35 protein-coding genes (1 of these 35 running past the window's edge) are annotated in these 47,584 nt (G+C 61.4%); 10 read left to right on the top strand and 25 right to left on the bottom strand.

Annotated features, from left to right (window positions below; genetic code table 11):
* Positions 1–166: 166 nt before the first annotated feature.
* On the bottom strand, positions 167–850 hold the full coding sequence (pyrE, locus tag KSY82_RS01275) for an orotate phosphoribosyltransferase (protein ID WP_117848347.1): 684 nt from the start codon (positions 848–850) through the stop codon (positions 167–169).
* A 437-nt stretch (positions 851–1,287) separates the two neighbouring features.
* Here pyrE and mgtA point away from each other — a divergent pair, with 437 nt between their 5' ends.
* Complete coding sequence (gene mgtA / locus KSY82_RS01270; protein ID WP_217749931.1) at positions 1,288–4,056, top strand: magnesium-translocating P-type ATPase; 2,769 nt, start codon at positions 1,288–1,290, stop codon at positions 4,054–4,056.
* Between the two features lie 181 nt (positions 4,057–4,237).
* Here the strand turns inward: mgtA and KSY82_RS01265 are convergent, their stop codons facing one another.
* Positions 4,238–5,725, bottom strand: coding sequence for a helix-turn-helix transcriptional regulator (locus KSY82_RS01265; RefSeq protein WP_217749930.1), 1,488 nt, complete (start codon positions 5,723–5,725; stop codon positions 4,238–4,240).
* A 417-nt stretch (positions 5,726–6,142) separates the two neighbouring features.
* On the opposite strand from KSY82_RS01265, the gene KSY82_RS01260 reads away from it, so the two are divergent.
* The 5 genes from KSY82_RS01260 (at position 6,143) to KSY82_RS01240 (ending at position 10,439) form a co-directional block, all read left to right on the top strand.
* The gene (locus KSY82_RS01260; RefSeq protein ID WP_217749929.1) at positions 6,143–6,880 is read left to right on the top strand and encodes a DUF4428 domain-containing protein; all 738 of its coding nucleotides are present in this window, start codon (positions 6,143–6,145) and stop codon (positions 6,878–6,880) included.
* A 24-nt stretch (positions 6,881–6,904) separates the two neighbouring features.
* Positions 6,905–7,873, top strand: coding sequence for a hypothetical protein (locus tag KSY82_RS01255; RefSeq protein WP_217749928.1), 969 nt, complete (start codon positions 6,905–6,907; stop codon positions 7,871–7,873).
* Positions 7,870–8,226, top strand: a complete 357-nt coding sequence (locus KSY82_RS01250; protein ID WP_217749927.1) for a hypothetical protein — start codon at positions 7,870–7,872, stop codon at positions 8,224–8,226. The genes KSY82_RS01255 and KSY82_RS01250 overlap by 4 nt, the downstream gene beginning before the upstream one ends.
* A 48-nt stretch (positions 8,227–8,274) precedes the next feature.
* Positions 8,275–9,516, top strand: a complete 1,242-nt coding sequence (locus KSY82_RS01245) for an SPFH domain-containing protein (protein WP_217749926.1) — start codon at positions 8,275–8,277, stop codon at positions 9,514–9,516.
* A gap of 80 nt (positions 9,517–9,596) precedes the next feature.
* Positions 9,597–10,439 carry a hypothetical protein gene (locus KSY82_RS01240; RefSeq protein ID WP_217749925.1) on the top strand — a complete coding sequence of 281 codons (843 nt, stop codon included), beginning with the start codon at positions 9,597–9,599 and terminating at the stop codon, positions 10,437–10,439.
* 110 nt (positions 10,440–10,549) lie between these two features.
* On the opposite strand, the gene KSY82_RS01235 is transcribed toward KSY82_RS01240, so the two are convergent.
* The 8 genes from KSY82_RS01235 to KSY82_RS01200 form a co-directional block, all read right to left on the bottom strand.
* Complete coding sequence (locus KSY82_RS01235; protein ID WP_217749924.1) at positions 10,550–11,170, bottom strand: response regulator transcription factor; 621 nt, start codon at positions 11,168–11,170, stop codon at positions 10,550–10,552.
* Positions 11,167–12,666, bottom strand: a complete 1,500-nt coding sequence (locus KSY82_RS01230; RefSeq protein ID WP_217749923.1) for a sensor histidine kinase — start codon at positions 12,664–12,666, stop codon at positions 11,167–11,169. The genes KSY82_RS01235 and KSY82_RS01230 overlap by 4 nt, the downstream gene beginning before the upstream one ends.
* The gene (locus KSY82_RS01225) at positions 12,663–14,462 is read right to left on the bottom strand and encodes a histidine kinase N-terminal 7TM domain-containing protein (protein ID WP_217749922.1); all 1,800 of its coding nucleotides are present in this window, start codon (positions 14,460–14,462) and stop codon (positions 12,663–12,665) included. The genes KSY82_RS01230 and KSY82_RS01225 overlap by 4 nt, the downstream gene beginning before the upstream one ends.
* A gap of 223 nt (positions 14,463–14,685) precedes the next feature.
* Entirely contained in the window at positions 14,686–16,116 is a 1,431-nt protein-coding gene (locus tag KSY82_RS01220; RefSeq protein WP_196022346.1) for a 6-phospho-beta-glucosidase, read from the bottom strand.
* Between the two features lie 344 nt (positions 16,117–16,460).
* On the bottom strand, positions 16,461–17,105 hold the full coding sequence (locus KSY82_RS01215) for a DUF4867 family protein (RefSeq protein WP_195624811.1): 645 nt from the start codon (positions 17,103–17,105) through the stop codon (positions 16,461–16,463).
* Between the two features lie 144 nt (positions 17,106–17,249).
* On the bottom strand, positions 17,250–17,738 hold the full coding sequence (locus tag KSY82_RS01210) for an S-ribosylhomocysteine lyase (protein ID WP_117798872.1): 489 nt from the start codon (positions 17,736–17,738) through the stop codon (positions 17,250–17,252).
* 102 nt (positions 17,739–17,840) lie between these two features.
* Complete coding sequence (locus KSY82_RS01205; protein ID WP_138374336.1) at positions 17,841–18,815, bottom strand: nucleoside hydrolase; 975 nt, start codon at positions 18,813–18,815, stop codon at positions 17,841–17,843.
* Positions 18,816–18,845: 30 nt separating this feature from the next.
* On the bottom strand, positions 18,846–19,808 hold the full coding sequence (locus tag KSY82_RS01200) for a ribokinase (protein ID WP_217749921.1): 963 nt from the start codon (positions 19,806–19,808) through the stop codon (positions 18,846–18,848).
* Positions 19,809–19,995: 187 nt separating this feature from the next.
* Here KSY82_RS01200 and KSY82_RS01195 point away from each other — a divergent pair, with 187 nt between their 5' ends.
* Entirely contained in the window at positions 19,996–22,212 is a 2,217-nt protein-coding gene (locus KSY82_RS01195; RefSeq protein ID WP_217749920.1) for an acyltransferase family protein, read from the top strand.
* 517 nt (positions 22,213–22,729) lie between these two features.
* On the opposite strand, the gene KSY82_RS01190 is transcribed toward KSY82_RS01195, so the two are convergent.
* From KSY82_RS01190 to trhA, 8 genes are all read right to left on the bottom strand, one after another.
* Positions 22,730–23,926, bottom strand: coding sequence for an Nramp family divalent metal transporter (locus tag KSY82_RS01190; RefSeq protein WP_099432833.1), 1,197 nt, complete (start codon positions 23,924–23,926; stop codon positions 22,730–22,732).
* 74 nt (positions 23,927–24,000) lie between these two features.
* Positions 24,001–25,845 carry a magnesium transporter gene (locus KSY82_RS01185; protein ID WP_217749919.1) on the bottom strand — a complete coding sequence of 615 codons (1,845 nt, stop codon included), beginning with the start codon at positions 25,843–25,845 and terminating at the stop codon, positions 24,001–24,003.
* Between the two features lie 328 nt (positions 25,846–26,173).
* On the bottom strand, positions 26,174–27,580 hold the full coding sequence (locus KSY82_RS01180; protein ID WP_254881653.1) for a polysaccharide deacetylase family protein: 1,407 nt from the start codon (positions 27,578–27,580) through the stop codon (positions 26,174–26,176).
* Between the two features lie 72 nt (positions 27,581–27,652).
* Positions 27,653–28,408, bottom strand: a complete 756-nt coding sequence (locus KSY82_RS01175) for a PRC-barrel domain-containing protein (protein WP_006235736.1) — start codon at positions 28,406–28,408, stop codon at positions 27,653–27,655.
* The gene (locus KSY82_RS01170) at positions 28,408–28,797 is read right to left on the bottom strand and encodes a YtxH domain-containing protein (RefSeq protein WP_035136593.1); all 390 of its coding nucleotides are present in this window, start codon (positions 28,795–28,797) and stop codon (positions 28,408–28,410) included. The genes KSY82_RS01175 and KSY82_RS01170 overlap by 1 nt, the downstream gene beginning before the upstream one ends.
* A 136-nt stretch (positions 28,798–28,933) precedes the next feature.
* Positions 28,934–29,767 (bottom strand): cyanophycin synthetase family protein, encoded by an 834-nt coding sequence (locus KSY82_RS10320; protein ID WP_254881652.1) that lies wholly within the window; start codon positions 29,765–29,767, stop codon positions 28,934–28,936.
* 24 nt (positions 29,768–29,791) lie between these two features.
* Positions 29,792–31,165: a hemolysin family protein gene (locus KSY82_RS01160; RefSeq protein WP_217749918.1), complete on the bottom strand. Its 1,374-nt coding sequence runs from the start codon at positions 31,163–31,165 to the stop codon at positions 29,792–29,794.
* Between the two features lie 110 nt (positions 31,166–31,275).
* Complete coding sequence (trhA, locus tag KSY82_RS01155) at positions 31,276–31,959, bottom strand: PAQR family membrane homeostasis protein TrhA (RefSeq protein ID WP_217749917.1); 684 nt, start codon at positions 31,957–31,959, stop codon at positions 31,276–31,278.
* A 186-nt stretch (positions 31,960–32,145) separates the two neighbouring features.
* Between trhA and KSY82_RS01150 the strand changes: the two genes are divergently transcribed.
* Entirely contained in the window at positions 32,146–33,111 is a 966-nt protein-coding gene (locus KSY82_RS01150; RefSeq protein WP_217749916.1) for an alpha/beta hydrolase, read from the top strand.
* Between the two features lie 133 nt (positions 33,112–33,244).
* Here KSY82_RS01150 and KSY82_RS01145 read toward each other — a convergent pair whose 3' ends face one another.
* The 6 genes from KSY82_RS01145 to KSY82_RS01120 all read right to left on the bottom strand — a co-directional run bounded on the left by KSY82_RS01145 (position 33,245) and on the right by KSY82_RS01120 (position 41,529).
* Entirely contained in the window at positions 33,245–34,450 is a 1,206-nt protein-coding gene (locus KSY82_RS01145; RefSeq protein WP_217749915.1) for a DUF362 domain-containing protein, read from the bottom strand.
* Between the two features lie 109 nt (positions 34,451–34,559).
* Positions 34,560–37,226: an ABC transporter permease gene (locus tag KSY82_RS01140; RefSeq protein ID WP_217749914.1), complete on the bottom strand. Its 2,667-nt coding sequence runs from the start codon at positions 37,224–37,226 to the stop codon at positions 34,560–34,562.
* An 8-nt stretch (positions 37,227–37,234) separates the two neighbouring features.
* Positions 37,235–37,948: an ABC transporter ATP-binding protein gene (locus tag KSY82_RS01135; RefSeq protein ID WP_254881651.1), complete on the bottom strand. Its 714-nt coding sequence runs from the start codon at positions 37,946–37,948 to the stop codon at positions 37,235–37,237.
* Between the two features lie 253 nt (positions 37,949–38,201).
* Positions 38,202–39,407 (bottom strand): ABC transporter permease, encoded by a 1,206-nt coding sequence (locus KSY82_RS01130; RefSeq protein ID WP_217749912.1) that lies wholly within the window; start codon positions 39,405–39,407, stop codon positions 38,202–38,204.
* On the bottom strand, positions 39,394–40,581 hold the full coding sequence (locus tag KSY82_RS01125) for an ABC transporter permease (protein ID WP_217749911.1): 1,188 nt from the start codon (positions 40,579–40,581) through the stop codon (positions 39,394–39,396). The genes KSY82_RS01130 and KSY82_RS01125 overlap by 14 nt, the downstream gene beginning before the upstream one ends.
* A 9-nt stretch (positions 40,582–40,590) precedes the next feature.
* Positions 40,591–41,529, bottom strand: coding sequence for an ABC transporter ATP-binding protein (locus KSY82_RS01120; protein ID WP_217749910.1), 939 nt, complete (start codon positions 41,527–41,529; stop codon positions 40,591–40,593).
* 198 nt (positions 41,530–41,727) lie between these two features.
* On the opposite strand from KSY82_RS01120, the gene KSY82_RS01115 reads away from it, so the two are divergent.
* Both KSY82_RS01115 and KSY82_RS01110 read left to right on the top strand, forming a co-directional pair.
* The gene (locus KSY82_RS01115; RefSeq protein ID WP_217749909.1) at positions 41,728–42,873 is read left to right on the top strand and encodes a sensor histidine kinase; all 1,146 of its coding nucleotides are present in this window, start codon (positions 41,728–41,730) and stop codon (positions 42,871–42,873) included.
* Positions 42,870–43,499 (top strand): response regulator, encoded by a 630-nt coding sequence (locus tag KSY82_RS01110; protein WP_217749908.1) that lies wholly within the window; start codon positions 42,870–42,872, stop codon positions 43,497–43,499. Before KSY82_RS01115 ends, KSY82_RS01110 begins: the two co-directional genes overlap by 4 nt.
* 608 nt (positions 43,500–44,107) lie before the next feature.
* Here the strand turns inward: KSY82_RS01110 and KSY82_RS01105 are convergent.
* Positions 44,108–47,584, bottom strand: partial view of a Spy0128 family protein gene (locus KSY82_RS01105; RefSeq protein WP_217749907.1) — the 3' portion only. 2,832 nt of this gene lie beyond the right edge of the window; the window shows 3,477 of its 6,309 coding nt (coding positions 2,833–6,309); its start codon lies beyond the right edge, outside the window; the stop codon is at positions 44,108–44,110.

The following is a 47,584-nucleotide window of genomic DNA, read 5'->3' as shown; positions in this document are numbered from 1 at the left end:
CGTAGCGGGTGGTTTAAAGCTGGCCGCTGCGCGGCCAGCAGACTAAAGTCTTGAACGAAAGGGCGCTGACCTTCTGGTCGCGCCCTTGAAGTTGAACGTCAGATTGTCCAAATGCGGCCCGCGCAGCGTCGAGCCGTTACGCGGGTTGGTAAACCCGCGTAACTACCTACTCCCGAGCTCCGTACTGCTCGTAGTAGGCGTCGATGGCGGTCTTGAGCTCGTCGTCGATGACAACCTTGCCGTCGATCTCGTGGTTGTAGAGGGTCTCGACGACCTCGGCCATGGAGACGATGCTCGCGACGGGGAAACCGTACTTGGCCTCGATCTCCTTCTGCGCGGTGGTCACACCGCCCTTGCCGACCTCCATGCGGTTGAGGGACACGATCAGGCCCTTGATCTCGACATCGGCAGCAGCCTTGACCTTGGGATAGGTCTCGTCGATGGACTTGCCGCTGGTGGTAACGTCCTCGACCATGACCACGCGGTCGCCGTCCTTGGGCTCATAACCCAGCAGGTTGCCCTTATCGGCACCGTGGTCCTTGGCCTCCTTGCGGTCGCAGCAGTACTTGACCTCCTTGCCGTACAGCTCGTGGTAGGCAATGGCGGTCACGACGGCCAGCGGAATACCCTTGTAGGCCGGTCCAAACAGCACATCAAAGTCGTCGCCAAAGTTATCGTGGATGGCCTGGGCGTAATACTCGCCCAGCTTCTTGAGCTGATAGCCCGTCACGTAAGCGCCGGCGTTCATAAAGAACGGGGACTGACGGCCGCTCTTGAGCGTAAAGCTGCCGAACTTAAGGACGTCGGACTCGACCATAAACTTGATGAACTCTTGCTTGTAAGCCTCCATGCGGGCTCCTCTCGTAATCGCGTACGTGCCTTCCAGTTTAGCGCAGGCGAAGCGTCGATGCGGGCGCGCTTTGGGGCCACGGCATTCTGTAAAGGCTTTGTCAGGGGGAATGGTTTTCCGAACAATGGGGTTGACATGTCAAACCCCCTCATCAAGAATACGGGCGGATTAAAAAGGGGTACGAGATACCCAAAGCGCGCTGCGCTCAGCCTTTAGGAGGTGTGCCATGGAAGGCAGTCCTAGTCGAAAAACCTGCATGTCGCCCTCGGCACGCCGCGAGGACTCCGCACACGCATAAACGCCACCGGCAGATCGCCAAAACCACCACAAAGGCGCGCTGCACCCTTTGTGGGCTCAAGAGCTTGACGTGAGCGACATCTAGGTTTTTTGAAGCAAATACGACACGTACGCTAACTCCCCTCAACAAGGAGGACCCTATGCTGATGCTCAAAACCGTCACGGTACTCGAAGCCATCTCCAAGCGCCGCCGCACGGCGCGCCCTGCCGCTCATACCGGCCTATCCAAGAACACCATATTCGCCGCCACCCATAGTGCCGAGGACGCCCTCGTACTGCTTGACGCCACGGCAAACGGCCTCACCGTCGAGCAGGCAACTGAGCGCCTGAACGCCGTCGGCCCCAACACCATCGAGGCAACGACCAAAACGCTCGCCCGCCGCATCGCCGACGCGTTCATCGATCCCTTCGCCGGCATCCTCGCCGCGCTCGCGCTGGTCTCGCTCTACATCGACGTGCTCGCCGTACCCGAGCCGCAGCGCGACCCCTCCACGGTCATCGTCATCGGCATCATGCTGCTGGTATCGGGCGGTATGAAGTTTATCCAGGAAGCCCGCAGCGGCAATGCGGCCGAGGCCCTTAAGGACCTGGTCTCCAACACTTGCACCGCCCTGCGCGACGGCGGGCGCATCGAGATCCCCTTCGACGAGCTCGTCCCCGGCGATGTAATCCGCCTCTCTGCCGGCGATATGGTGCCAGCAGACGCCCGCATCATCACCGCGCGCGACCTGTTTGTGATCGAGTCCGCACTCACCGGCGAGAGCGAGGCCGTCGAGAAGACCACCGCCGTCACCGTCGTCGAGGGCGCCGACGGCTCCGCACTGCCACTCTCTGCCTGCAAGAACATCGTCTTTACCGGCACCTCCGTGCAAAACGACGCCGCCATGGCACTTGTCGTTGCCACCGGCTCGGACACCTGCCTGGGCGGCATCGCCAAGATGCTCAACGGGCGCGGCGAAAAAAGCGCGTTTGACCGCGGCGTCTCGAGCGTCTCCATGCTGCTGGTGCGCCTGATGCTCGTTATGGCGCCGGCCGTCTTTGCCATCAACGCCGCCACCAAGGGCAACGTCATCGACGCGCTGCTGTTCGCCACGAGCGTGGCCGTGGGCATCACGCCGCAGATGCTTCCCGTCATCGTGACCACGAGCCTGTCGCAGGGCGCCAAGGACCTCGCCCGTCGCCAGGTTATCGTCAAGGAGCTGCCGGCGATTCAAAACCTCGGAGCGATGGACGTCCTGTGCTGCGACAAGACCGGCACCCTCACCGAAGACCGCATCGTGCTCGAGCGCTACCTCAACACCGATGGCAACGAGGACGCGCGCGTGCTGCGCCATGCGTTTTTGAACAGCTTCTTCCAGACCGGCCTCAAAAATCTTATCGACCTGGCCGTAATCGACCGTGCCGATGTGACACCCTCGACCGTCGCACCCGATTCCATGCTGGGCCAGAGCCTGCGCGACCGCTACACCAAGGTCGACGAGGTTCCCTTCGATTTCTCGCGCCGTCGCCTGAGCGTAGTTGTCGCCGACGCCCAAGGCAAAACCCAGATGGTTACCAAGGGCGCCGCCGAGGAAATGCTCGAGATCTGCTCCTTTGTCGAGATCGATGGCATCGCTCAGCCGCTCACCGACGAGAAGCTCGCCCAGATTCGCAAGCAGATCGCCGGACTTAACGCCGAGGGCCTACGCGTAATTGCCGTGGCGCAGAAGACCAATCCGCGCTGCGTGGGCGAGTTTGGCATCGCCGACGAGTGCGACATGGTGCTGATGGGCTTTTTGGCCTTCCTCGATCCGCCCAAAGCAAGTGCCGCGGGCGCCGTCGCCACCCTCGAGGCCAAGGGCGTGGCGGTCAAGGTCCTAACCGGCGACAACGACCGCGTCGCCGCCACCGTCTGCGAGCAGATTGGTATCGATGCGAGCAACGTCTTGCTCGGCTCCGAGATCGATGCGCTCGATGACGCCGAACTTGCCGAGCGCGCCGAGAAAACCCACCTCTTCACCAAGCTCTCGCCGCTGCAGAAGGCGCGCCTGGTACGTGTCATGCGCGAGATGCTCGGCCACACCGTGGGCTTTATGGGCGACGGCATCAACGACGCCGCCGCCATGCGTGCGAGCGATTGCGGCATCTCGGTCGATTCGGCCGTCGATATTGCCAAGGAATCCGCCGATATCATCTTGCTTCAGAAGGACCTGGGCGTGCTCGAGCGCGGCATCATCGAAGGCCGCCGCACTTACGGCAACCTGCTCAAGTACCTCAAGACCACGGTGAGCTCCAACTTTGGCAATGTGCTGTCCGTGACCGTCGCGAGCCTGTTCTTGCCGTTTTTGCCCATGAGCGCCCTGCAGCTGGTACTGCTGTCGCTGGTCTACGAGATCGTGTGCACCGCACTGCCGTGGGACACCGTCGATGACGCCTGGACTGCCCGCCCGCGTGCCTGGGACGCCGCGTCCATCAAGGGCTTTATGCTCGAGCTGGGCCCCGTGAGCTCGCTGTTTGACATCGTGACCTTCGCCGCGCTCTTCTTTGTCGTGTGCCCCGCCGCCGTGGACGCAAGCTGGTCCGAGCTTGCCGCTGCGGGCGACGTCACGGGTATGACGACCTTTGCTGCGCTCTTCCAGAGCGGCTGGTTTGTCGAGTCCATGTGGTCGCAGACACTCGTGGTCCACATGTTGCGCTCCCCGCATCTGCCGAGCCCGCGCGACCACGCCGCGCCCGCATTGTGCGTTCTTACCGTGCTGGGCCTGGCGCTCGTCACCTGGCTGCCGGCAAGCCCCATCGCCGATGCGCTCGGCCTCATGGCACTGCCCGCGAGCTTTTTCGCGCTGCTCGTCGGCATCGTCACCGCCTACATCGCGCTCACTCAGCTGGCAAAGCGCCGCTACATTGCACGCCACGGCGAGCTGCTGTAGCAAGCAGACGGAAAACACCCTGCCAGTTGCCGTTGCCACTACCACAGCTGCCAACGCCGCTGCCGTTGCCTCTGCCGCCGCCGCAGTCTATCCCCCCAGCAGTTGCGGTGGAATAGTTCCTGTTTAAAGCCCCGTGACTTTAATTTAGGGACTATTCCACCGCAACTTATTGGGAGATTAGCTAGTCCTTGGGTGTCCAGGACCAGAAGAAGTTGATGAGGGCCACGCGCGAGGCGGTGCCGGTCTTTTTGTTGATCGAGGAAATGTGACGATAGAGCGTGGAGCGCGAAAGGAAGAGCGTTGTGGCGATGTCCTGAACGCTCTGGTCCGAAACGACCAAGACCTCAAGAATATCGCGCTCGCGCTCCGTAAGCCCAAAGGTGGCGACGAAGGCATCGAGGCGCTCATCGGACGTGAGCTCCGCTGCCTCCACGGGCTCAGGGTCGGAGCATGTGGGCGCAAGATCCCCACCAAGATCGTCGGTGGCAAGCGGCAGTCCGTCCCGCATCGCGGCATCATCGGCTCGTTGCCCCAACTGCCCCAGCAGCGTAATCGCAATGCCCACAAACATCACGAGCGCCGCACCGACCGCAGCCAGCACATTTTGACTCGAGATAATCGCCACTGCCGGCGCCGTCACGAACATCGAGCACACGTTGTTGACGACGCGACCCATGCACGGCCAAAAATATGACCAGCGCGCATAGAGCGAGACGGCGGCATATTTTGTGGTAAAGAACACCACGAAAAAGCCCGAGCCCAGATAAAAGATGATCGTGGCAGCAAGCTCGTTGCCGCCATTGCCATCGACGATGAGCACAAAGAACGAAAGCGTGGACAGTATGGCGGCACATGTCATGCCGATATTCATATACGAGCGGCCGTGCAGGTCAAATAGTGCGCCAGCGACCAACGAGCTCACGACAAGCAGCAGGCGCGGCCAATCGCCCAAATCGACGGTTCCGACAGCATGCAGGGTCGTGAAGCCCGCGTTGAGAGCGGCGAATACGCTGGAAAGATACGCCGTCGCCACGGTCAGGCGAACTACGGCGCGACGGAATGCCGCCTTTGCCTCGGGATCGTCATGCCACTTGGCGCCATATTCCAGAGCATCTACCGAAAGCCCGGCAGCACTGGGTTCAAAGCTGGGATCGGACTCGTCGCGCAGCTTGGCGCGTCGGGCACCGTGGAGCAACGCCACCTGCGCGATCGCACAGACGACCAGAACAGCCTGCTGAGGAATGCCGACAGGCATCACCATGTGGTTGAGAACCTGCACCAGAACGCCCATGGCGTAAGAAAGTGCGGCGGCGCGCGCCAAGCAGGGCGTTCGCGCAAAGCGCCTCGCAAAATTTGCATGAGCAGTCGATCCGCAGTAGCCCAGCGCGCAGCACGCCACCAAACCGCCGGCAATTACCACCTCAAACCGCACTGCCGTAATCATCAGCAGCAACGCCGATACCAACAGCACGCCTGTAATATCGCTCGTCGCATCGATCGTCTGGGGAAGGCGATAGTACAGAATGGGACGCACAAAGAAGCCAATCACGCTCGCGCCGATGACAAGGCTCTCATAAATAACAACCTCGTCCGGAGACACGAACTCGGCCATGCGCACATCAAAAAGATACTCGCACGCCAAAACGTGAAGAAGAACAGCGCCAGGCATATAATCTCCCGAATGCCCCGACGCAAATATGCGGTTGTGTCTCCCATGCCCCTCATGGTTAACCCCCGGCCGCTCAATTGTCTGGAATTCCATTTTAATAAAGAACCAATCTCAATATCGAAGCCGAGCTCGAAATGCTGCAAATTTGACCCCAGCCGTTCACATCACGCCGCGATTTTTAGCCGCATGGACCAGAAGGGACACGCGCGATCTCTAGCTCGGCCAGGAGTGTCTCCAACTACCACTCATTTAAGTACGTCCCCAATGAGTGGCCGAAGAGTGTCCCCGGCGTCCAATCAAAAAATGGGCCATGTGTCCCAGTTGTGGAGACTCCTTGAGCCGTCTGGGTATCGTGAAAGATCGTGCACTCCCCCATCATCAAAAGTGACACACGCTACCTGTTGATGGGAGGCAGCCATGGGCTTCTTTGACAAGATGTTCGAGAAGAAAGAGTGCGCGATTTGCGGTACCGAGCTGGGACTTTTGGGCAAGACCAAGATCAGCGAAGGCTACCTGTGCAAGGAGTGCGCCGGCAAGCTATCCCCCTTCTTCCACGCCTATCGCTCCAGCACCGCGGACGACATCCGCGAGCAGCTCGCCTACCGCGGGGCCAATGCCGAGCGCCTGGCCTCGTTCAACCCCACGCGCACGCTCTCTGCCGGGCACACCAACATCATGCTCGACGAAGACGCGGGCCTGCTGATCATTACCTCGCAGAGCCGCTGGCGCGACGCCAACCCCGACATTATCGAGTTCTCGCAGGTACTCGGCTGCGATATGGATATCGACGAGCATCGCACCGAGATCTATCGCGAGACCAAGGACGGCGAGCGCGAGAGCTACGACCCGCCGCGTTACGACCTGGATTACGACTTTAACCTGACCATTCACGTCAACACGCCGTACTTCACCGAGATCAACCTGCGCGTGAACGACTCCACCATCGATCAGCGCGGCTCCATCGAATATCGCGAGGCCAAGCGCCAGGCAACTGAAGTCCGCGATGCGCTGGTGCAGCTGCGCCAGGAGACGCGCGACAGCGTCGTGGCCGCCAAGGCCCCCAAGACCGCGGTGACCTGCCCCTTCTGCGGAGCCACCACCATTCCCGATGCCAGTGGGCGCTGCGAATACTGCGGCGGCGCCATCGGCGCATAGCCTCCGGCAGCGAAAGGACCGATCATGGCCTTCGAGAGCGTCAACTATCAATGCCCCGCGTGCGGCGGCCCCCTTCACTTTGCCAGTGCCGAGCAAAAGCTCGTCTGCGACTACTGCGATTCTCGTTTTGAAGTCGAAGAAGTCGAGGCCCTCTATCGCGAGCGCCAGGACAAGGCAGATGCCAAAGCCGATGCAGCAGCCGCAACGCCCAAGCCTGCTGTCGACGATGCCGTGCAGGAGCTGGCCCAAAACGCCGGCTACATCTGCTCGTCGTGCGGCGCCGAGCTCGTGTCCGACGGCACCGTCGCCGTCACCACCTGCCCGTACTGCGGCAACTCCGCCGTGGCGCCCGGCCAGCTCTCTGGCGACTTCTCGCCCGACCTGGTAATTCCGTTTAAGCTCGGGCACGACGACGTCACGGCCGCACTCAAGGAACACTACAAGGGCAAGATCTTGCTGCCCAAGAGCTTTGTCACCGGCAACCACATCGACGAGGTCCAAGGCGTCTACGTGCCGTTTTGGCTTTACGGCGCCCGCGCGGACGGCGAAGTGTGCTTTGATGCGACCAACGAGACCGTGACCGAGGAATCCGACCGCACCGTCACGACCACCGACCACTACGACGCCTACCGCAAGGGAAACATCTCGTTTAAGCGCGTGCCCGTCGACGGATCGTCCAAGATGCCCGACGGCCACATGGACGCCATCGAGCCGTTTGACTACGATGCCCTGCGCCCGTTTTCGGTCGCGTATATGCCCGGCTACATCGCCAACCGCTACGACGAGGACTGCGAAACCTGCAAGGCACGCGCCGAACGCGCATGGAGGAAAGCACGATCTCGGCCCTGCGTGAAACCGTCGTCGACGAATATGACGATGCCACGGTCGAAAGCAAGCAGCTCGACTACACCTGGGAAAACAGCGATTATGCCCTGTTCCCCGTGTGGATGCTTTCCACCTCGTGGAACGGCAAGAGCTACCTGTTTGCCATGAACGGCCAAACCGGCCGTATGGTCGGCGAGCTTCCTTGCTCCAAGCCCAAGCTCGCTATCGCCTCGGTGCTGTTCTTTGTGATCGGATTTGTCCTCTCCCAGATCCTCTTCATGGGTGAGAACGCCTTCGATCCGGATTACCTCGCCTTTGACATCGAGGGCATCCTCATCAACATCGTCGCGCCGCTGATCATCGTGATCATCGCAGACGTGCTGCTGGTCGGCCAGCTCAAGACAGCTAACGAGGCCACCCACGCCGACGAGTACTGCGGCGAGCTCGACCTGGTCGAGAAGCACGACACCTTCAGCCACACCGAGACCACCGTTGTCATGAAGGATGACAAGGACGACTAACCATCCTGACCAATACCACCCGGCCTTTGACGAGAAAGGAAGATCACCATGGGACTCTTGAAAGCTGGATTGGGTGCTGCCGGCGGCGTCATGGCCGACCAGTGGAAGGAATTTATCTACTGCGAATCGATGCCCGCTGACGTCTTGGCCTGCAAGGGCAGCAAGCGCACCGGCGGCCGCAGCTCCAACACGCGCGGCGAGGACAACGTCATCTCCAACGGCTCGGTCATCGCCGTCAACGACGGCCAGGGCATGCTCGTGGTGCAAAACGGCAAGATCATCGAGGTTGCGCTGGAGCCTGGCGAGTTCGTCTTTGACACCGGCAGCGAGCCGAGCGTCTTTAGCGGCAATCTGGGCGACTCCATCAAGGAGACGTTCGCCAATATCGGCAGCCGCTTTACCTTTGGCGGCGACGCGGGCAAGGACCAGCGCGTCTACTTCATCAACACCAAGGAGATCATCGGCAACAAGTACGGCACCGCCTCGCCCGTGCCCTTCCGCGTGGTCGATAACAACATTGGCCTGGACGTCGACATCTCCGTGCGCTGCAACGGCGAGTATTCGTACCGTATCACCAACCCGCTGCTGTTCTACACCAACGTATGCGGCAACGTAACCGATAGCTACACGCGCGACAAGATCGACAGCCAGCTTAAGTCCGAGCTGCTCACCGCCCTGCAGCCCGCCTTTGCCAAGATCTCGGAGATGGGCATCCGCTACAGCGCCATCCCCGGCCACACCACCGAGCTCGCCCGCGCGCTCAACGAGGTCCTCTCCGCCGACTGGCGCGACCTGCGCGGCGTCGAGATCGTGAGCTTTGGCGTCAACTCCATCGCCGCCTCGCAAGAGGACGAGCAGATGATCAAGGACCTGCAGAAAGCCGCGGTCATGCGCGATCCCACCATGGCGGCAGCCAACATTGCCAGCGCCCAGAGCGATGCGATGCGCGCGGCAGCCGCCAACCCCAACGGCGCGATGGCCGGTTTTATGGGCATGGGCATGGCAGGTGGCATGGGCGGCATGAACGCCAGTCAGCTGTTCGCCGCCGGCCAGGCACAGCAGCAGGCCGCCCCGCAGCCGGCTCCGGCACCCGCTCCCGCACCGGCTCCCACCGCCGCGCCAGCTGCCGGCACGTGGACCTGCAACTGCGGTGCCACCAACACCGGCAAGTTCTGCTCCGAGTGCGGCAGTCCCGCACCCGCCCCGGCACCGGCCAAGTGGTTCTGCCCCAACTGCGGCAGCGAAAACGGCAGCAAGTTCTGCAGCAACTGCGGAACGCCCCGGCCCTAGCCCCTCTATCTGGTAATTGGCGGGGGATCCGCCACCCCCGCATTTGCTTCTATGGGTTTCGTTCGATGAAGGAGGACACCATGAAGACAACGTTCAAAAAGTCCGTACTCGCATTTCTGACATGCGTCCTGGCGCTCGCCTTTGCCCTGACGGGCTGCAGCGGCGGCGGCAAAGACCCCAAGGCCAACTTCGTCGGCAGTTGGGAACTCTCGGGTGGAACCCTAGAGGGCGAAGAGCTGACCGATGAGTACATGAAGATGCTCGAGGATTGGGGTGTCCACTGCGTCCTGATTCTCGATGAGGACGGCACAGGCGCCCTCGACCTGTTCCTTGAAGTCGTCGACCTTAAATGGGAGGCAAAGGACGCCACCACCGTAACCATCACCGCCGAAGACGAGTCACATGACATGAAGCTCAAGGACGGTAAACTCATCCTCGAAGAAGATGACGGCAATCTTGTCTTTACCAAGTCCGACAAGGACCTGTCCGGTACGGTGAAGAAGGATCGCGAGGCGGCCGAGAAGGAAGAGGAGATCGATGAGGCCGTCGAAGACGACGATGTCCAGAACGTCGAAATCTCCCCCGCCGTCACCGTCGCCGATGACGATCTGTGCACCATCACCATCACCGAGAAGTTCAAGGACGACTGGGGCGACATCGGCTTTGTCGTCAACATCACCAACAAGAGCGACAAGGACCTGACCTTCTACGCTCCTTCCGGCAAGACCAACGTCAACGGCACCATGAAGGAACCCTGGTTCTCGGCTCACCTGATGCCCGGTACCAACGCCACCGAGGAATTCACCTTCTCGAAGGGCACGCTCGATAGCCTTGATGACCTCGTCAATACGACCATCGGCATCGACGCCTACCTGACCGATTCCTATGAGGACGTCGCCTCCTACACCGCGACCATCGCGTAGCGGCACGTAACATCAGCCGCGGATTGGCGGACACATCCGCGCACTTGCCAGGCGGGGCCGCAGGAGTTGATCCTGCGGCCCCGCCGCTTTATGCCGATGCGTAACGAGCGCTAGCGCTCCATGTTGGGAACGATGCTGCCCTCCGTTACTGCGCGCACGGCCAAGCGCATGATGTTGTCGTAGCCGGTCTTATTGAGAATCTCCGAGATGCGGCGTTTGATGGTGCCCTCGCTCATAAACAGCTCGGCCGCGATCTCGCGGCGGCTTTTACCCTCGCAGGCAAGGCGCAAGATCGACAGCTTGACATCGTCGAGGGCCGCCGTGCCCGAGAAGATGCTCTCGGGCGGCTTGGGAAACGTGCAGTAACCCGCCAGCGTGGAGCGCATCACGGCGAATAGCTCGTCGATACCGACGTTCTTGTACACAAAGCTGTCGACGCCCGCCTCGCGCGCCTGGTCCACAAAGGTGATTTCGGGCATACCCGTCATGATAATGACGCGGCACTCGGGCAGTTGTTCTTTGATGCGCGCCGCCGCCACGATGCCGTTGGAATCATGCTCGGTACATACGTCCATCAGTATCATGTCCGGGCGCTCCTTGAGCGCGACACCCAAGGCCTCGGAAGCATCGGCAATGGCGGAAACAACGGTCATATCGGGCTGGTCGCCAACGGAGCGCGCCAGGCTCTCGCGCAGGATGGCCTGGTCTTCGACTATAAGGACGCGGATCATGAGCTTCTCCTTTGAGCTGTGGCGCTGGCGTTGAGCGGGATGGACACCGCAAACGTAAAGGGCGGGGCGGCATGGATTTCCAGGCAGCCGCCCAGATCTTGCGCGACATGCCTCATACCTGGGATACCCGTTCCCTCGCGATACGATACGGGTGCAGGCGCGCCGTCGTTAGAAACGGTCATCCGCGCAACAGCACCGTCTTCCGACGTCTCCTGCCACAGACGCACGTGGACCCGATGCGCCTGTGCATGCTTGGTGGCATTGGTCGAGGCCTCGCGGATAATCTGCAAAAATGCGGCGGCGACACGCGCGTCGCTTGGCAGCTCGCCCTCCACATCGATCTGCACACTCACCAGGCCAAAGGCATGGACGATATCGCCCAATTGCTCTGCCGGTTCGGTGTCGCCCCCGCTGCGCAGATCGGCAGCGATTGAGCGCAGCAGCGGGTCGATCTGTTCGAGTGACTCGTCATCCAGGCGCCCTTCCTCCAGATAACGATGGAGAATGGACAGGCGCTGCCCGATCACGTCGTGCACGCGAGCGCGCATACGCAGATAGGCCGCATTGTCAGCAACTTTTTTGACTTCTTCGATCTGGGCTTGGAGCCCTTGGCCCGCAAGCTCAAGCAGGTGGTTGGCTTGCGCTAGGCGATCATGAGCATGCGCATACTCTGTTACATCCAGGCCGATAATGCGCTCGAAGAGGCGGCCCGAAACCATAACGTCATCGTGCACAAACAAGCGAATCTCGGCGGGAGAAACCTCGACCACCGCCCGCGCCTCACCAAAGCGGTCCAGATTAATCCGCACGCGGTTCTGGCTGCTTTCGGGCATTTGCATGCTGAGTTTGCGCAGGTCGTTCCATGTACCGCTCATATCGCCTAGGTCGGTGGGCATATGAAGCTCCACCAGGTTTTTTCGCATGCAGCGGTTCATGAGCAGCGGACGGCCCCTCGGGTCCAGATACAGGATGCCCACGGGAATCACGTTGATGGTCTCGATCGTCGAGAACGCGGTGATATCCTCCTGGCGGTTACGGACGTCCATCAAGAGCGCCGCGATGGAACGGAACAGGAAGAACGCTCCCTCTGCGATAAGGACAACGGTCCACGCCGAGCCCATGGCAAAAACCACCGGCGGCGTCACGGCGACAACAAGCAGCAGCTCGACCAGCATGACGGGGCGACGATAGCGCACCATAAGCACCACGCCATAGGCAAAGATTGCGGCATTGAGCCACAGCGCTCCGCCCATTGCCCTGGCGCAAACGTCAAGCGGCGCCACCAGATACGAGCCAGACGACGCGAACAGGATAAGCGCCGAAACCACCAGGTGAAGCACGAGGCTCGCCTCGTAGGTGCAAACCGCCTTACGGTTATAGGACGAGCGGCGCGATGCGATGAGCGGGACGTGGATCGTCTGCAGACACGCAGCCAGGGCAAAGACAACATCGAGCGCAACGATTTGGGGAAGAATGAGCGAAATCTGCATCGTCACTCACCCGCCCTCGGCATCAAGACGATCATGCGCAGCTGGCCGGGCTCGCCCTCAAGGCGGTATGCCACGTTGCGCCCTTGCAGAGCGCTTTCGAGCTCTTGCGCAGCGGGCGTCTGCGAAAGATCTGCATCATCGTTGGAAAAAAGCGCGGCACGCAGCTCGACACTGCATCGGTCATGATCGCCCAAGTGATACATAAGCGCCGGATGGTCGGTGGTGTAGGCAAAAAATGCAAAGTCATACACGCAGTCGTACAGGGCGCTTACCGTACTGGCGTGCATCGGGCGCCGTATGGCGATAATCGAGGCGCAATCGATATCGATGGTGCGCAGGTCGCTTGCGAGCTCGTTGGCAATGAGCTGAATGCGGTCGCGATCAAAACCGCTCTCCCCGTGCTGTGCCAACGTGAGCGACCCCTTGCGCTTGCAATAGGCGACGAGCATCTTGGCGCGCTGCAGCATGCGGTAACGCTCGTGCGAAGACGATTCATCGGTCAACGGCGGTAGCGAGCTCAGCAGGTCGTACATCCCTTCGAGCGCGCGGGCAAGCGCCTGGTCCACGTCTTGGACCAGCAAGGTCTCGGCCTCTTGGTCTGCCAGGTGCGTCTTAAGGTCGTAGTCGGCAGCGAGCAGCTCGTTTTGACGTTGCAGCTCCATGCGACGGTGTGCCAGTTCACGGTTAAGCTCGTTGAGATCCGACACGTCTTGGGCAAGCAGGGCCGATCCGCCCAACAGTGGAAAGGCACGGTACATCACATCGGGATCGGACGCCACGGCAAAGGCATGGGCGCGGCTGTGCGCCTGGGTCCGCAACTCCTCGCGCACGCCTACCGGCATTGGCTTTGACACTGGCGTGGCATAGACTTCCTGCAGGTCGCGCGTTAGAACTTTGAGGTCAAGCGGCAAGGTGTCGAAAATACCGGCGATGTCGTGATATGACGGAATGACACCACAATCGAGACAGATTTCCATCGCCACCACGCACAAGACGCAATAGATGAGCGAGAAGTTGAGCCTCCATGCCCAGGGCACGCGCAACGCATATGAGATGGCAAAGAACGCGCCGCCCAGGAGCACGAGCGCCGCCGTGCCCGAGAAACGTTGGATGCGAAAGGACGAGGACCGGCCCACCAGGATAAAAAAGGCCACAAAGTTAAAGGCCGTCCACACTAAGACGGCGAAATAACCCCAGCCGTACGTGTAATCGTTGCTCCAGGTGTCGCTTGTACGGTCAAAGCGGAAGATCTGCTGGTGAAAATCGTTGGTGAGAACAAATCCGATAAGCAGGATGGCCACAATCCACAGCGCAGCGCAGTAGCGGCGACCCAGGCGGTGTTGCTCCAGACCCGCAAGGCGCAAACCACACAACTGGTAGAGCAGCGGAATGAGCGTCATGGGCACGTAGTACAGGTACCACAGCACGGTGGCATAGAACGGCGTGAACGACTTGTACTTGAGAATGACTTCGATCATCCACAGGGCGCAGATGGTGGCGATGGCAACAAGGCGGCGGCGCAACACATAGTCCAAACAGCGCAGATAGACCGATACGCCCCAGATCGAAAATGCAATTGCGGCAACAAGCAACGGCAGAGAGCTCGAATGGACGAGCGCATCCACGACCTCTTCGGACACCTCGCTATAGGCGGGCACGGCGTTAGAAAGTTTGGGGTCGAAGGCGAACAGCGCCGGCAAGACTGCCAAAAGCATGAGGAACAGTGCGGTGATGGCGCCGGCGATAGCGAAGACGCGGCGACGGTACGCCTGATGTGTTATGCCAACAAGGAATCGCGGCATGGCGAAGAGCCTGCCGCCCCTGGGATCCGCCACGGGTGCGGATCGGGCGGCCGCGTGGCCGATATGTCGCTCGCGGGTACCCATAGTGCTTTTAGTGTACCGACAGGCAGGCTCAAAAAGCGGGCCACATGTCCCAAAATCCGCAGACGGCAAGGCGCCCGGCGAGCACATACTCGCCGGGCGCCTTGGTTAGGAGACTATAAGGTTGAGTGTCTCAGCTTCCTTAGGACAGGTCCTCACCATTCGTTTCAATGACGTGCTTGTACCAGTCAAAGCTCTTCTTCTTGGAACGCTTGAGGGTACCGTTGCCGGCATCGTCGCGGTCCACATAGATAAAGCCGTAGCGCTTGGACATCTCGCCCGTGCCGGCAGACACCAGGTCGATCGGGCCCCAGGTGGTGTAGCCCAGCAGGTCAACGCCGTCCTCGGTCACCGCGTCGCGCATCGCGGCAATATGCTGGCGCAGGTAGTCGATACGGTAGTCGTCGTTGATGGAACCGTCCTCTTCGACAACATCCTTGGCGCCCAGACCGTTCTCAACCACAAACAGCGGCTTCTGATAACGGTCGTACAGGTCGTTGAGGGTGATGCGGAAGCCCAGCGGATCGATGGCCCAACCCCACTGGCTCTCCTGCAGGTAGGGGTTCTTGGCGCCGGCGAAGGCGTTGCCCTGGGTACGCTCGACATCGGGGTTGTCGGCACCGGCAGAGCAGCGGGTGCTGTAGTAGCTAAAGCTGATGAAGTCGACGGTGTTGGCGGCTAGGATCTCGCGGTCCTCGTCGGTCATGCCCACATCGATGCCCAGACGCTCGAGCTTCTTGACGGCATAGGCCGGGTAGTAGCCACGGCTCTGAACGTCGACGAAGAAGTAATTGTCCTGATTGTCGAGCTGCGCCTGGCGCACATCGCCCGGACGGCAGCTGTAGGGGTAGTAGCTACCTGCGGCGAGCATGCAGCCAATCTTGACCTCAGGATCGATCTCGTGAGCGATCTTGGTTGCCCAAGCGCTGGCGACGAGCTCGTTGTGGGCGGCCAGGTACTCGACGGCCTCCTTGTTCTCGCCCTCCTCAAAGACCAGACCGGCACCCATAAACGGCAGGTGCAGGATCATATTGATCTCGTTAAAGGTAAGCCAGTACTTCACCAGACCCTTGTAGCGGGTGAAGATCGTGGTCGCGAGGTTCTTGTAGAAGTCGATGAGCTTGCGGTTGCGCCAGCCGCCGTACTCCTTGATGAGGTGAATCGGGCAGTCGAAGTGCGTGATGGTCACGAGCGGCTCGATGCCGTGCGCCTGGCACTCGCGGAATACGTCCTCGTAGAAGGCCAGGCCAGCCTCGTTGGGCTCGGCCTCGTCACCGTTGGGGAAGATGCGGGTCCAAGCCAGGCTCATACGGAAGGTCTTAAAGCCCATCTCGGCAAAGAGGGCGATGTCCTCCTTGTAGTGGTGATAGAAATCGATGCCGGTCTGCGCGGGATAGTAATAGCCGTCCTCGAAGTCGAGCATCTTGCGCTGGCCGGAGACCACCGCATAGCGCTCGGGGCCGTGCGGAGCCACGTCCACGTTGGCCAGGCCGCGGCCGTCCACGTCGTAGGCGCCCTCGCACTGGTTGGCAGCCGTCGCGCCGCCCCACAGGAAGTCATTACGGAAAGCCATGCATCAATCCTTTCGCACGCTGTTGTCATAGGCTCAGTATCCCTACAAACAACGCGTCGCTCAACGGCAACGACGCAGGTCGATACTTCTTTTCGCGTGCAGGCGCCCGGCAGCCGCCCCGCCTGACACTTTCTGATACCCGCCTGCCCAAACCACCACAAAGGGAACAGGCACCTTTGTGGTGGTTGGGCCCGGTTTGTCTCGATCTGTAACAGTTAGGCCGCCAAAACCGGGCCTGGTGTTACAGATTGAGATCTTTCGGGCAGCCCTCTGCAGTTTGTCTCGATCTGTAACAGGTAGAGACGATTTAGCCCGCTAGATGTTACAGATCGAGACAGAAGATTCTAGTCGCAGGCGATGTCGAGGTTTTTGCCGATGAGGCCTACGTAGCCGCCCTCGGCTGCCTTGGGGCTGTCAGCATGGCAGAGAACCCACTTGTCGGCCTTCCAGTAGCAGTAGCTGTCACCGGTGGCAGGCATGTCGGCTGCGGCCTCGGGGCGCGGGCCGTTGGTGCCCGCCGGCAGCGCCACCATCACCTGGAAGCCGCCTTCGTCGACCATGCACGGCGTGTAGTGGAGCGTGGTGTTGAAGACTTCGACGACCGTACCCGCCGGCACGCGAAACGCCTTGACGCACGCGGTGTCGAGCTTGCCGTCCTCGATCTCCCAGCGATGCGCCACGAGCAGGATAAAGTCGCGAGCGCCCAGGTTGAATTCGCTCGCGCGGTGATACTCCAGGCAGTTGAGTCGTGTATTGTGGCCGTTGCACCAGCCGAGCTGGAAGGGACGGCCACCAAACATGAGAAAGCCAAGCTTGTCGGCATCCTTGACGTCCTCGAGCTCCGGCGCACTTGCAACGTACTTGCTGCCCTCGGGAATGGGCGTGGCAGAGAGCGCCTCGAGCACGGGCGACGTAAGCTCGGACGGAACGTTATCCCAAACGTTGCCATAGGACTTGAACTCGGGATCGTTGACAGAGTAGATATGCATGTTCACTCCTGTTCGTAAATGTGACTATACGAACATTCTAGAACAAACATGAGCGATTTTGAACGCTCGTCCCGACCAATCAACAAAAAGGCGCCCCCGCATAAGCGAAGACGCCCAATGCGCGCGTTTTGGGCGATAAAGCCCTTATGCCTGCTGATAGTGCAGGTGCTTCTCGTCGATATCGGCCAGGTCGCGGTCGAGGTAACGGCGCGCGAGCCAGTTAGCCATGGGAAGGTTCTGGTCCAGGTAGTTGCCGCACTCCTCGGGAGCGGCACCGGGGACATCGCCCTCAAAGTCGGCGACAAACTCGAACAGCTCACGCACGAGCGGCAGGATCTCCTCGCTCGTCACCTCACCAAATACGACGAGGTAAAAGCCCGTGCGGCAGCCCATGGGGCCAAAGTAGACAATGCGGCTCGACCACTCGGCATGATTGCGAAGGAACGTCGCGCCCAGGTGCTCAATGGTGTGACACTCGGCGGTGTTCATGACCGGCTCCTTGTTGGGCGTGGTCAGGCGCAGGTCAAACGTGGTGACGGCAGCACCGGTCGCCGGATCGCGGTCGATGCGGCTCACATACACGCCGGGCTCAAGCAGCAGATGGTCAACGGAAAAGCTGGCGATGCGCTCCATGGCAGATCCTCTCGATAGTCAAATTGGGACGGGGCTCTTTTAGCTGGTTCGATTGGTCGCACCAATCATACCAGTCAAAAAGCCCCGTCCCAAAAAGACAACTTAGCCAAGGACACGGGCCATACGCGTCTTGAACTCGGACAGGAAGCGCGGAGCATCCACGGTCAGTGCCACAAGCGCGCTCTTGTCCGGATCGGACAGGCGACGCTCATCGCAGATGGTGCGACCGCGGTACTCGCCCAGCAGATCAACACGCAGGTTGCAGCCGAGCGCACCTACGAGCGTGGGGTCGATCGCCACGGCAACGGCCAGCGGATCGTGCAGCGCACAACCACCCAGGTAGGGTGCGTTCATCTCGTACGAGCCAATGTAGTGCTCGACCATGCTCGCAAATGCGCAGCCCGCCATGGTGCCCGAGCCCGTCCAGCCGGCAATGTCGCGGCGTGTGAGCACCACGCGATGCGTCACGTCCAGACCCACCATGGTGAGCTTACGGCCCGAGCGCAGCACTGCGTCGGCTGCCTCGGGGTCGCTCGCCATATTGGCCTCGGCGCCCGCGCTCACGTTACCGGGCACGGTAAGGGCGCCGCCCATTACGACCACGCGGCCGATGGACATCATCGCCGCCGCATCGCGCTCCAGGGCGAGCGCCAGGTTGGAGAGCGGGCCAGTCGCTACGTAGACCAGATCGGGACCATAGGTGCGCGCGGCATCGATCAGATAATCGACCGCAGCGTTGCCGTCGGCCGAGGTCGCCCCCACCGGCTCGTAGGGCGACGCGGGCACGCTCGCGCCGCCGATGCCGTTCTTGCCGTGAATGAGCGCGGTGGACGCCGGCGGCGTATAGGGCTCAGTCGCCTGCAGAGGACGGTCGGCACCCAGGTACACCGGAACCTCGGGGCGACCCAGCAGATCGAGCACCGCCAGGCAGTTGTGCGCCGATTGCTCGACGCGCACGTTGCCAAAGCACGTGGTGATGCCCACGAGCTCCACCTCGGGGCTCGCGATGGCATAGGCCAGCGCCATCGCATCGTCCACACCCATATCCAGATCAAGGATCAGCTTCTTGATTGCCATTGTTCTACTCCGCTTCTCCGTCTTTATCGTTTAACTAAACCAATGTTCAACTTCGGCGCGCGTGGGAATCGATTGCTGAGCGCCCAGGCGCGACACCGTCACTGCCGAGGCGCGAGCACCCGCGGCCATGCACTCAAAGAGCGGCAAGCCCTCTAGGCGAGCCGCCGCCAACGCGCCGATAAACGTATCGCCGGCGGCCGTGGTATCGACTACCGTACTCGAAAGTGCCGGCATGCGCAGCAGCTCACCGCCATCGCCGAGCGTAACCGAGCCGGCACCGCCCAACGTGATGACCGCAGCGCCGGCGCCCTTGTCGAGCAGCGCATTGAGCGCGGCGACGCAACTCACATCATCCGTGGGCAGAATGCCCGTCAGAACCTGGCACTCGGTCTCGTTGGGACAGACCAGGTCGACCGCAGGCCAGACCTCCGCAGGCAGCTCGCAGGCAGGCGCCGGATTAAAGACCGTATAGAACCCCAGCCCATGAGCGCAAACAAGCGCCTCGGCCGTCGCTGCAAGGTCACATTCACCCTGGGCGATAAAGACGCTTCCGGCAGCCGGGGCAATCTCGCTGGCGTCGCCGTCGAGCTCATGGGCCACCAGACGCCTCAGCGCGCAGGCAACGTCCGCGCCCGCAAGCGCATGGTTGGCGCCCGGTGACAGTATGATGCGGTTGTCGCCCTCGCAGCGAATGATGGTCGCGGTACCGGTCTCCACGTCATCGCGAAGCGCCACGAACTCAACGCCCACGCCAGCATCCTGGAGCCCTGCCACAAGCGCATCGCCAAAGGTATCGCGCCCAACAGCGCCGATCATGCACGTGCGCGCACCCATGCGCGCAGCGGCGACGGCCTGGTTGGCGCCCTTACCGCCGGCGTTGGTGATAAAGCCGCTACCGCCGACGGTCTCGCCCGCGCGCGGCATGCGCTCGCACGCCACCGAAAGGTCCATGTTCATGCTGCCGAACACCGCAACGATGCCGCGATCTGCCATGGAAACCTCCTCATCTGCGGGCCTTATACCCACCGCCAGTCGTCGATCGTGCACTCTCGCACCCCCTATAACTTTAGTTCACTTTGATGTGGACGCGCGCTTGAGCTTGCGCCAGCAGCAAGCATTCACAGGAGCAGGCAGCTACAATGAAGGCGTGCTGATTATTCTCGTCATTGGATGATGTTTTATGGAACAATTCTCGCAATCGGGCTCGCGCGGTCGACGCCGCACGGGCAACGAGCCGGCGCCGCACGAACGCGTGAAGAGCGAACGCCGTGCCAACGAGCCGCGACGCACCGCGAGCCCCCATCGCACTTCTGCCAACAACGCGGGCCGCGCCAACACTCCCGCCGCGGAGCAGACGCCTGCTCGCCCCAAGTCCCGCTACATCCCTGCCCTTGACGGCCTGCGCACGCTTGCCGTCGTCGCGGTGGTGCTCTATCACCTCAACCTCACGTGGGCGCAGGGCGGTCTGCTCGGTGTCACGATTTTCTTTGTGCTTTCGGGCTATCTGATCACGCGCCTGCTGCTCAACGAAGTCGCTAAGACCGGACGCATCGACCTCAAGAGCTTCTGGATTCGCCGCATCCGTCGCCTGGTCCCCGCCGTGGTGACCGTCGTGGTGGTGACCTGCGCGCTGTGCACCATCTTTAACCACGTGATGCTCACCAAGATGCGCCCCGACATCCTGCCGTCGCTGCTGTTCTTCAACAACTGGTGGCAGATTGCCCAAAACGTCTCGTACTTCAATGCTCTGGGCGACCCCTCGCCACTCACGCACTTTTGGTCGCTTGCCATCGAGGAACAGTTCTACCTGATTTGGCCGCCACTGCTGTTTGCCATGGTATCCATGCATGTGAGCAAGCCCAACACGCGCCGCGTGGTTCTGGGCCTAGCTGCTGTCTCCGCCATCGCCATGATGGTGCTCTATAACCCTGCCGCCGACCCCAGCCGCGTGTACTACGGCACCGACACCCGTGTGTTCTCGCTGCTGCTGGGTGCCTGGATGGCCTTTATCCCCGATCGCGACCTGGCGCCGGTGCGTCTCGCTCGTCGTTTGGGGCTCAATCGCCTAGCTGGCGCCGCCAAGCACGGCAAGAACGCCGAGGGCAAGCCTGGCGAGAAGGCCGACGAAGCAGCCGAGACCGCCCCGGCACAGCCGAGCGCCCTCGTGCGCTTTTGGTCCTCGCCCGCATCCATCGATGTGCTGGGCCTCGTGGGTCTGGTTGGCCTTGCCGCCATGGTCGCGCTCACCAACGGCTACACCGCGTTCCAGTATCGCGGAGGCACGCTGCTGTGCTCGATCCTCACGCTCATGGTCATCGCGGCCTGCGTGCAGCCCCAGGGAATGGTTGCCCGCGCGCTGTCCGCCGAGCCGCTCGTGTGGGTTGGCAAGCGCTCGTACAGCATCTACCTGTGGCACTATCCGCTGCTGTTGCTCATGAACCCGGTCGCCAACATCAACGATACGCCGTGGTGGCAGTACATTTTGCAGGTGTTGTTGGTGGTCGCCGTGGCAGAGTGCTGCTATCGCTTTATCGAGACTCCGTTTAGGAAGGGCGCCTTCGGCCGCACCGTATCCGAGTTCCGCGACGGCACCACCACGCCCGCTAACTGGGTACGCGCGCGCGTCCCTGTCTGCGCAGCCTGCGCTGTCGTGTTGGTCGTTGCACTGGGCGGCCTGATCTTTGTGCCCGAGACGTCTGCGCTGAGCGGCGAGGGCGCCGAAGTTCTGAACAAGGAAGCCAAGAACACCGCGCCCACCGACCAGCAGGCGGCCGACGACACCGACAAGGACAACGACGGCTTCCCCGATGGCTCCTACGATCTGCTTATGATCGGCGACTCCGTGTCGCTGCGTGCCGTAGACACCTTTGACGGCGTGTTCCCGCACAGCCATATCGATGCCGAAAAGGGCCGCCAGTTTGATGCGGGCCGTGCGACATTTGAGGGCTATATCCAGCAGAACCTTGCCGGCAAGATCGTGGTCTTTGCCCTGGGCACCAACGGCTTGGTAACCGACGACCAGATCGACGCCATCATGGCCGATGCAGGAGATAAGCGTATTGTGGTGTTTGTGAACACGCGCAGCCCGCAGCCGTGGGTTGGCTCTACCAACCAGGCCATCGCCAACGCCGCTACGCGCTACAAGAACGTGCGCGTTATCGATTGGTACGGATACAGCGCCAACCGCAACGACCTGTTCGATGGCGATGGCACGCACCTATCGACCACTGGCGTGACTGAGTACCTCAACTTGATCCACGATGCCGTCAAGAAGGACCTGCCCGTACACCCCGAGGATCACGTCAACGATCCGCAGCCGGCAGCCGTCAAGTCTGCCACCGACGCACTCGTCAATGCGCTCGCTCTCAAGCCGCACAAGCTGGGCACCGACAAGTAACCTGCAGCGCAAACTTCCCACATCCGGAGGGGGTGTCTGCCACGGCAGACACCCCCTCCGGCAGTTAGGGACACTCCTGGCGCAGCCAATGAAGACCTCTACGGATGAATTCCAGGCCGCTCCGTCGCTCCAGACATCGTTTCCGCGCCTCGTGCCTGCCCCAAACAATCAAAACAAGCCCTTTTCGCCGCACCCTCAAAGGTCTGTGGGCAAAAAAGGGCAAATATGAGTACTGTTACCATTTTAGTAGCAGGCAAAACCACCCAAAATGACGTCCGAGCGACCCCTACAACCCCCTAAAGCAGCCAACCTGACTGGTTTAAGGCGTATTGGAGCCAATTTTAATGAACATACTAAAGGCTATGTTCATTATCTTTTAGGATGTAAATGCTATTCACTTAGCAACAGTACTCATATTTGGCATTTTTTGTCCATTGCTATATAACTAACACCCTATAGCAGACAAAAAACAGGCCGCGGCCCATCGCTGCGGCCTGTTCGGAAGCAAAAGTGGGCGTTAAGCGCTGTAGCCCATCGCCTGCAGAACAAACATGACGACCGTGAGCACCGTAATCACGGCGATAGTCGCCCAAGTGAGCACGTTCCACACGCGGCCATTGCGGTTGGCACCCATGATGTGACGGTCGGCGGCGATAACCACCTGGAACACCAGAACCACGGGCAGTAGCACGCCATTGATGACCTGCGAGGTCATCATAATCTGGAACAGATCGACGCCGGGCATAAGCACCAGCACGGCAGAGATACCGATGATGGCCGTAATGATGCCGCGGTAAACCGGGGCCTCGTCCCAGCTGCGGTCGGCACCGCGCTCCCAGCCAAATGCCTCGCAGATAGCGCTCGACGTAACGCCCGGCAGCACGCAGGCGGCCAAGAAGCTCGCCGCGACCAGGCCCGAGGCAAACAGTACCGTGGACCACTGACCCGCAATAGGCTCCAACGCGCGGGCGGCATCGGCAGCATCGCTAATCTGAATACCCGCCGGGAACAACACCGTACCGGTCGTGATGATAATAAAGCCGGCAATGACATCGGCGGCAAGCGAGCCGCTCACGGTATCGATGCGCTGCAGCACGATATCGTCCTCGCCCGCGTTCTTATCGACCACGTTGTTCTGCGCCAAGAAAATCATCCACGGCGCGATGGTGGTACCGATCGTTGCGACCACGAGCGACACGTAGCTGGGGTCATTTTGAATGTTAGGCACGACCAGGTCGACCGCGACCTCACCCCAGTTGGGGCCAGCCATAAACGCGGCGACAATATAGGTCACGAACACGCAGCTCACCAGCAGTAGAATCTTCTCGATGCGCTGGAAACTACCCGACATGGTAAGCATCCACACCAGCAGCGCCACCAACGGCACCGAGATGCTCGCCGGCACGCCAAAGAGGGCGAGGCCGCTCGCAATACCCGCAAACTCCGAAATGGTCACGGCTGTGTTGGCGATCAACAGCGCCGCCATAGCAAGTACACTCTTGCGCACGCCAAAGCGCTCGCGAATGAGCGATGCCAGGCCCTTGCCCGTGACGCAGCCGCAGCGTGCCGCGGTCTCCTGCGTCACGATGAGCAGCACAGTCATGACGGGAAGCATCCAGAGCATCTTGTAGCCATAGCTGGCGCCCGCGCTGGAATACGTTGCAATGCCGCCGGCGTCATTGCCCGAAAGCGCCGCCAGCAGACCGGGACCCATAGCGCCAAAGATGGCCGCGATGGTCAACTTTTGCTTGGTGCCCGACTTTTGCTTGGTATTTTGCACGCGACCACCTAACCCATGACCGACATGGTGAGCAACACCGCAGCGGCGCAGTACGCTACGCACGAGATCATGACGGCAATAACGTTCATGGCGGTGCCCGACGTGTTGAGGTCATGCTCGTCACGCCAGAACAGCACCATCAGGTAAATCACGGCGCTCATGTTGCCAACCAGGCAAATGATGGCAGCGATATTAAAGCACCCGGTAAAGAGTTGTTCCTCAAACATGGGCGCATCGGGGAACGCGGCGGTGCGCACCAGCTGAGCGCACAGGTAGGTCACGAGTGACAGAATCAGGCCCATGCCCGTGCTCTGGAAAAAGAACCCCAGATACGGCTTGGGCTCGTCGTCGTGACCGTCATACTCCAGGAAGTAGTTCTTGACGAACGACACCATGCGCGAGGCCGCCAGCAGCACGAGCGGCATGGCGCACATGGGGAACACCACCAGATGCGCGGAGCCGAGCGCCGTCCCCAGCACCGTTGCCATGATGCACGAGGCAATGCCCCACACGACAACCCAGTACTGGCGATGCACAAACCAGCTGAGCACATTCGTCGAGTCGTCGGACGCGCTATCGCCCGAGCCGACGCCTGCGATCTGCAGGTCCTCCTGGTGCTCCTCGGCGATAACGTCCATGGCGTCGTCAAAGGTTACGATACCCAGGATATGACGGTTCTCGTCGCAGACAGGGATGGCAACCAGGTCGTACTTGGTCATCTCGTCCGTCACGTCTTCCTGGTCCTCGCCGGGTGACACGTAGACCAGATCGCGATAGGCGAGCTGGCCCAGCGTGGCGTCGCGGTCGGCTACGATCAGCGTGCGCAGCGAAAGCACGCCCGTCAGCATGCCGCTCGGGTCCTCGGTATAGACGTAATAGACGCTCTCAAAGTCCTCGTCGAGCTTGCGAATCGCCTCGATGGCGTCGCCGACCGTCGCCGTGGCGGGCAGCGAGACAAACTCCGAGGTCATGATGCGGCCGGCGGTGTTGTCCTCGTAGCCCAACAGATTACGAATCGCCTTCTCCTCCTTGACGCCCATCAGGCGCAGGAGCTTCTCAGCCTTCTCATAATCGAGCTCGTCGATCAGGTCGGCAGCGTCGTCCGGGTCCATCATGGCCAGCATCGACGATGCGTCGGTATCGGACAGGCCCTCGAGCATCTCGGTCATGAGCTCGTCGTCATCGAACTCCGAGATGGCCTCGGCGGCCTGTGCCGTATCGAGCTGCGCGAACACCTGCGCACGTAGGCGCGGGTCGAGCTGCTCGATAATGTCGGCGATGTCGGCAGGGTGCAGCTCGCCGAGCGTCTTGTGCGACACCGAGAGTTGAATGTTCTTGGTCGAGCGGTCGAGCAGGTCCATGTAGGACCAAGCGATGATGTCCTCACTGAGCGGCTTGCCCAGGTGCTTCATAAAGCCTTCGACGATATGCTCGAGCGCGGGGCTGATGGCGCGTAGCAGACCGCGGGCACCGACCTCGGCGCCCAGCAGGCGCAGCTGATTTTCGCCCGACATGGAAAACTTGATGTCGTTGACGCGCACGACCTTCATGCCCTGCGTGTCGACAATCTGCTTGTTGAGCACGTCGCGGGCGAGCAGGAGTTCGGTCGGCTGCAGGTACGAAAAACGGATTTCGGTGGCCGACGTCTTAAGGTGTACACCCGTCTCGTCGATACGGTCGACCCATTTGCGCCAGCTGATCATAAACGGCGTCTTGCCGGGTCCGCGGAACGCGAGCGACGTCACGTGCGGAAAAACTTCGCCGGTAGCAATACCAAAATCGTTGACCACGCCGAGCTTTTCGCCGTCGACGTCCAAGACCGGCAATTTGAGCATCTCACTCAGATAATTCAATGGTGCTCCCCATCATAATTCCTCCGGACGTGGCCGCGCGTGCGGCGTCCGGGGGCTTCTGGATATGTATACGCATGCGCGGGCGGCACGCCGCTCGACGCTTACACCCCGTGCATGCGCAAAAAGCACCTGCATGGGGTCATCGACTGTATGGTCGAGGTTTGGATTTCACCTGTAACCTTTCTCTTGACCCTCATTAACCGCAGTAACTATAGCATCAGCATCGCCCTGCGGCATCGAATTTATGCGCTGCACATTGCAGGCATACCAAACGCTGACGCATCCGTGACATAGCCGTTGGGGACGTTCTTAAACGACTACCCAATGACTACTCTGTGGTGTCGTCGTCCTCGGCAAGTTGGGGGAACACGGCGTCCTTGGGCATGGTGACCTTCGTCAGCGAGGTGAGCTTTTTGCTCAGCGACGTGTCCGTCTTGACCAGGTCGCTGAGCGTCACGATCTTGTAGCCGTCGGCAATGAGGCCGTCGATAATCTGCGGCAGCGCCTCGAGCGTCTGCTCGGCGCATTCGTCTCTATCGGTGAGCAGCACGATATTGCCCGGCGTCACCGAATCGAGCACCGTCGAGACCTGCTCGTCGGCACCGTTGAGCAGCCAGTCGCCCGAGTCAATATTCCACGAGACCACGGCGGAGACCAGGTCCATCGCATCAATCCAGTTTTGTTCGTCAAAGGCAGCATAGGGAGCACGCAGCAGCATCGTCTTCACGCCGGTCGCCGACTTAATCGCATCGGTGCCTTTCGTGATCTGTTCGCGTACCGCCTCACGGTCCTGACCCTTGAGCGAATCGTCGCTGTAGCTGTTGGATCCGATCTCGCACCCGGCGTCGACAATCGCCTTGGCCGTGGCAGGCGAGGCCTCGGCCGCATCGCCCGAAAGGAAGAACGTCGCGGTGACGCCCTTTTCCTTGAGCACCTGCAAGATCTGTTTGGTGGCGCCGCTCGGACCCTCGTCAAACGTCAGTGCCACGTACTTTTTGTTGCCCTTGGGCGCCACGCTGGCGCACGCAACAACGCAATCGGTGGCGGGCACAACCTCGCCGCGGTCTTGCGTCTTGCCTGACTGCTCACCAACCCACACCTCGGATCGGCCCTGGACACCCCATGTCTGCACATACTCGATAGCGCCCGTGCCCTCGACCTTGAGCTTGGGCTCGATAACCGTAGCCTGAACCTCGTGCTTCTCGTAGGTGTTACGGCCATCCTTGACCGTCACCTTCTCGCCGCCCTCAAGTTCGCGGCTATCCCATTTGCCTTGCTTCACGCGCTTGCCGTCGACCTTCACCGACAGCTTTTCGCCCCCATGGCGCTTGAGCACGCTGTCATCGACGGCCAGCAGGTCGCCTGCATCGTAGGTGTCAGTCAAATCCTGTTCGTCGATGAGATTCTGCAGCGTAGAGCCCACGCGCACCGCGGTCTTCTGGCCGTTGAGCTCCACGTCCACACTGCGGTTGACGTAGCCCACGACGGCAGCGATAAACAGCACGAGCGCACAACCCACGGCAATGAGCGCATAGGGCAGGCGAGACGAACGACGGGGCGTACGGCTGTTGCCGATGCGAGCGCTGCGGTCGCTAAAGCCGCGGCTATGGTTGAGATACATCGCGCCGGGCTTACGGTGACGCTTGCGCTGACCGCTGGGCAGCTGCCCCAGGTCGCGGCGCGCCGTCGGACGCGCACCCGAACGCCCGTTTAAGTTGGATCCGTTTTGGCGCATGTGCCCTCCCCCATAAACACAGCAAGCCGGAGCAACAGGTCTCCGGCTTGCCTCCCATCATTTGGTACGTCGCTATTTTGTAGCTTTTGACGAGCCTCCGCTCGCCTTTTGGTATTCGTCCTTAAAGGCCTTGAACATGCCGCGCGTCTTGCCGAGCTGCTTGCCCAGTGCGCGACTGCCCTTGTCCACGGCAACCGATCCCTTGTCGTCGAGCACCTTGGCGCCCTTTTTGACCTTGTCGCCCACCACGACGCTGGCCTCGGCGGCCTTGGCAGCCGCACCGCCCGAATACCCGAGCGACTTGACCTCGTCCGAAACGATCATTGCGCCGTCCGCATAACCGCGCAGCATCGTCGGCGGCACCTGCGTGTCACCGACCAAAACACTCGAAGCAGCACCGGCGGTCACATAGAATGCCTGCACGATGCCCGAACGCGGCTTGAACTCCACATCCGAGCAATAGCCCACGACGTCGCCCGATTCCGTGCGCACGTCCATACCGACCCAGATGATGCAATCGTCCAGGTTGATGTCGAGGCGCTTAGCGGCGGCGGCATCGTACGTGTCCTTGACGTCATCGACCGCAATGGCGCCCTCGTAGACACCAATGGCGTCGAGCGCTACGAATCGGTCGGGGCGCTCGATCATACCCGCGATATCGGACTGGCGGACCATAAAGCCGACCACGCGCGTACCGCCCGGGGTAAAGACCGGAAAGTGAATCTTTCCGAGCTTTTTAGGGCTGCGCGGCGTGCCGTCCTTTTTGGTGCGCTTGTCCTCGGTAGGCTTGCGATAGATCTTGGCGCCGACAAAATCCCCGGCGCGCATTATGCCTCGGTCGAGGGCTCCGCAGCCTCGGTATCAGCCTCGACGGCGTTCTCGACCACGACGTCGGCAGCAGGCGTCACGTTGCCGCCCGAAATGGCGTCGTTGAGCTGCTCGCGCAGCTGGTCCATGCGCTCGCGGGCCAGGTCGACCTTGGCGCGCAGGTCGTCGGTCTTGGCGTCGACCATCGGGCCAAAGTCATTCACCGCAGCACGGGCCTCCTCGGCGCTGTGCTCGTAGGTGTCGCGCATATTGTCCCAGGCGTCGTTGGCGATATCGGCAGCCATGGCGCGGGTCTCGGCGCCCGAGCGCGGGGCCAGAGCAACGCCGACAATAGCGCCGGCAGCGGCACCAAAAAGTGCGCCGGAGACAAAGCTGAAAGTCTTACCCATGATCATTCCTCTCCTGCGGGCACGTCGGTGCCCACCGTTTGAATGCTGTCCATTATACCCGCAGCGCATCACTTGCCGCTCCGCTCATCTGTGTACGGCAAAGGCGCAGGTACGTGATGGTGATAAACGCGTAGGCCTACTCCTGGGGCATAGCCGGCATGGCCACCGTGGCACCCGGGTCCTCGCCGGCGCCGTCCACGAGCGGCAGGCCGCCCTCATGCGCAGGTCCTGCCGGAACCGTCGCAGCACCGCCAAAGACGGCAGCGGAGGCCTCGTGGTTCTCGGCAACCGCGCCCTCGGTATCAATCGCCACCTGGGGCTCGTCGTCAAAGTTGGGGACGCCCTGGGGCTCGGCGGGAACGGGCTCGGCGGTCGCATCGACAACGGGCTCGGCGTCGACCGGCACATCGCCCTCGTCAGCGCCCTCGTCCTCGGCAGCATCTTCGCCGTTCGCAGCGGCGACGGCCTCGTGAGGATCCTTGCCCTCGGCCTCGGCGCGCATGCCCAGCACCAGGTTGCGCAGACCCGCGACCGTGCCTTCCACGTCGGGAGCAGGCTGGTCGGCGTGCAGGTACGCCCAGTCCATCATAAAGGTGGCCGACGACAGCGCACCAATGGCCAGTGCGTCGTCGGGGCACGAAAGCTCAACCTCAAAAACGCGCTCGTCGTGCTCGCTTACGCGCGTGCGGCCGCACGAGATGCTGCCGGCAAGCCCGGTCTCGTTCATGAGCTCAACCGTCACGTGCTCCAGCAGGTGGCAGAGCTCGGTCTGGCCCATGCAGTCCTGGAACTCGCGACCGGAATCACCCAGGCACAGGTGCTTGGCAATCGCCGGCACCAGGTAATACACGCGCGCCGTGGCCTCGATATCCTCCGAGGTCATGAGCGGCATGCCGGGGTTCACCAGCACATGCGCGCAGATCTTGTCCTCGCTGACGGTGACCTTAAGGATGTTGAACAGGCCTGCCATAACTCTCCCCTACTCTTCCTTGCCCTACTCGTCGCCATCGTGCGGATCCACAGAGCCCGCACCCGACGCCGCCGGCTTCTCTGCCGAAGACTCGGAATCCTTCTTATCGGTTTCGGCCGGAGCGATCACGCGAATGAGCGAGATGCGCTGGCCACGCATCGACTGAACTTTAAACTTGTACCCCGCGACCTCAAACACCTCTCCGATGTCGGGCACCGAGTCACAAAGCTCCAAAATCCAGCCGGCGATGGTCTCATAATCATCGCTTTCCTCAAGCGGCCAACCAAGCTCAATCGCGTCATCGCACGAAAAACGCCCATCAACGAGCCACTCGCGGCGCGAAAGGCGCGTGAGATACTTGTTGTCGGGGTCGAACTCGTCCTCGATCTCGCCGACGATCTCCTCGACGATGTCCTCGATAGTGATAATGCCGGCCGTGCCGCCGTACTCGTCCACGACCACCACGATCTGGTCGTGCGAGGTCTGCATCTCGGACAGCAGCGGCAGGATGTCCTTGGTGTCGGGCACAAAGGTGGCGTCGCGCAAAAAGCCGGCGATGGGCTGGTCGCCCTTGCCGTCGAGCGCGGGCTGAATCAGGTCCTTGATGTGCGCGATGCCGGCGACGTTGTCGGGATCCTCGTGATAGACGGGGATGCGGCTAAAGCCGGTCTGGCGCATGGTGGACAGCACGTCGGCGACCGTCTCGTCGTCCTCGCACATGGTGGTGTCCACGCGCGGCACCATGACCTCGCGGGCAACGGTGTCGCCCAGGTCGAAGATCTCGTGGATCATGCGCTTTTCCTCGTCGAGCAGGTCGTCCTGCTCCGAGACCATGTACTTGATCTCTTCTTCCGAGACGTTCTGGCGGTCGTCGGCACTCTTGATGCGCAGGATGCGGGCCAGGCCATCGGAGCAAGCGCCAGTCAGCCACACGAGCGGACGGGCAATCTTCTGGAACACGGAAAGCGGGCCCACGACCTGCTTGGACACGCCCTCGGCATTGGCCAGGCCGATGCGCTTGGGGACGAGCTCGCCGATCACGATGGACACGAAGGCGACCGCGACGGTGATGATGACCGGCGCCAGGCCGCGTGCGATGGCGGAGAGCGGCGCGAGGCCAAAGCTCATGAGCCACGTGGCGAGCGGGTCGGACAGGCTCGTCGAGGCGACGGCGGACGAGGCGAAGCCCACGAGCGTGATGGCGACCTGGATGGTGGCGAGCAGCTGGTCGGAGTCGGCAGCCAGCTTAATGGCACGCTCGGCGCGCTTGTCGCCCTCCTCGGCCTCGTGCTCCAGCACGGCGCGCTTGGCCGTGGTGAGCGCCATCTCGGACATAGAGAAGTAGCCGTTGATGAGGGTCAAAACGAGGGTGGTGATAAGGGAGATGGTTATGTCCATCGGGAGTTTCTCGAACCTCCAAGATTCGGGACGTCGGATTAAAACGTTGGTGGCGGATACGGCAATTGCACCAGCGCCCAAACAAGGACGCGGGCGCGCAGGCGTGGTCGCTAGATTACGAAGAGGATCACCGCCATGAACTGGAAGATGCTGCCGGCGAGTACCCACAGGTGAAACACGCTGTGAAGATAGCGCACGTTTTTGGCGATATAGAACGGCACGCCCGCGGTGTAGCACACGCCGCCGACGGCGAGCAGGGCAAGTGCCACGGGGTTGAGCAGCGCCACAAGTTCGGGCAGCTTAAAGACAACGAGCCAGCCCATCAGCAGGTAGACCAAGCCGCTTACCCAGTGCGGTTGACGCTCGCGCAAAAAGCACTCGAGGGCGATGCCGATGACGGCGATGGCCCATACGGCAAAGAACAGCACAGCGCCGCCGTCGTTTGCGAGCGTAATGAGGCAAAACGGCGTATAGCTGCCCGCAATGAGCAGGTAGATGCAGCTGTGGTCGATGATGCGAAACACGCGCTTGGCGCGCGCGAGCTGAATCGCGTGGTAGAGCGTGGAGGCTAGGTATTCGAGGATAATGCTGACGCCATAGACAATCGCCGCGGCCATGTGGGCCGGGCCTCCGCCGCGCAGGGCGGCGAATACGATCAGGAGCACCAGGCCCGCGATACCCAGCAGGCAGCCGACACCATGGGTGACGGAGTTCATGATCTCCTCACCCATGGTGTAGTGTGGAACGGCCGCGGTCTTGGGTCGCGGCTTAGAACTGTCGCTCGAATCGGACATGCCGGTTACATCCTCCAACGTAAAGAGTTCTCAACACTATATCAAAGCGTCTGGGTACGTGCGAAATTTGCACCATACGTGACCCTTTGTTTACCCATTCTTTGCCTGTTGACGCATCAACGGCGAACGTCCATAATGCGCTTGCATTAAATGTTGATGTATTAACATCTTATAGGAAAGCTTCTTATGTCTCAAAACGCACGTTCCCATCGAAAGCTCAAGATAGCCGGCGTCGTTGCGCTGGTGCTCGTTGTCGCGCTGCTGGGGTTTGCCGGCAACTTTTTGTTTGACTTTGCCCTGAACCCCCAAGCGCCGTACACCATGAAGATGATGCAGGATGGCAAGGACGCCGAAAAGGGCGAGCAGATGGACGCCGAGGAGGGCGAGGCACGGGCGTGGTTTAAGGAAAACCGCGAGAGCAGCAGCCTCACCGCGAACGACGGGACCGAGCTTGCCGCCTGGTATTTTGCTGCGTCGGAGAGCGCACACGATTACGCCGTCTGCCTGCATGGATATACCAACGAGCCCATCGGTATGGCCCGATACGTCAAGCGATTCCACGACCGCGGCATGAACGTACTCGCACCCGCCGCACGCGCCCACGAGCGCTCCGGCGGCGACTATATCGGCATGGGCTGGCCCGAGCGCCTCGACATCGTCGCATGGATCGAGCAAATCGTTCAGGCTGACCCCGAGGCGCGCATCCTGGTCTTTGGCGAGTCGATGGGTGCGGCAACCGCCATGAACGTCGCGGGGGAATCTCTGCCCGCAAACGTAAAATGCATTATCGAGGACTGCGGTTATACGAGCGTTTGGGACGAGTTTTCCCTGCAGCTCAAGGATGTGTTCGGCCTGCCCAGCTTTCCCTTGCTCGATGTAGCAAACTTGGTGTGCAACGTGCGCGCGGGCTACGACTTTCATAAGGCGAGCAGTGTGGAGCAACTCAAACACGCGACGGTTCCCATGCTGTTTATCCACGGCGACCAGGACACCTTTGTACCGTACAGTATGCTCGACCAAAACTACGAGGCGTGCGCCAGCAAGGTCAAGCAAAAGCTCACCATCCATGGCGCCACCCACGCCAAGAGTGCGCAAGTTGACCCCGAGCTCTACTGGAACACGGTCGACGACTTCCTCGACGAGTATTTTTAGGCAAATAGTACGGTTTACTGGCCTATCTGACCCCCTAGCACTTCCGAAAAGCCGCCCGTGGGCACTGTGCTCACGGGCGGCTTTTGCTAACAGTTGTGCTACAAAGGCGCTTGTTTTGTCTAATAGCTAGGTGCTACTTGACCTCGATGAGCTCGTACTTGCTCGTGCCCAGGCCGATCTTCTCGGCGTGCGCGATGCACACGCGCCAGTCGGTGTCGGGATGCGTGATGCAGAAGGGATCCTTGGCCTGCTCGCCCTCCAGGTGCTCGTGATTGTGCTCCATCTTAGCGGCGCTATCGGTGAGCTCGGTGTTGGGCAGCGGCTCGGATGCCATGACGGCGTCGGCGCAAGCCTGGTCGATGGCGACCGGGTCGAAGCTCGCGAACATACCGATATCGTTGACGATGGGCGTGTCGTTTTCGGGATGGCAATCGCAGTTGGGACTAATGTCCATAGCGAGCGAGATGTGGAAACTCGGGCGGCCGTCGACGACAGCCTTCGTGTACTCGGCGATCTTGTAGTTGAGCACATCGGCCGCAGCGTCATAGCCGGGCTTGATGCAGTCCTGGTTGCACGCCGCAATGCAGCGCCCACACCCCACGCAGCGATTGTGGTCGATGGCGGCCACGTGTACCGTGCGAGTACTACCGTTGGCAAGCTCGCGCTCGCGGGTGTCGTCAAACGAGACGGCGTTGTGCGCGCAGATCTTTTCGCAGGCGTGGCAGCCCACGCAGTTGGTGGTATCGACATTCGGCTTGCCGGCGGCATGCTGCTCCATCTTGCCGGCACGGCTGCCGCCTCCCATGCCCAGGTTCTTCATAGCGCCGCCAAAACCGGCCTGTTCATGACCCTTAAAGTGGGTGAGGCTGATCACGATATCGGCATCCATGAGTGCCTGGCCGATCTTGGCCTCGTGCACGTACTCGCCGCCCTCGACCGGAACGAACGCCTCGTCGGTGCCCTTGAGGCCGTCGGCGATGATAATCTGGCAACCCGTAGCGTACGGGGTAAAGCCGTTCTGGTAAGCGGTGTCGATGTGCTCGAGCGCGTTTTTGCGGCTACCGACGTAGAGCGTGTTGCAGTCGGTGAGGAAGGGCTTGCCGCCCAGCTCTTTTACGACGTCCGCGACGGCGCGGGCGTAGTTGGGGCGCAAAAAGCTCAGATTGCCCAGCTCGCCAAAGTGAATCTTGATGGCGACGAACTTGTTCTCAAAGTCGATCTGCTCGATACCGGCGCGACGGATGAGGCGCTTGAGCTTGTCGAGCTGGCTCTCGCGAGCATGCGTGCGCAGGTTCGTAAAGTACACCTTGGCGGGTGCGGTGGGCGCGGTTGTGGTCATAGATCTATCCCCTCGGTCCATATGGCGTTACAGACATAGAGGATGGTACCAGTTAAAGCAGAGTTAAAGTCAAGTACGGAACCTAGTCATTGGGGACGTTCTTAAATGACTACTCTTGGACTTTGAGTGCCTCGGCCAGGCCCACACGTTTGATGGAACGCATGTGCAACAGCGCCACGACCAGGTAGGTTGCAAAGCCGATTCCTGCGCACGCCGCCATGGACCAAGCGGGCACATAAATCTCGATATTGCCGTTGTAGGCGAGCAACATCGAGCGGAAGATGGCCGTGAGCGAGCCAATAATGACCGGCAGGCTCAGCACGAGTGACGCTGCCACGCACAACGTGATCGAGCGGATGTACAGATGCGAAATCTCGCTATCGCGATAGCCAAAGACTTTCATGTAGCTGATCGAACGGGCGCTGTGGTCGATCACAGCCTTGGTCAGCAGGTACATAAACAGCAGGAAGATAAACACCGCGAGCCCAATCATCATGCCGATCATTTTGCTCATCATGCCGATGAACTGGTCGCCCACGGCGCGCATGTCATCGGGCGTGGTGTCGCCGGCAAAGTAGCGCGAATCAAGGTCGAGCTTCTCATCGCTCACATAGCCGTTGAAGTAGGCCGCATCGTTGCCAAAGAGCTCGTTAAAGTCATCGATACTCATATAGATATTCATGTCCGACTTGGAGCCCCAGGCACAGTCCTTGCCCGCATACTCAAGGGAATAATTCTCGCCCTCATACTTGTCGCCGAGCGTGACCTTCTGGCCCTCGCTCCAGCCAAACTTGTCGAGCAGGCCGCCGCCAAAGACGACGTGTCCGTCGCCGACGTTGAGGCCTTTCCAATAGCACGAATCGGTTGAAATGCCGTAGACGGAAATCGTCTCCTCGCCATTCCCATCGCCTCGGTCGTATTGCAACTGGTAAACGGCATATTTCTCGGCCTGCGCGATTGCGCCCGCGCCGTTGTCAATCGTGTTGACCGGGTGAATGTCGTCGTTGTCAGTGTCGATCTTAGAGGCCTTGTCAATCAGGTCGATAGCCTCGTCGCGGTTGCAGCCGAGGATATCGGCAAGGTCATCGAGGCGCGCATAAAGCGCATCCTTCTTGTCCTGGACCTTGGTAAGCGCATCCTGCGCCGCAGTCAGGCTCTCGGCAGACGGAGATGCGGTCGCGGCATCGGCTGCCGTCTGCGCCGCATCGGCCGCGTCGTCGAGCTCGTCATCGGCATCTTGGGCGGCAGAAAGCAGCACGCCGTCAACCGACTGCAAGCACTCGAGTGCCGACCACTGCTCGCGCTCCTCGGCAGTGCCCTCGAGCTCCAGCGGAGCCTTGAGCGTGTACTGGTGCTCGGCGACCAGGCTCGTCTCGAGGTTGTCCGCGTAGTGCGTCATCGTGGGCAGAATCGCCAGGCCAAAGAGCAGCAGCAGCGAGGCAAACGCAATGCCCACGAAGAGCGTGGCGAAGTTGCCCAGGTTGCGCAGGAAGATACGCAGGCGGAAGCGCGAGACAAAGCCCATGCGCTCCGGCAGCTGCAGGCCGCGCTTGGTGCCCGATTTGCCGCTCGCCTCGTGGCGAAGAAACTGCAACGGCGTCTTGCCCATCTTGCGAAGCAGACCCACCAGCGTGATGAGGATGAGCGCAGCGGCGGGAACCACGGCGCACTTCACAAAGATCTCCCAGCTCCAGTACACCTGGAAGGGCGGCAGGCTGTACGAGCCGTAATAGAGGCTGCGCATGGGCTCGGTAAAGAACACAACGCCGAGCGCAGTGCCCAAAAGCGCCGCGGCCACGCCCACGATAGCGGGAAGCGCAAGGTAGTGCAGCACGATCTCGCGTCGACGATAGCCGCTGGCGAGCAGCGTGCCGATGATGGCGCTCTCCTCCTCGATGGTGGCGTCGGTAAGGACCACAAAGACGAACGCCATGATCACGATGATGATGTCGAGCAGCGTCATCCACATCATGGAGTCGCCGCCTACGTCGTCGCGCGCATAGCCAATGCCCTGGTTGGAATCGGCGTCGATGAGGTCATCCACGCGCGCATCGGCGTCGGTCAGCGCCTCGACCATATCCTGCTCCGCATCGATGCGATCCGCGGTGGGGAGGTCGCGATCGGCAAAGGTAAAGGAGTAGGTGTAGGCGGGCGCGCCGCCGGCATCCTCGAGCGCGGCAAAGCCGGCATCGGTGACCTCGGCCACGCCGTACGTGATGGTGTTCACCGTAAAGTCCGAATTGTTGAGGAACAGCGCCTGGCTATCGGGCTGGGTCATGATGCCACAGATGGTGTAGATGCGGCCCTCGAGCTCGACCTTATCGCCCACGGCGAGATCGTTGTTGGTGGCAAAGACGCGGTCGATGGCTACCTCATCGTCCGCCTTGGGCTGCCTGCCCTCACAGTAGGACGCGATATCGACCTTGGTGCGGTGCGCATAGGTGCGCAGGGTGCGCTTGGTGCCGTCGTCGCCAGCCGCCTTTTTGATGATGGCGTCGATGGAGAAATTCTTGTAGAGCGTGACGCCACCGACGTCGCCGGCTGCATCCTCGGCGGCCTTGAGCTGGTCTTTGGTAGCCTCGAAGGAGGTGGTCACGCGGCCGTCCTCAATCGTGTACGCATCGCGCATGTCGTCGATAAGGCAGCCGATGGAATGCGCTGCGAGCAAAAAGCCCGACGTGAGGGCGATGCTTCCGCACATAAGCAAAAAGATGCCCAGGTACTTGCCGATATTGCGGCGCAGCTCGCGCGGGAGACGTTTTGCGAGAGGTGTCATGGCGCCGCCTACCAATCGAGCTCGGCGGCCGCGACGGGCGACTCGTTGAGCTCGTCCTCGACGATGCGCCCGTCGCGCAGGCGCAGCACGCGATTGGCCATGCGCGCAATGGCGGCATTATGGGTGACGATGATGATTGTGCAGCCGTAGGTGCGATTGACATCCTCCATGAGCTGCAGGATTTCCTTGGATGTCTTGTAGTCGAGCGCGCCCGTGGGCTCGTCGCACAGCAGCAGGCCCGGATTTTTGACGAGCGCACGGCCGATGGCGCAGCGCTGCTGCTGGCCGCCCGAGACCTGGCGCGGAAACTTGTTGCGGTGCTCGTAGAGGCCCAGCGAACGCAGCAGGTCATCGACATTGAGCGGGTTTTTGGACAGGTGCGCCGTGACCTCGATGTTCTCCTTGATGGTGAGATCGGGCACCAGGTTGTAAAACTGGAAGACAAAGCCCAGCTCACGGCGTCGGTATTCGCCCAGGTCGGCGGCGTTGAGCGTGGTGAGGTCGCAGCCATCCACCAGAATAGAGCCAGCGTCGGCATCCTCCAGGCCGCCGATCAGGTTAAGAAACGTCGACTTGCCCGAGCCCGAAGGCCCCAGCATGACGCAGACCTCGCCGCGGTTGATGGACGTGTCGATGCCGTCGAGCACCGTCAGGCGTGCGTCACCGTCGCCGTAGTGCTTTTTGAGATCCTTAACCTGGACGTAGGCTTCCTGCGTTGCCATGGTATCCCCCATTGTTAGCCTCGTACTACTTTATGAGCGTAATAGTAAACCTTGGCGAACTATTTTGGAGCGAGGCTTGGGATTTATTTCAGACTAGTCATTGGGGACGTTCTTAAATGACTAGTCGCAAGGGACACTCTTTCGCCACCCGGCAGTTGGGGACGCTCCTTATCTGCCCCCGATGGCTAGTCATTTAAGTCTGTCCCCAATGAATACTTTTGGTCGTTTAAGTCTGTCCCCAATGAGTAGGTGTCTAGGCGTGGGATTTGTTGTGCGTGAGGGCTAGGCCTACGGCGGCGATCGCTGCTGCGAAGAGCACGGTGACGCCCAGATCGCAGGCGATGTCGCCCAACACGGCAGACGTCAGGTCCGAAGCGAGCGCCTTGCCGATCGCGTCGTTCACCCAATACGTCGGCACAAAGTGCGCCACCGTCTGCACGGCCGAGCCCATGAGTGACAGCGGCATCCAAGCGCCGCCCAAAAACGTCATGAGCATGCCGAGCAGGTTGCCCACACCGTTGAGCAGCTCCTCACGCGCACCCAGGCTCGAAAGGGCAAAGCCAACGGCCAGAGGCGTGCACGCCAGGGCAAACGTCGCCGCCAGCGCCAGACACACACGACCCACGCCGACCTCGGCAACCGCGCCGGCAAAGCCCACGACGCCCATCATGCTCGACACAAACCAGATACAGACGGTGAGCACGGCGGCGGCCGCAAACACGGCAAGCGAACGCTGGCGCTCGGAGATTGGACCGGCATCCATACGACGCACGCGCTCGGGCTCGTTCATGCCCGAGAACACCAACCCCACCGATACGATGACCGACGAGATAATCGCGTACGCACCAAAGTTGAAATACGACTCGAGCGTGGCGGCGGCCGTCGAGTCGACCTTGACCTGCTCGATCTGGACCTCCGCGCGCTTGGCGGCGGCATGCTCAGCGGCCTTGGCAACGTCGCCGTTGGAGGCAGTGGGCTCAAACGCCGCCGCAGCGCCCGCGAGCGAGATCCAGCGCGATGCCTCGGCAGACGAAAGCGCCGCCGCCATGGTGCCGGCACCGTAGGTCACATCGAGTTTGGGCAGGGACTCCCCCGCACGGGCAGCTGCAACGAGGTCGCCCTCAAACCCCTCCGGGATAAAGAACACGCAGTCGGCGCTACCCTTGGCGCTGTTACTCTTGGAGAGCGCGTCCGCAAGGTCGTAGGTGTCGTCGCCGACGCCCGTGACCAGCTCAAAGCGCGAACCCAGATGCTTGGTAAGCGCACGCGAAAGGTCGCTGTCGTCGCGGTCGACCACGATCACGTTAGCATCGTAGGGCTTGTACTCGGTGAGCTGCGACGAGTTCCAGCTCACCGAGGCCGCGATGAATACGCCCATGAGCGAGATGAACACCGTGTAGATAAGCAGGTAGAACGGGTGCGCCAGCGCCATGCGAAGCGCGGTCTTAAAGGTGCTCATAGCGGCTCCTTCCAAAGATCAGCGTGGCGGCGGCAACGAACAGCAGCGCCATAAGGACCAGCGCGCCGGCGCGAACGGCAAAGGGACCCAGGTCCTCAAAGAAATACAGGCGGTTGAACATGTCGCAGATGAGCTTGACGGGGTTGAGCCAGCACTCGGCCGGGCAGGCGCGGGCAACGTCATCGGCGAGCGCCATTGCCGGCTCGCCGTAGAGTCCGGCGAACAGGGCGCACGTGGTGGCAAAGCCCGTGAGGATACCGGATTTGGACGCCTTGCCGCCCTTAACGGGAAGCGTGCCCACAAAGAGTCCCAGGCCCGTGGCGGCAAGCGCGGAAGCGGCACCGCCCACCAGACACAGCCCACCGCGCCCGCCAAAGTCGACGCCCACAACCAGGCGCACGTAGCCGATCGCAATCGTCATCGAAGCGAAGGAAACCAGCCACGAGCCCACAAAGATACCGGCCAGCGACGCCGTCTTGGAAAGGCCGCCCACGCAGCGACGTGCGCCAAGGCCCGACAGATTGGGCTGCAAATCGACGACGCTCAAGGCGGCAAACTCGGCAGACATCATCGCGACCAGGCCAAAGAGCGCGTAGTAGTAGATGACCGTGCCATCGGGTGTGGTGCGTGTCAGGCTTACGCGGCGGGTGCCACCCTCGAGCGACAGGGCGCGCGCAACCGCCTCCGGGTCGGCGAGCGCCGCCGGGTTGTCTTGGGCAATCTGGGACATGAGCTCGGCATTTTGCGTATACGAGCTTGCCACCGTCTCAAGGATGCTGCGGTCGGTGAGCACCGACGACGTACGTGAGCCGTCATAGCTCGAAAGCAATGTGAGCTTGGGCGTGCCCGCGGCATCGACCGTATAGATGCCCGCGACCTCGCCGGCCTTAAGCGCACGGTTCGCATCGGCTGCATCGTCGCACTCGTGGATCTCGAGCAGCTGGTCGTCGCCTTCCTTGGCAAGCGACGTCGCCACGTCCTTAAAGGTCGAGGCGCCCCAGGCCTCATCCGCCACGACAGCCACCGGCACCGGGTCGACCGTGCCGTCAGAGCTCAGATTCGCAAACATAAACATGAACATCGTGGAAAGCGCGACGGGAAAGATCGCGCCCCAAACCCACGTGCTCGGCCGGCGCAGCAGCGTCTTGACCGTGATAATAATGGTGTTAAACATGGCTGCCCCCTAGTCGCGCAGCTCGCGGCCGGTGATCTCGAGGAACACGTCGTTGAGAGTCGGCGGCTCGCTCCACACGCGGCCGAGCGCAACGTCGGCAGCGCGCAACGTGTCGAGGATGTCGACCAGGTTGTGCGGGCTCGCTTCGCAGGTGCAGACGAGCTCGCCGCCGGACAGCTCAACGCTGAGCACGTGCTCGAGAGCGCGCAGCTGCTCGACCGTGGCGGGCTCGACGGCGCCGACCTCGACGGTCACGCGCTCGCCCATCTGAATCATGCGCTTGAGCTCGTCATTGGTGCCCTGCGCCAGCACGCGCCCGCCGTCCATGATCATGATGCGGCTGCAGATCTGCTCGACTTCCTCCATGTAATGGCTGGTATACACCACCGTGGCGCCCTCGTCGCGCAGGCGGCAGATGCCCTCCAGGATGGCGTTGCGGCTCTGCGGGTCGACCGCCACCGTGGGCTCGTCAAAAAAGATGAGCTCGGGCTTGTGCGCGATACCGCAGGCAATGTTGAGCCGGCGCGCCAGACCGCCCGAGAGCTTGCCGGGGCGAAACTTGGCAAAGTCGCCCAGCCCGACAAAGTCGATGGCCTCGTCGACCAGCGCGCGACGGCGCTTGCGGTCGTTGACGTAGAGACTACAGAAATAGTCGATGTTCTCGCGCACCGTGAGCTCATCGAATACCGCCACCTGCTGCGGCACCACGCCGATGCGACGCTTGAGGTCGTAGCGGGCGGGCGTCATGCGCTCGCCGAACAGCTCGATGGCGCCCTTGTCGTAGGCGAGCAGCTGCAGGATGCAGTTGATGGACGTGGTCTTGCCCGAGCCGTTGGGGCCCAGCAGGCCAAAGATCTCGCCGGGAGCGATACTCAGGTTAAAGTGGTCGAGCGCAATAAGGTCGTCGTAGCGCTTAACGAGGTTTTCGACGTGGACGATGTCTGTCATGAGGCGGCCCTTCTGTTGCTTGCGGCCCGGTACGACTGCATCATCGCAGGAGCTGGCGGCGCGCACCAGTGAGCTTTGTCACGAGTGCGGGGCTTGGTCGCGTGGCCTGCTGACGCGACCGCCCCGCCGCGTGGGAAGAATGTCACGCTTGCTCTGAGCGGCGCCTCCCCCGTGCGCGGCATCGCGTACAATACCCGTATGAACAGGCTATTCGACAAATCGATCGTGCTGGCGTGCTGCATCGCAGCCGCCACGGGCCTTGCTGTGGATGCTCGCCTGGTCGCAGCGTTTTGCCTTGGCGTTATTGCCACCTCGCTGACCGAAGTCGCACAGGAAAACCGCGCCCGCCGTGCGAGCGAGGCCGTGAGCTACGCTTACATCATCGCGGCTGTCTTCGTGCCGCCGTTTGTGCCGTTCGCACCTCTCGCCCTCTATGACATCGCGCGGCGCGTGCGCCGTGAGCACGCCTGGATCGCGCTGGGTGTCGGCGCTGTCTTTGCCTGCGCGCTTGTCGCGGACCTTCGCGGCGGCGCGCTCACCACCCGAACGCTGCTGCTAACCGCCATCCTTTCGGTCGCCGCCACGTTGCTGTCGCTACGCACCGCGCAGCTGGAGCGCGAACAGGAACGCATGCGTCGCACCCGCGACAAGCTGCAAGAACGCGCCCTGGCACTCGAGGCACGCAACCGCGACCTCGCCGACCGCCAGGACTACGAAGTCGAGCTCGCGACGCTCGCCGAACGCGCCCGCATCGCGCGCGAAATCCACGATAACGTGGGCCACCAGCTCACGCGCGCTTCGCTTCAAACCGAAGCCCTGCGCGTGGTCCATGCCAACGAGCCCGGCGTTGCCGCCGATTTCGCCGACGTCAAATACACCGTTGACGAGGCGCTCCAGCTCGTGCGCGCCAGCGTCCACGCGCTCAACGACAATGCAACCAACCTCTCCGTGCAGCTCGAACGCATCGTTGAAGGCGCACGCTCGGACAGCGGTCCGCAGATTGAGCTTGAGGTTTTGACCGAGCATGCGCCCGCCAACGTCGCCAACTGCTTTGCGGCGGTGCTGCGCGAGGCGCTTTCCAACGCCATGCGCCACGCCCATGCCAAAACCATTACCGTGCGGTGCATGGAGCATCCGTCGTTTTACCAGTTCATCGTTACCGATGATGGCGCAGACGCGACCCCGGCGAGCAGCAGCAACGTCGCAGAAGGCATGGGGCTCGCCTCCATGCGCGAGCGCATCGAGGCGCTTGGCGGCACCTTCACCGCCGGCCCGCGTGCCGGCGCCGGCGGCTGGCGCGTGTTTGCCACCGTTCCCAAGCAGCAAGGAGATGAGGGCCGATGAGGCTCATCGTTGTCGACGACGACCGCTTGGTGGTCGATTCGCTCAAGATTATCCTGGGCGCCCAGCCGCAGATCGAGGTGGTGGGCACCGGCGCCAACGGCAACGACGCGGTTTCGCTCTATGCCGAACATGCACCCGATATCGCGCTGCTCGACATTCAGATGCCGGGACGCGACGGCCTATCGGCGGCGCGCGAAATCCTTGAGCACGACCCCGCGGCACGCGTGGTGTTTCTGACGACATTCTCGGATGACGAGTACATTGTGTCGGCGCTCAAGCTGGGCGCCCGCGGTTACCTGATCAAGACCGATGTCGCCGCCATTCCGCCAGCGTTGGCGCAGGTCATGGATGGCAAACGCGTGCTCGAGGGCAAGGCGATCGAAGATGTCGACTTTGACGGGATGGGCGACAAGACGGGCACGCCCCGCCGGCCCGCAGCCTTTGCCAGCCTGACCGACCGCGAGTTCGAAGTCGCCGAGCTCATCGCCCGCGGCCTCGATAACAAGGAGATTGCCGCCACGGCTTATATGGGAGAAGGCACGGTGCGCAACCACATCAGCTCGATCCTGGCCAAAATGGGCCTGCGCAACCGCACCCAAATCGCCATCGCCTACCTGCGAGGGTAATTACCCAACGGCCGACCGCTCCGGCATAGCAAAATGGGTGCTAGCGATTTAATACCATTTCAAAACTATGCCGGTTTACTACGATGAATCGCTCACCTTCGACCACGGCAAATTGCGCGCTTTCAAAACCGCAGGTAGAACGCTTGTGATATTTAGAAAAATGCAATCATGGTCGGGAATGTCGAATTCATCGTAGTAAACCGGCATAGCTTTGTTCGTGGCGGCCCTGCACGAGTGCCTCCGCAAGCCTTGCGGGACCAAAATGATCCGTTTTCCTCCGTCCCCGGGGGATCAGCCGGAACCGCTCGCCACGAAATCGGCCCATCTACTACGTTTGACTCGATACCCCCAACCATACCCCCGCTTTCCAGAAAATCGCAGGCGTTCTACCTGCGGTTTTGTTTTCGCGTTTTTTGGCATGGTTGGGGGTAAGGGGATAAACGTAGTAGATGGGCCGATTTCGTGGCGGCCCTTCCTCCCCTGCGCACAAAAGTACCGCCACGGAGGAGGGAGATGCCTCCGTGGCGGCTGGGGGTGGGGGTGGGGGCTATGTTTTGGCTCCCCGCCGGCGGCCCAGGGCCTTTTGGCCCCAGGCTCCGTCGACGTGCCTAGCGCTTACGGATACCCCAGACCAGGGCTCCGACGCCAGCCATGGCAATGACAAATGCCATGAGCAGCGCGGCTGCCTGCTGGTCACCCGTGGTGGGCAGATAGCCCTTAACCGTCTTGACGATGTTCGTCACGGTCTTGGGCGTGCCGGGGTCGGGCGTCGGCACGGGCGTTTCGGGCTTCTTGTACGTGTTGTTGAACACGATGCCCTCGACGCTCTTGTCGTCCTTGGTATAGGCGATGCTCGCCTTGAGGTTACCCTCGCCGTCATCGACCACGTTGACGGTCGCGGTAAAGACAGACTTGTCGTACGTCATACCGGTCTCGTCGCCCTTGACCTCGCTGATGGTGTAGACGTACGTTCCGGGCTCGTCGTACTCGAACTTGTCGAAGTTGATCTTGCCGTCGGCATCGTTGGTGACGGTGGACTCGATGTCCTCGCCAACGAGCTTAAAGCTAAACTCGTCCTTCTTGAGCTCGCGTCCCTCGAGCACCTTGATGGCACCGATGGAGACCTGAGTGGGCATGGCGTGATACTTGTTGGTAAAGCCAGCGGACTCGGTAGTTCCCTCGAGCTTGTGCGTCGCGGTCAGCGTGCCGTCGCCGTTGTCGGAGACGGTGGTCACGACGGTGTAGGTCGTGCCGTCATAGGTGACGCCCTTGTACAGGCCAAGCGCGTTGGGGCAAGCCTCATGCAGCATGTACGTGTGCGTGCCGGGCGCCTCGTAGCGGATCGGGCTCAGCGTGACGGTGCCGTTGGCGTCGTTGGTGCCACTAGCGACAACCACGCCGTCCTCGAGCAGCTCAAACGTGAACTCGCCGGCTACAAGGTCGCGTCCGGTTAGGCGCTTGACCGTCTTGACCTGGTCGGTCACGGACGAATCGGCAGGCGCCACGCTGTAGGTGTTGGTGAACGTGAAGGCCGCGCCGTCGTCGCCTTCGCGATTGACGCTCAGATGCCCGGCACCGTCGTCAGTCACGGTGTAGGAAACCTTGCGCGTGGCGTTGGCGTCGTTGGTCACGCCAGGGGCACTACCAGACTCGGTCACCGTGTAGGTAAAGGTGTGCGAGCGCGGAGTAGCGGCGGCGGACTCGTTCTCGTCCTCGGATTCATCAGCGTTAACGTCAACGTCGGCCTCGTCGGTCTCTGCCTCGTCGGCTTCGGCTTCATCGGCTTCGGCCTTGTCGGTCGCATCGTCCGTCACGCCCAGGGCGCGGTTGAGGTCCTCGAGCGTAAAGTGGATCTTGCCAAAGTCCACGTTGCCGGCCGCGTCGTTGGTTGCGGTCGTGCGCTCGGGCATCGGGGCTCCCGCCTCGTCAGCGGCCACGGTAAAGGTAAACTTGCCCGCGATGTCGGCCGGGGTCAGGCCCTCGGCAGCTTGGAGCTTCTTGGTGCCAGCGAGTGCGGCATCAACGGCATCGGTGCCGTAGACGTTTTCGAACAAGGGCTCGACGCCACCGTAGTCGACCGTTGCCGTCAGGGTACCGTCACCGTTGTCGACAACGATAACCTTAAAGCCAAAGCTCCACGTTGTAGCGGAAACGCCATTCGGCAGCCCGAATAAATCTTCGTAGGCCGTGTAGTTAATGGTCCAAGCGAGCTTACCGTCCTTGTCGGTACGATGGGCAAGCCCAGCCGCCTCAAGATTGGCAAGCATCTCGGTGTCGTAGTGCAGCGCATCAAAGCTCACATGCCCGCCGATATTAGGCTTGAGGTTTTCGTAGCCCACAAGCTCGCCCTGATAGGCAATGCCGAACCAGAACTCGCCGTCGGCCATCGGACGACCGGTCAGGGTCTTGGTGGCGACAACCTGAGCAGCGGTACCACCAGGCGTATTGGTCGTAGCGCTGTAGCTGTTGTGGAACGGAACCAGGGCACTCTCGACCTTGTTCTCACCGCTCTTGTGGACCGTCGTATGCGTACCCTCGGGACCGCCGGAGACGGTCGTCGTGGCGGTAAGCGTACCGGCACCGTCATCGGCGACGGCGATCGTCACGGTACGCACGGCGTCGTCGTAGGTGTAACCGGGCTTGCCGTCATTCTTCTCGGCTACGGTGTACGTGAAGGTCTTGCCGGCGTCAGCCTGCGTAAACTTGACCTCATGGCCAGCCAGGATGTCGATCAGGCCGACCGTTGCCTCTGCCGTCGCAGGGGACTTGAAGTTGTTGGCTCCGGGCAGCAGGCCAAGCGCGTTGGCCGAGGCCTCGTCGGCAGGCGTCACGGTAAACGTGAACTGACCCTCGGTCATAGGACGTCCGGAGAGGCTCTTGCTGAGCTTGAGGCCGCCGGCCGCGGTGTAGTTAAGCTCAGTGCGGTACGTGTTGGTGAAGCGTCCGTTTTCCTTCTTGGTGACATTGGCGGTCAGCTTGCCCTCGCCGTCCTCAGTCACGGTCACTTCGGCGGTCGCGACATGCCCGTCATACGCCATGCCGGCCGCGTTACCCGCGTTCTCGCGGATCTCGTACGTGTAGGTTCCGGCAGCCGTGTAGCGGATCTTGCCGAACTTGACGGCAGCGATGCCATCCTTCGCATCGTGCTTGTTCACGGTCACGGTTGCAGGATCGGGCAGCGGGGTGCCCTCGGCGGCGGTGACGGTAAAGCTGAACTCGTCGGAGTCCGTCCAGTCGCGACCGTCGATAGCCTTACTCAGATCAAAGTCGAGCTCTGCGTCGAGCGGGGTCACGCTGTAGGTGTTCTTGAAGGTCGCAGCCGTGGCGTCCTTCAGGACATGCTCAGCCTTGAGCGTGCCATCGCCCTTGTCGGTAATGGTGGTCTCGATGGTGTACTTGGCGTCGCCGTACGTGATGCCCTTGCTGGTGGTTCCGCCGTTGACCTCGCGCAGCGTGTAGGTATGCTTGCCGGCCTCGGTGTACTTCACGGCGTTCATCGTGATGTTGCCTTCGGCATTGTTGGTGCCGGTGGCGACGACCTTGGCGTCCTCGCCCTCGCCCTCGACGAGCTCGAAGGAGAACTCGCCGTCCTTGAGGTCGCGCCCGGTCAGGAACTTGGTCGCGGTGACCTGGTCGGTGACGCTCGTCTCGACAGGCTTCACGCTATAGGTGTTGGTGAACGTGAAGGCCGCGTTGCCATCCGGCTTGCGGGACACGTCCAGCTTACCCTTGCCGTTATCGGTCACGGTGAAGGAAACCTCGCGCGACAGCTTGGCGTCGTTGGTCACGCCGGCTACCTCGCCGGACTCGGTCACGGTGTAGGTAAAGGTGTGCTCGCGCTTTTCGGGCTTCTCGCCCAGAACCTTGTTGAGGGCGTCGAGCGTAAAGGTGATCTTGCCAAAGTCGACCTTGCCGGCCGCGTCGTTGGTTGCGGTCGTGCGCTCGGGCATCGGGGCGCCGGCCTCGTCGGGAGTCACGGTAAAGGTGAACTTGCCGGCGATGTCGGCCGGGGTCAAACCGTCAGCAACCTGCAGGTTCTTGATGCCCGCAAGCGACGCCTCGGCGTCTTTCGTATTGTAGGAGTT

The organism is Collinsella aerofaciens, from assembly GCF_019131995.1.
Taxonomy (GTDB): Bacteria; Actinomycetota; Coriobacteriia; order Coriobacteriales; family Coriobacteriaceae; genus Collinsella; species Collinsella aerofaciens_S.
Note: the sequence above shows the minus strand (reverse complement) of the source record. Positions and strands in the feature narration are given on the sequence as shown.

Bases quoted from the DNA above. Each gene is read 5' to 3' on its own strand.
- KSY82_RS01110 (WP_217749908.1), top strand. From the start codon at position 42,870: ATGAGGCTCATCGTTGTCGACGACGACCGCTTGGTGGTCGATTCGCTC.
- KSY82_RS01140 (WP_217749914.1), bottom strand. From the start codon at position 37,226: ATGACACCTCTCGCAAAACGTCTCCCGCGCGAGCTGCGCCGCAATATC.
- KSY82_RS01125 (WP_217749911.1), bottom strand. From the start codon at position 40,581: ATGTTTAACACCATTATTATCACGGTCAAGACGCTGCTGCGCCGGCCG.
- KSY82_RS01265 (WP_217749930.1), bottom strand. From the start codon at position 5,725: ATGCCTGGCGCTGTTCTTCTTCACGTTTTGGCGTGCGAGTATCTTTTT.
- KSY82_RS01115 (WP_217749909.1), top strand. From the start codon at position 41,728: ATGAACAGGCTATTCGACAAATCGATCGTGCTGGCGTGCTGCATCGCA.
- KSY82_RS01225 (WP_217749922.1), bottom strand. From the start codon at position 14,462: ATGCCGCGATTCCTTGTTGGCATAACACATCAGGCGTACCGTCGCCGC.
- pyrE (WP_117848347.1), bottom strand. From the start codon at position 850: ATGGAGGCTTACAAGCAAGAGTTCATCAAGTTTATGGTCGAGTCCGAC.
- KSY82_RS01235 (WP_217749924.1), bottom strand. From the start codon at position 11,170: ATGATCCGCGTCCTTATAGTCGAAGACCAGGCCATCCTGCGCGAGAGC.
- KSY82_RS01240 (WP_217749925.1), top strand. From the start codon at position 9,597: ATGAAGACAACGTTCAAAAAGTCCGTACTCGCATTTCTGACATGCGTC.
- KSY82_RS01190 (WP_099432833.1), bottom strand. From the start codon at position 23,926: ATGGGTCCCGGTCTGCTGGCGGCGCTTTCGGGCAATGACGCCGGCGGC.
- KSY82_RS01175 (WP_006235736.1), bottom strand. From the start codon at position 28,408: ATGCGCGCCGGGGATTTTGTCGGCGCCAAGATCTATCGCAAGCCTACC.
- KSY82_RS01145 (WP_217749915.1), bottom strand. From the start codon at position 34,450: ATGACCACAACCGCGCCCACCGCACCCGCCAAGGTGTACTTTACGAAC.
- KSY82_RS01135 (WP_254881651.1), bottom strand. From the start codon at position 37,948: ATGGCAACGCAGGAAGCCTACGTCCAGGTTAAGGATCTCAAAAAGCAC.
- KSY82_RS01215 (WP_195624811.1), bottom strand. From the start codon at position 17,105: ATGCATATCTACTCTGTCAACGATCCCGAGTTCAAGTCCTATGGCAAC.
- KSY82_RS01180 (WP_254881653.1), bottom strand. From the start codon at position 27,580: ATGCGCCAAAACGGATCCAACTTAAACGGGCGTTCGGGTGCGCGTCCG.
- KSY82_RS01255 (WP_217749928.1), top strand. From the start codon at position 6,905: ATGGCCTTCGAGAGCGTCAACTATCAATGCCCCGCGTGCGGCGGCCCC.
- KSY82_RS01170 (WP_035136593.1), bottom strand. From the start codon at position 28,797: ATGGGTAAGACTTTCAGCTTTGTCTCCGGCGCACTTTTTGGTGCCGCT.
- KSY82_RS01200 (WP_217749921.1), bottom strand. From the start codon at position 19,808: ATGGCAGATCGCGGCATCGTTGCGGTGTTCGGCAGCATGAACATGGAC.
- KSY82_RS01245 (WP_217749926.1), top strand. From the start codon at position 8,275: ATGGGACTCTTGAAAGCTGGATTGGGTGCTGCCGGCGGCGTCATGGCC.
- KSY82_RS01260 (WP_217749929.1), top strand. From the start codon at position 6,143: ATGGGCTTCTTTGACAAGATGTTCGAGAAGAAAGAGTGCGCGATTTGC.
- KSY82_RS01150 (WP_217749916.1), top strand. From the start codon at position 32,146: ATGTCTCAAAACGCACGTTCCCATCGAAAGCTCAAGATAGCCGGCGTC.
- KSY82_RS01195 (WP_217749920.1), top strand. From the start codon at position 19,996: ATGGAACAATTCTCGCAATCGGGCTCGCGCGGTCGACGCCGCACGGGC.
- KSY82_RS01120 (WP_217749910.1), bottom strand. From the start codon at position 41,529: ATGACAGACATCGTCCACGTCGAAAACCTCGTTAAGCGCTACGACGAC.
- KSY82_RS01160 (WP_217749918.1), bottom strand. From the start codon at position 31,165: ATGGACATAACCATCTCCCTTATCACCACCCTCGTTTTGACCCTCATC.
- mgtA (WP_217749931.1), top strand. From the start codon at position 1,288: ATGCTGATGCTCAAAACCGTCACGGTACTCGAAGCCATCTCCAAGCGC.
- KSY82_RS01220 (WP_196022346.1), bottom strand. From the start codon at position 16,116: ATGGCTTTCCGTAATGACTTCCTGTGGGGCGGCGCGACGGCTGCCAAC.
- KSY82_RS01205 (WP_138374336.1), bottom strand. From the start codon at position 18,815: ATGGCAATCAAGAAGCTGATCCTTGATCTGGATATGGGTGTGGACGAT.
- KSY82_RS01210 (WP_117798872.1), bottom strand. From the start codon at position 17,738: ATGGAGCGCATCGCCAGCTTTTCCGTTGACCATCTGCTGCTTGAGCCC.
- KSY82_RS01250 (WP_217749927.1), top strand. From the start codon at position 7,870: ATGAACGGCCAAACCGGCCGTATGGTCGGCGAGCTTCCTTGCTCCAAG.
- trhA (WP_217749917.1), bottom strand. From the start codon at position 31,959: ATGTCCGATTCGAGCGACAGTTCTAAGCCGCGACCCAAGACCGCGGCC.
- KSY82_RS10320 (WP_254881652.1), bottom strand. From the start codon at position 29,767: ATGGCAGGCCTGTTCAACATCCTTAAGGTCACCGTCAGCGAGGACAAG.
- KSY82_RS01130 (WP_217749912.1), bottom strand. From the start codon at position 39,407: ATGAGCACCTTTAAGACCGCGCTTCGCATGGCGCTGGCGCACCCGTTC.